Origin of the sequence: Amycolatopsis sp. CFH S0740, assembly GCF_004522315.1 — a bacterium.
GTDB lineage: Bacteria > Actinomycetota > Actinomycetes > Mycobacteriales > Pseudonocardiaceae > Amycolatopsis > Amycolatopsis nivea.
Genome location: NZ_SDLS01000037.1, coordinates 1 through 56,493, shown reverse-complemented (window position 1 = coordinate 56,493; position 56,493 = coordinate 1). Strand labels below are relative to the sequence as shown.

51 protein-coding genes and 1 tRNA gene (1 of these 52 only partly in view) are annotated in these 56,493 nt (G+C 69.6%); 35 read left to right on the top strand and 17 right to left on the bottom strand.

Going from position 1 to position 56,493, the window contains the following annotated elements; genetic code table 11:
- From EIZ45_RS39765 to EIZ45_RS39725, 9 genes are all read left to right on the top strand, one after another.
- Window positions 1–214: the end of a hypothetical protein gene (locus tag EIZ45_RS39765; protein WP_134667922.1), read on the top strand. It extends 359 nt beyond the left edge of the window; only the last 214 of its 573 coding nucleotides appear in the window; the start codon falls outside the window, past its left edge; the stop codon is at window positions 212–214.
- Complete coding sequence (locus tag EIZ45_RS39760) at window positions 207–1,214, top strand: SRPBCC family protein (RefSeq protein ID WP_134667921.1); 1,008 nt, start codon at window positions 207–209, stop codon at window positions 1,212–1,214. The genes EIZ45_RS39765 and EIZ45_RS39760 overlap by 8 nt, the downstream gene beginning before the upstream one ends.
- 14 nt (window positions 1,215–1,228) lie before the next feature.
- The gene (locus EIZ45_RS39755; RefSeq protein ID WP_134667920.1) at window positions 1,229–1,567 is read left to right on the top strand and encodes a gas vesicle protein; all 339 of its coding nucleotides are present in this window, start codon (window positions 1,229–1,231) and stop codon (window positions 1,565–1,567) included.
- Window positions 1,564–2,298, top strand: coding sequence for a GvpL/GvpF family gas vesicle protein (locus EIZ45_RS39750; protein ID WP_134667919.1), 735 nt, complete (start codon window positions 1,564–1,566; stop codon window positions 2,296–2,298). Before EIZ45_RS39755 ends, EIZ45_RS39750 begins: the two co-directional genes overlap by 4 nt.
- On the top strand, window positions 2,265–2,477 hold the full coding sequence (locus EIZ45_RS39745) for a gas vesicle protein (protein WP_134667918.1): 213 nt from the start codon (window positions 2,265–2,267) through the stop codon (window positions 2,475–2,477). Before EIZ45_RS39750 ends, EIZ45_RS39745 begins: the two co-directional genes overlap by 34 nt.
- Before the next feature lie 11 nt (window positions 2,478–2,488).
- Window positions 2,489–2,773: a gas vesicle protein K gene (locus EIZ45_RS39740; RefSeq protein ID WP_037818464.1), complete on the top strand. Its 285-nt coding sequence runs from the start codon at window positions 2,489–2,491 to the stop codon at window positions 2,771–2,773.
- 100 nt (window positions 2,774–2,873) lie between these two features.
- Window positions 2,874–3,425, top strand: coding sequence for a (2Fe-2S)-binding protein (locus tag EIZ45_RS39735; RefSeq protein WP_134667917.1), 552 nt, complete (start codon window positions 2,874–2,876; stop codon window positions 3,423–3,425).
- Window positions 3,422–4,426 (top strand): xanthine dehydrogenase family protein subunit M, encoded by a 1,005-nt coding sequence (locus tag EIZ45_RS39730; protein ID WP_134667916.1) that lies wholly within the window; start codon window positions 3,422–3,424, stop codon window positions 4,424–4,426. The genes EIZ45_RS39735 and EIZ45_RS39730 overlap by 4 nt, the downstream gene beginning before the upstream one ends.
- Window positions 4,423–6,495: a xanthine dehydrogenase family protein molybdopterin-binding subunit gene (locus EIZ45_RS39725; protein WP_134667915.1), complete on the top strand. Its 2,073-nt coding sequence runs from the start codon at window positions 4,423–4,425 to the stop codon at window positions 6,493–6,495. Before EIZ45_RS39730 ends, EIZ45_RS39725 begins: the two co-directional genes overlap by 4 nt.
- A 9-nt stretch (window positions 6,496–6,504) precedes the next feature.
- Here the strand turns inward: EIZ45_RS39725 and EIZ45_RS39720 are convergent, their stop codons facing one another.
- Window positions 6,505–7,155, bottom strand: a complete 651-nt coding sequence (locus tag EIZ45_RS39720) for a dienelactone hydrolase family protein (protein ID WP_134667914.1) — start codon at window positions 7,153–7,155, stop codon at window positions 6,505–6,507.
- Window positions 7,156–7,233: 78 nt separating this feature from the next.
- Here EIZ45_RS39720 and EIZ45_RS39715 point away from each other — a divergent pair, with 78 nt between their 5' ends.
- Complete coding sequence (locus tag EIZ45_RS39715) at window positions 7,234–7,830, top strand: gamma carbonic anhydrase family protein (RefSeq protein WP_134667913.1); 597 nt, start codon at window positions 7,234–7,236, stop codon at window positions 7,828–7,830.
- Here the strand turns inward: EIZ45_RS39715 and EIZ45_RS39710 are convergent.
- From EIZ45_RS39710 to EIZ45_RS39700, 3 genes are all read right to left on the bottom strand, one after another.
- Window positions 7,769–9,925, bottom strand: coding sequence for a HEAT repeat domain-containing protein (locus EIZ45_RS39710; RefSeq protein WP_134667912.1), 2,157 nt, complete (start codon window positions 9,923–9,925; stop codon window positions 7,769–7,771). The genes EIZ45_RS39715 and EIZ45_RS39710 overlap by 62 nt on opposite strands.
- 401 nt (window positions 9,926–10,326) lie before the next feature.
- Window positions 10,327–11,181, bottom strand: coding sequence for an NAD(P)-dependent oxidoreductase (locus EIZ45_RS39705; protein WP_134667911.1), 855 nt, complete (start codon window positions 11,179–11,181; stop codon window positions 10,327–10,329).
- A gap of 11 nt (window positions 11,182–11,192) precedes the next feature.
- A complete protein-coding gene (locus EIZ45_RS39700; protein ID WP_134667910.1) occupies window positions 11,193–12,059 on the bottom strand; it encodes an NAD(P)-dependent oxidoreductase in 867 nt (288 codons plus the stop codon).
- Between the two features lie 95 nt (window positions 12,060–12,154).
- On the opposite strand from EIZ45_RS39700, the gene EIZ45_RS39695 reads away from it, so the two are divergent.
- On the top strand, window positions 12,155–15,280 hold the full coding sequence (locus EIZ45_RS39695) for a BTAD domain-containing putative transcriptional regulator (protein WP_134667909.1): 3,126 nt from the start codon (window positions 12,155–12,157) through the stop codon (window positions 15,278–15,280).
- Between the two features lie 38 nt (window positions 15,281–15,318).
- On the opposite strand, the gene EIZ45_RS39690 is transcribed toward EIZ45_RS39695, so the two are convergent.
- Window positions 15,319–16,731: an amidase gene (locus EIZ45_RS39690; protein ID WP_134667908.1), complete on the bottom strand. Its 1,413-nt coding sequence runs from the start codon at window positions 16,729–16,731 to the stop codon at window positions 15,319–15,321.
- A 110-nt stretch (window positions 16,732–16,841) separates the two neighbouring features.
- On the opposite strand from EIZ45_RS39690, the gene EIZ45_RS39685 reads away from it, so the two are divergent.
- The gene (locus EIZ45_RS39685) at window positions 16,842–17,807 is read left to right on the top strand and encodes an Lrp/AsnC family transcriptional regulator (RefSeq protein WP_134667907.1); all 966 of its coding nucleotides are present in this window, start codon (window positions 16,842–16,844) and stop codon (window positions 17,805–17,807) included.
- 4 nt (window positions 17,808–17,811) lie between these two features.
- Here EIZ45_RS39685 and helR read toward each other — a convergent pair whose 3' ends face one another.
- Both helR and EIZ45_RS39675 read right to left on the bottom strand, forming a co-directional pair.
- On the bottom strand, window positions 17,812–19,983 hold the full coding sequence (gene helR / locus EIZ45_RS39680) for an RNA polymerase recycling motor ATPase HelR (RefSeq protein ID WP_205670221.1): 2,172 nt from the start codon (window positions 19,981–19,983) through the stop codon (window positions 17,812–17,814).
- 1,468 nt (window positions 19,984–21,451) lie between these two features.
- On the bottom strand, window positions 21,452–22,564 hold the full coding sequence (locus EIZ45_RS39675; RefSeq protein WP_134667906.1) for an aldo/keto reductase: 1,113 nt from the start codon (window positions 22,562–22,564) through the stop codon (window positions 21,452–21,454).
- A 713-nt stretch (window positions 22,565–23,277) separates the two neighbouring features.
- On the opposite strand from EIZ45_RS39675, the gene EIZ45_RS39670 reads away from it, so the two are divergent.
- Window positions 23,278–25,530 (top strand): ATP-binding cassette domain-containing protein, encoded by a 2,253-nt coding sequence (locus EIZ45_RS39670; protein ID WP_167756688.1) that lies wholly within the window; start codon window positions 23,278–23,280, stop codon window positions 25,528–25,530.
- A gap of 43 nt (window positions 25,531–25,573) precedes the next feature.
- Here the strand turns inward: EIZ45_RS39670 and soxR are convergent, their stop codons facing one another.
- A complete protein-coding gene (gene soxR / locus EIZ45_RS39665; protein WP_134667905.1) occupies window positions 25,574–26,035 on the bottom strand; it encodes a redox-sensitive transcriptional activator SoxR in 462 nt (153 codons plus the stop codon).
- Between the two features lie 36 nt (window positions 26,036–26,071).
- Between soxR and EIZ45_RS47460 the strand changes: the two genes are divergently transcribed.
- The 3 genes from EIZ45_RS47460 (at window position 26,072) to infA (ending at window position 27,399) form a co-directional block, all read left to right on the top strand.
- Complete coding sequence (locus EIZ45_RS47460; RefSeq protein ID WP_255443799.1) at window positions 26,072–26,206, top strand: hypothetical protein; 135 nt, start codon at window positions 26,072–26,074, stop codon at window positions 26,204–26,206.
- A gap of 190 nt (window positions 26,207–26,396) precedes the next feature.
- Window positions 26,397–27,188, top strand: a complete 792-nt coding sequence (locus EIZ45_RS39660) for a GNAT family N-acetyltransferase (RefSeq protein ID WP_134667904.1) — start codon at window positions 26,397–26,399, stop codon at window positions 27,186–27,188.
- A complete protein-coding gene (infA, locus tag EIZ45_RS39655; RefSeq protein WP_037818449.1) occupies window positions 27,178–27,399 on the top strand; it encodes a translation initiation factor IF-1 in 222 nt (73 codons plus the stop codon). Before EIZ45_RS39660 ends, infA begins: the two co-directional genes overlap by 11 nt.
- Window positions 27,400–27,441: 42 nt before the next feature.
- On the opposite strand, the gene EIZ45_RS39650 is transcribed toward infA, so the two are convergent.
- A complete protein-coding gene (locus EIZ45_RS39650) occupies window positions 27,442–27,891 on the bottom strand; it encodes an SRPBCC family protein (protein ID WP_167756687.1) in 450 nt (149 codons plus the stop codon).
- Between the two features lie 45 nt (window positions 27,892–27,936).
- Between EIZ45_RS39650 and EIZ45_RS39645 the strand changes: the two genes are divergently transcribed.
- Window positions 27,937–28,527: a TetR/AcrR family transcriptional regulator gene (locus EIZ45_RS39645; RefSeq protein WP_134667902.1), complete on the top strand. Its 591-nt coding sequence runs from the start codon at window positions 27,937–27,939 to the stop codon at window positions 28,525–28,527.
- A gap of 17 nt (window positions 28,528–28,544) precedes the next feature.
- On the opposite strand, the gene EIZ45_RS39640 is transcribed toward EIZ45_RS39645, so the two are convergent.
- Complete coding sequence (locus tag EIZ45_RS39640; RefSeq protein ID WP_134667901.1) at window positions 28,545–28,805, bottom strand: hypothetical protein; 261 nt, start codon at window positions 28,803–28,805, stop codon at window positions 28,545–28,547.
- A gap of 156 nt (window positions 28,806–28,961) precedes the next feature.
- Between EIZ45_RS39640 and EIZ45_RS39635 the strand changes: the two genes are divergently transcribed.
- Window positions 28,962–29,035 (top strand) — tRNA-Ile (locus EIZ45_RS39635).
- Between the two features lie 192 nt (window positions 29,036–29,227).
- On the top strand, window positions 29,228–29,446 hold the full coding sequence (locus EIZ45_RS39630; RefSeq protein WP_134667821.1) for a hypothetical protein: 219 nt from the start codon (window positions 29,228–29,230) through the stop codon (window positions 29,444–29,446).
- Between the two features lie 134 nt (window positions 29,447–29,580).
- Here the strand turns inward: EIZ45_RS39630 and EIZ45_RS47535 are convergent, their stop codons facing one another.
- Complete coding sequence (locus EIZ45_RS47535) at window positions 29,581–30,834, bottom strand: response regulator transcription factor (RefSeq protein WP_134667820.1); 1,254 nt, start codon at window positions 30,832–30,834, stop codon at window positions 29,581–29,583.
- A 148-nt stretch (window positions 30,835–30,982) separates the two neighbouring features.
- Here EIZ45_RS47535 and EIZ45_RS39620 point away from each other — a divergent pair, with 148 nt between their 5' ends.
- Window positions 30,983–32,068 carry an S-(hydroxymethyl)mycothiol dehydrogenase gene (locus EIZ45_RS39620; RefSeq protein WP_134667819.1) on the top strand — a complete coding sequence of 362 codons (1,086 nt, stop codon included), beginning with the start codon at window positions 30,983–30,985 and terminating at the stop codon, window positions 32,066–32,068.
- Window positions 32,065–32,694, top strand: coding sequence for an MBL fold metallo-hydrolase (locus EIZ45_RS39615; RefSeq protein ID WP_037818440.1), 630 nt, complete (start codon window positions 32,065–32,067; stop codon window positions 32,692–32,694). The genes EIZ45_RS39620 and EIZ45_RS39615 overlap by 4 nt, the downstream gene beginning before the upstream one ends.
- A gap of 46 nt (window positions 32,695–32,740) precedes the next feature.
- Here the strand turns inward: EIZ45_RS39615 and EIZ45_RS39610 are convergent, their stop codons facing one another.
- The 4 genes from EIZ45_RS39610 to hxlA form a co-directional block, all read right to left on the bottom strand.
- The gene (locus tag EIZ45_RS39610) at window positions 32,741–33,943 is read right to left on the bottom strand and encodes an NAD(P)/FAD-dependent oxidoreductase (RefSeq protein WP_134667818.1); all 1,203 of its coding nucleotides are present in this window, start codon (window positions 33,941–33,943) and stop codon (window positions 32,741–32,743) included.
- Between the two features lie 61 nt (window positions 33,944–34,004).
- The gene (locus tag EIZ45_RS39605) at window positions 34,005–34,619 is read right to left on the bottom strand and encodes a GPR1/FUN34/YaaH family transporter (RefSeq protein ID WP_134667817.1); all 615 of its coding nucleotides are present in this window, start codon (window positions 34,617–34,619) and stop codon (window positions 34,005–34,007) included.
- Window positions 34,620–34,659: 40 nt separating this feature from the next.
- Window positions 34,660–34,929, bottom strand: a complete 270-nt coding sequence (locus tag EIZ45_RS39600; RefSeq protein WP_037818437.1) for a hypothetical protein — start codon at window positions 34,927–34,929, stop codon at window positions 34,660–34,662.
- A 35-nt stretch (window positions 34,930–34,964) separates the two neighbouring features.
- Window positions 34,965–35,591 carry a 3-hexulose-6-phosphate synthase gene (hxlA, locus tag EIZ45_RS39595; protein ID WP_051729834.1) on the bottom strand — a complete coding sequence of 209 codons (627 nt, stop codon included), beginning with the start codon at window positions 35,589–35,591 and terminating at the stop codon, window positions 34,965–34,967.
- Window positions 35,592–36,128: 537 nt separating this feature from the next.
- On the opposite strand from hxlA, the gene pqqB reads away from it, so the two are divergent.
- The 9 genes from pqqB to EIZ45_RS39545 all read left to right on the top strand — a co-directional run bounded on the left by pqqB (window position 36,129) and on the right by EIZ45_RS39545 (window position 46,179).
- Window positions 36,129–37,031 carry a pyrroloquinoline quinone biosynthesis protein PqqB gene (pqqB, locus tag EIZ45_RS39590; protein WP_037820718.1) on the top strand — a complete coding sequence of 301 codons (903 nt, stop codon included), beginning with the start codon at window positions 36,129–36,131 and terminating at the stop codon, window positions 37,029–37,031.
- The gene (gene pqqC, locus EIZ45_RS39585) at window positions 37,028–37,723 is read left to right on the top strand and encodes a pyrroloquinoline-quinone synthase PqqC (protein ID WP_134667816.1); all 696 of its coding nucleotides are present in this window, start codon (window positions 37,028–37,030) and stop codon (window positions 37,721–37,723) included. The genes pqqB and pqqC overlap by 4 nt, the downstream gene beginning before the upstream one ends.
- Window positions 37,723–37,998, top strand: a complete 276-nt coding sequence (gene pqqD, locus EIZ45_RS39580; RefSeq protein WP_037820723.1) for a pyrroloquinoline quinone biosynthesis peptide chaperone PqqD — start codon at window positions 37,723–37,725, stop codon at window positions 37,996–37,998. Before pqqC ends, pqqD begins: the two co-directional genes overlap by 1 nt.
- A complete protein-coding gene (pqqE, locus tag EIZ45_RS39575) occupies window positions 37,995–39,095 on the top strand; it encodes a pyrroloquinoline quinone biosynthesis protein PqqE (protein WP_167756686.1) in 1,101 nt (366 codons plus the stop codon). The genes pqqD and pqqE overlap by 4 nt, the downstream gene beginning before the upstream one ends.
- Window positions 39,096–39,098: 3 nt before the next feature.
- The gene (gene pepN, locus EIZ45_RS39570; protein ID WP_134667815.1) at window positions 39,099–41,591 is read left to right on the top strand and encodes an aminopeptidase N; all 2,493 of its coding nucleotides are present in this window, start codon (window positions 39,099–39,101) and stop codon (window positions 41,589–41,591) included.
- Window positions 41,592–42,142: 551 nt separating this feature from the next.
- On the top strand, window positions 42,143–43,120 hold the full coding sequence (locus tag EIZ45_RS39560; protein WP_134667813.1) for a LysR family transcriptional regulator: 978 nt from the start codon (window positions 42,143–42,145) through the stop codon (window positions 43,118–43,120).
- A complete protein-coding gene (locus EIZ45_RS39555; protein WP_134667812.1) occupies window positions 43,107–44,084 on the top strand; it encodes a class I fructose-bisphosphate aldolase in 978 nt (325 codons plus the stop codon). The genes EIZ45_RS39560 and EIZ45_RS39555 overlap by 14 nt, the downstream gene beginning before the upstream one ends.
- A 90-nt stretch (window positions 44,085–44,174) precedes the next feature.
- Window positions 44,175–45,161, top strand: a complete 987-nt coding sequence (locus tag EIZ45_RS39550; RefSeq protein ID WP_134667811.1) for a fructose-bisphosphatase class II — start codon at window positions 44,175–44,177, stop codon at window positions 45,159–45,161.
- Window positions 45,154–46,179 (top strand): HAD-IIA family hydrolase, encoded by a 1,026-nt coding sequence (locus tag EIZ45_RS39545; RefSeq protein WP_043832396.1) that lies wholly within the window; start codon window positions 45,154–45,156, stop codon window positions 46,177–46,179. The genes EIZ45_RS39550 and EIZ45_RS39545 overlap by 8 nt, the downstream gene beginning before the upstream one ends.
- 100 nt (window positions 46,180–46,279) lie before the next feature.
- On the opposite strand, the gene EIZ45_RS39540 is transcribed toward EIZ45_RS39545, so the two are convergent.
- Window positions 46,280–46,750 carry a ribose-5-phosphate isomerase gene (locus EIZ45_RS39540; protein WP_043832394.1) on the bottom strand — a complete coding sequence of 157 codons (471 nt, stop codon included), beginning with the start codon at window positions 46,748–46,750 and terminating at the stop codon, window positions 46,280–46,282.
- Window positions 46,751–47,229: 479 nt separating this feature from the next.
- Here EIZ45_RS39540 and EIZ45_RS39535 point away from each other — a divergent pair, with 479 nt between their 5' ends.
- The 4 genes from EIZ45_RS39535 to EIZ45_RS39520 all read left to right on the top strand — a co-directional run bounded on the left by EIZ45_RS39535 (window position 47,230) and on the right by EIZ45_RS39520 (window position 52,596).
- Entirely contained in the window at window positions 47,230–47,784 is a 555-nt protein-coding gene (locus tag EIZ45_RS39535; protein WP_235146721.1) for a manganese efflux pump, read from the top strand.
- Window positions 47,785–47,803: 19 nt separating this feature from the next.
- Window positions 47,804–50,011: a catalase/peroxidase HPI gene (gene katG / locus EIZ45_RS39530; protein ID WP_205670216.1), complete on the top strand. Its 2,208-nt coding sequence runs from the start codon at window positions 47,804–47,806 to the stop codon at window positions 50,009–50,011.
- Between the two features lie 433 nt (window positions 50,012–50,444).
- Window positions 50,445–50,900, top strand: a complete 456-nt coding sequence (locus EIZ45_RS39525) for an MSMEG_3727 family PQQ-associated protein (protein ID WP_043832392.1) — start codon at window positions 50,445–50,447, stop codon at window positions 50,898–50,900.
- Window positions 50,901–50,916: 16 nt separating this feature from the next.
- A complete protein-coding gene (locus EIZ45_RS39520) occupies window positions 50,917–52,596 on the top strand; it encodes a PQQ-dependent dehydrogenase, methanol/ethanol family (protein ID WP_043832390.1) in 1,680 nt (559 codons plus the stop codon).
- Between the two features lie 356 nt (window positions 52,597–52,952).
- On the opposite strand, the gene EIZ45_RS39510 is transcribed toward EIZ45_RS39520, so the two are convergent.
- Window positions 52,953–54,347, bottom strand: coding sequence for a DNA-binding protein (locus tag EIZ45_RS39510; protein WP_043832389.1), 1,395 nt, complete (start codon window positions 54,345–54,347; stop codon window positions 52,953–52,955).
- 482 nt (window positions 54,348–54,829) lie between these two features.
- Here EIZ45_RS39510 and EIZ45_RS39505 point away from each other — a divergent pair, with 482 nt between their 5' ends.
- Entirely contained in the window at window positions 54,830–56,281 is a 1,452-nt protein-coding gene (locus EIZ45_RS39505) for a DNA-binding protein (RefSeq protein ID WP_134667810.1), read from the top strand.
- Window positions 56,282–56,493: the final 212 nt, after the last annotated feature.

Sequence of the window (56,493 nt, the reverse complement as noted above, 5' to 3'; positions counted from 1 at the left end):
GGAGCCGGAAGACGCCGACGACAACGAGGACGGCGGTACGGAAGAAAGCGAACCCCGGCCCCGTGCGCGCAAACGTCCGGCGAAACCGCGTGCGACGCAAGGGTCGCGCAAGTCGTCCGGCACTTCGTCGAGTTCGACTTCGCGGAAACGGACGTCCTCGGGCGGCCGTACGCAGAAGCGCTCCTCGGGCACTTCGGAGGTGAACCGTGGCTGAATCCCGTTCTGACAACGACGAACTCGGTCCCCTGGCGAAGCTTCGGGAACTGGCCTCGCGCAACCCTGCGACGGAACAACTGCTGCATGCCGGTGAGGAATACGCGCAGGCGAAGGCCGAACAGGTGATGTCCTCGGCGGGCAGCAAACTGGGCGAGGCGTCCCGGCGGCTGGCCGACGCGGGCGGCAGCGGCTCGCTGAAGGGATTGTTCAGCGCGGGCGAGAAGATCGCCGAAGGGAAATCCCCGGTGCGGGCGGCGGTCGAGGCCGGCGGCACCGCTCTCAAGAACTCGGTGTCGGGGCTGTTCGGCAAGCGCGGCAGAGGGTCCGGCGGCAAGAAGATCATCAACATCATCGAGGACATCGACATCGGCGTGCCGGTCCGCGAGGCGTACGACCAGTGGACCGAATTCCAGAAGTTCAGCAGTTTCGCCAAGGGCGTCACGAGCGCCGAGCAGACCGACGACACGACGTCGCAGTGGCGGTTCAAGATCTTCTGGTCGAATCGGTCGATGAAGGCCACGATCACCGAACAGATCCCCGACGAGCGGATCGCGTGGACCACCGACGGGGCCAAGGGCACGATCAAGGGCGTCGTGACCTTCCACGAACTCGCCCCGAGCCTGACGAAGGTCCTGCTGGTCATCGAGTACTACCCGGCCGGGCTTTTCGAGAAGACCGGCAACATCTGGCGCGCGCAGGGCCGCCGGGCGCGGCTGGACCTCAAGCACTTCCGCCGGTTCATCACGATGGCGGGAGAGGCCTCGGGCGACGGCTGGCGCGGCGAGATCCGCGACGGCGAGGTCGTGCGCTCCCCGGAGCAGGTGCGGGAAGACGAGGGCGAGGACGAACCGCGCGAGGAAGAGGACCGCGACGACGAGCCCGAGGACGAAGACCTTCCCGAGGAAGACGAGGACGACCTCGACGAGGAAGACGAAGAGGAAGACGACGAACCCGAGGACGAACGTCCCCGGGGCCGCCGCGCCGTCGCGGCGCGGTGACGAGGAGGCAGCAGATGAGCGAGTCCAGCCTGGCCGCCGGGCGACCGGCCGGAGTGTCCCGCCCGGGCGGTTCCGGCGGCGGCGCGAACCTCGCCGACATCCTGGAACGGGTGCTGGACAAGGGCATCGTGATCGCCGGGGACATCCAGGTCAACCTGCTCGACATCGAGCTGCTGACCATCAAGGTGCGGTTGCTGGTCGCATCGGTCGAGCGGGCCAAGGAAATGGGCATCGACTGGTGGGAGCACGACCCGTCCCTGTCTTCGGGCTCGCAGCGCAAGGATCTGCTCGAGGAGAACGAACGACTGCGCGCGCAACTCGAACTCGCGCGGGGAGAGCGAGCGGAACAATGAGCTGGTATTGCTACGCAGTCACGGAATTCGCCGCGGAAAACCCGGCGGAGGGCATTGCCGGGCTCCGCGAGCAGCCGGTTTCCGCCATTTCCGAGGCCGGGCTGACCGCGCTGGCCGGCCCGGCCCCGGACGAAGGGTTCGACGAAGCGTCCTTGCAGCACCTTCCGTGGCTGGAAGAAATCGCCCGCGCGCACAACGCCGTCGTGGACGAGGCGAGCCGTCGGACGAGCGTGCTGCCGCTGCGGATGGCGACGATCTACCGCGACGAGGGCCGGGTCCGGGAAATGCTCACCGAGCATTCCGCGCAATTCTCGGAAGCGTTGCGCCGGGTCCGGGACCACGCCGAATGGGGCGTGAAAGTCTTCGCCTCGCTCCGCGCTGCCGAAGAGCCCGCTGCCGAAGCGCCCGCCGACGGACGGTCCTACTTGCGGCAACGACTCCGCCAACGCCAGGCACGGGACACCCGGACGAACGAGGCGCTCGCGGTCGCCGAGCGAATCGAGCGGGAACTCGCGGAGCTGTCCGCGGACCTCCACCGGCACCGCACCCAGGACCCCGCCCTCACCGGCCGCGCCGACCGCAACATCCTCAACCTGGCCTGCCTGGTCCCCGACGCCGGCCGCGAACGCTTCCTGGAGCGGCTCGCGGACCTGCGGCAATCGGAGGTCGCCGGAGTCGAAGTCGAGGTCACCGGGCCGTGGGCCCCGTACTCCTTCGCGGGGATCTCGTGACGGGCGCGGTCGGGGAAACCGACCGGCTCGCCCTGGTCGACCTGCTGGACCGGCTGCTCGCCGGGGGCGTGGTGCTGACCGGCGACCTGGTGCTGTCGGTCGCCGAGGTCGATCTGGTGCACATCTCCCTGCGCGCGCTGATCACCTCGGTCCGTGAAGACTGCCCGGCACCCTGGTGAAAGGAGGGCCGATGCCCAAGGCCGACGCGCTGGCCACCCGCCTCGAAACCGACGCGGACACGGTGGAACGCGACCTGATGAAGCTGGTCCTGACGATCATCGAACTGCTCCGGCAGCTGATGGAACGCCAGGCCCTGCGCCGCGTCGAGGAGGGCGGGCTGACCGAGGCGCAGGAGGAACGCCTCGGCCTGACCCTGATGCTGCTCGAAGAACGGCTGACCGAACTCCGGGACCGGTACGACCTTTCCGCCGCGGATTTGAACCTCGACCTCGGCCCGTTGGGGACGCTGTTGTGAGCGAGTGCGTGTGGTCGCGGTCCACGGCGGCAAGGGAGCCGACAACCTGCCCTCGACCAGGCAGAGGTTTGGGCGCGGGGTGAGCGGGTATGGCGGCGGTATGCGACCGGCCGAGACGGAACCCATCCCGGAAACCGCCAGTGCGGTCCGGACGATCGCGCTGCGCGTCGACGGGACCGAGCACCGGCTCGCCGTGGACCCGCGCCGCACCCTCCTGGATCTGCTGCGGGAGCAGATCGGCAACTACAGCGCCAAGAAGGGCTGCGACCACGGCCAGTGCGGTGCCTGCACGGTTCTGCTGGACGGCCGCCGAGTCTTGTCGTGCCTGACGCTCGCGCTCACCTGCGACGGCACCGAAGTGACCACAGCCGCTGGCCTGGCCGAGGACGGCGAGCTGCATTCGCTGCAACAGTCGTTTGTGGACCATGACGGGTTCCAATGCGGCTACTGCACGCCCGGCCAGATCTGTTCCGCGGCCGGATTGCTGGCCGAGTTCGGCGACGGCGCGCCCAGCCACGCCACTAAGTCGGTGGCCGATACTCCGCAATGGACTGACGAGGAAATCTCCGAGCGGATGAGCGGAAACCTCTGCCGTTGCGGCGCCTACGCCGGGATCGTCGCGGCGATCCGCGAGGCGGGAGAGCAGCGATGAAGCCCTTCGCGTACGGCAAACCGGCGACCACGGCCGAGGCGGTGCGGGCAGTGGCGGCCGAACCGTCCGCGATGTTCCTCGCCGGCGGCACCAATCTCGTCGACCACCTGAAACTGGGGGTGGCCCGCCCGGAGCGCATCGTCGACGTGACCGGCTTGATGTCGACCGAGATCCGCGAGAACGACGGCGAACTGGTGATCGGCGCGGGCGTCCGCAACAGCGACCTCGCGGCCGACCGGCGGGTCCGGGAGCGGTATCCAGTGCTGGCCGAAGCGCTGCTGTCCGGGGCGTCGCCGCAACTGCGGAACATGGCCACCGTGGGCGGGAACCCGTTGCAGCGCACCCGATGCGTCTACTTCCAGGACGTCACGACCCCGTGCAACAAGCGTTCGCCGGGCTCCGGTTGCTCGGCCCTCGGCGGTTACACGCGCCATCACGCGATTCTCGGCGCGTCCGATCAGTGCGTCGCGACGCATCCCTCGGACATGGCCGTGGCGATGGCGATGCTCGACGCGCGCGTCCACGTGCTCGGCCCGTCCGGGGAGCGGACGGTGCCGTTCGCGGACCTGCACCGCCTCCCCGGTGAGCACCCGGAACGTGACACTGTCCTCGAACACGGCGAACTGATCACCGACATCACGCTGCCCGCCACTTCCTGGTCGCGCCGTTCGACCTACCGCAAGGTGCGCGACCGAGCCTCCTACGCCTTCGCGCTCGTCTCTGTCGCAGTTGGACTGTCCATTTCAGACGGTGTTATCGAGGACGTCCGGCTGGCTTTCGGCGGCGTAGCGCACAAACCGTGGCGCGCCCAGCGGGCCGAGGAAGTCCTGCGCGGCAACCGGCCTAGCGCGGACGTCTTCCGCGCAGCAGCCGATGCCGAACTCGCGGACGCCAAGGCGCTGGACGGCCTCGACGGAGGGAACGCGTTCAAGATCCCGCTCGCCGCCCGCACCCTGACCGCGGTGCTGCGCGACCTGACCACCGAGGAGCGCGACCGATGACCGGACTGCTCGAACCCCGGGCGATCGGACGCGGGCTCACCCGCCGCGACGGTCCGGCGAAAGTCACCGGAGCCGCGCCGTACGCCTACGAACACCCCGCCGAAGCGCCGCTGTACTGCCATCCGATTCAGGCGGCCATCGCCCGCGGTCGTTGCGTGCGGATCAGCGGCGTCGAAGCGGAAGCCCTCGACGGTGTCCGCGCGTTGATCACTCCCTTCACCGCCGAGCGGCTCGCCGACACCGACGACGCGGAACTCGCGGTGCTGCAGGATTGCGAGATTCCGTTTCGCGGCAGGGTGATCGGGCTGGTCTTGGCCGAGTCGTCCGAAACCGCGCGGCACGCGGCGGAACTCGTCGACGTCGAATACGAGACTGATCCCTTCGTCGCCGAGCTCAAGGCCGACGATCCCGACCTGTACCAGCCGGACAAGGTCAACCCGAGCTTCGCGACCGACACGAGCGAGGGCGACCTCGAGACCGCGTCCGCCGTGACTGTGGACCAGACCTACACCACGGCGATGTACCACAACAACCCGCTCGAACCGCACACGACGACGGCCTTGTGGGACGACGGCGTGCTGACGCTGTGGGATTCCACCCAGAGCGTCCACTCGGTACGGTCCACTGTGGCGAAGACCTTCGGCCTGCCGGCCGAGCGCGTCCGGGTGATCTGCCCTTACCTCGGCGGCGGTTTCGGGTCGAAGGGGATGCCGCACGCCAACGTCGTGCTCGCCGCGCTGGCCGCCCGGACTGTGCCGGGCCGTCCGGTGAAGCTCGCGCTGACCCGGCAGCAGATGTTCAGCCTGGCCGGATACCGGACGCCGACGATCCAGCGGGTCCGCCTCGGCGCCGACCGCGACGGACGGCTGGAGTCGCTCGACATGGCCGTCGTCGAGCAGACCTCGCGGATCAAGGAATTCGCCGAGCAGACCGCGGCGCCCGCGCGGATGATGTACGCCGCGCGGAACCGGGCCACCAGCCACCGGCTCGCGCGGCTCGACGTGCCGGTGCCGTCATGGATGCGCGCGCCGGGGGAGTGCCCGGGAATGTTCGGGCCGGAAGTGGCGATGGACGAACTCGCCGAAGCGCTCGGCGTCGACCCGATCGAACTGCGGGTGCGCAACGAACCGGAGAAGGATCCCGAAACCGGCCTCCCCTTCTCGAGCCGGCACCTGGTCGAATGCCTGCGCACCGGAGCCGAACGCTTCGGCTGGGACTCCCGGACGCGTGGTCGCCGAGACGGGCGATGGCTGATCGGCAGCGGCGTCGCGGCCTCGGTGTACCCCGCGAAGCGGATGCCCGGATCGAGCGCGACGATCCGGTACGAGAAGAACCGCTACGCCGTCGAAATCGGCGCGGCCGACCTCGGGACGGGCGCGTGGACGATCCTGCCGCAGATCGCGGCGGACGCACTGGACGTGCCAGTCGATTCCGTCGACGTCCGGATCGGCGACACCGATCTCCCCAAAGCCACGGTGGCCGGTGGTTCGACCGGAACCGCGTCGTGGGGTTCCGCAGTGGTCGCGGCCGCGGAGGCGTTCCGCGACAAATACGGCTCGGACCCCGGTGACGGTGACGAGGCACAGGCCGACACCCCGAAAAACCCGGACGACAAGAAATACTCGACGTACGGGTTCGGAGCACAGTTCGCCGAGGCGCGCGTCGACGCCGACACGGGCGAAGTCCGGGTGTCGCGGCTGCACGGCACCTTCGCGGTCGGCCGGATCGTCAACCCGGTCACCGCGCGCTCGCAGCTGCTTGGCGGCATGGTCATGGGCCTGTCGATGGCGCTGCACGAAAACAGCGTCCTCGACCCGCGGTTCGGGCATGTCGTCAACCACGACCTCGCCGAGTACCACATCGCGACCAACGCGGACGTCGAAGACCTGCGCGCGGACTGGCTCGACGAAACCGATCCGCACCTCAACCCCATGGGTAGCAAGGGAATCGGCGAAATCGGCATCGTCGGGACCGCGGCGGCGATCGCCAATGCGGTCCATCACGCGACGGGGGTTCGGGTGCGGGACCTGCCGATCACGCTCGACAAGCTCCTGCCGGGACTGCCCTGAGCAACGGCGTCACAGGGCGAAGGCGTGGTCGCCGCCGTCCGGAAGATGCCGGTCGAACCACGCGGCGGCTGCGTCGGCGACCTGCTCCAACGCGCCGGGCTCCTCGAACAGGTGCCCCGCCCCCGGCACCACCACGAGCTCCCGGTCGCCCGGCAACTGAGCCGCAGCCGCCTTGTTCAGCCTGCGCACGGTGTCGTCGTTGCCCCCGACGATCAGCAGCACCGGGCAACGCACCTCCGCCAAGACGTCCTCGGCCAGATCCGGCCTGCCGCCGCGGGAAACCACCGCCCGCACGACGTCCGGCCGGCTCGCCGCCGCGCTCAACGCCGCGGCGGCCCCCGTGCTGGCTCCGAACAGCCCCACCGGCAACCCGCCCGCAGCGGGATGCCGGCCGAGCTCGTCCAGCGCGCGCAGCAACCGGTCCCGCAGCAGCCCGATGTCGAACCGCTGCCGGTCGTGCTCCTCCTGGCTGAGCAGGTCGAACAGCAGCGTCGCGTAGCGGTGGTCCTGCAAGGTCCGGGCGACCGCCTGGTTGCGCGGGCTGTGCCGCGAACTGCCCGAGCCGTGCGCGAAAACCACCACCCCGGCAGCATCGGCGGGCACCGTCAACTCACCCTCGGCCGACGACGTCCCGGCGCCGACCGCGAACGGTTCCGTCATGGCTTCCTCCTGCCAGCGTCCGGAACCGGATATCCCGGCAGGGCGACGGCCAAACGGACGGCGGGTTAGCGTGGACCGATGCTGATCGAACATCGAGGACAACGCCCGGTGGTCCCGGAGTCGGCGTACGTCGCCCCGACCGCGGTGCTGTGCGGCGCAGTCGTCCTCGGCGAACGAGCCCGAATCCTGCACGGCGCGGTGCTGACCGCGGAAGACGGCGAGGTCCGCACCGGTTCGGACGTAGTGGTCATGGAAAACGCCCTGGTCCGCGGCCGGTCCGCACAGCCCGCGAAGCTAGGGGACGCGGTGCTGGTCGGGCCGCACGCCCACGTCAACGGAGCCGTGATCGAGGACGAGGTGTTCGTCGCGACCGGTGCCTCGCTGTTCCCTGGTGCAGTCGCCGGCGCCGGGTCCGAGCTCCGGATCAACAGCGTGCTGCACGTCAACTCCCGCCTCGAACCCGGCACGGTGCTTCCCATCGGCTGGATCGCCGCTGGCAACCCGGCCGAACTGTTCTCCCCGGACCGGCACGACGAACTCTGGGAACTGCAGCGCACCTTGGATTTCCCGGGCACTGTCTACGGAACGCCGAGAGGAACTCCGATGCGCGAACTCATGCGCCGCCAAGCCGAGTTTTACGGTTCCCATCAGGGTGATCGTCTTCTCGACGAATGACGTCGACCGAGGCGAGCACCGTGCGGGCATCGCGCTGAAAGGCTTCGTCACCAACGATGTCGATGTCGTTGGCCAAGCCGTCATCGGATTTGGCGACCCGTTCGACGAGGTAGCGGCGCGGCGACGCGAGCGCCTCTCGCAGCAACGGCGCGGCGGGGGCAGCCGCGGACCCGAATTCGACGAGGTCTCGGGCGACAGCGGGCCAGCAGCGACGGCTTCGCGTCCAGACCGACTGCAGGACGGAGACCGCGGGCTCGGGATCGCCGGTGATCCGCCACAACGCGGTCGCGGCGTTTTGGTGCAGCCACCCGTATTCGTCGGCACGATCGAGCAGGGCGCGCAGCGCAGAAATCGCGGCTGCGGCGGCCGGGCCCAGATTCCGCACGACTGCCGAGACCGAGGTGGCGGTGGAGTTGTCGCCCTCGCGCAGCGCCCGAACGATGACCGGCAGTGCGGTCTCCGTGTCCTTGTCCAGTTGCCACAGCGCCGTCGCGGCTCTGGCCGCGGTTCCGTGATCCAGGTCCTTGAGCAGCGGTCGCAGCAGCGGAACGGCCTCGGCACCGGCGCCGATCCTGGTCAGGATGTAGGCTGCCTGTGCCGGATTGGATTCCAATGCGGCCAGGACCTCCGGTGCTGCGTCGGCCGCGGCGGGGCCGATCTCGGCCAAAGAGCGGCACAAGTTCTCCCTGCCTCGATTGTCGTCGGCACCGAGATCTCGCAGGCGCTGCCGGATCAGCGGAACCAGTTCCGCGGCCAGCGGCCCCAGACCGTCGATATGCGCATTGAGGTAATTCGGCAGCGCATCCTGTTCGAGCAGCCACCGCAGCACCGGCAAAGCTCGGCTGTCGCCGCTGTGGCACAGCGCACGGATTGCCGGGCTGACGTCGCCGCCGCCGTCGTACGGATTCGGCACTGTCCATGCCAGGGAACCGGCTGGGGTGTATTCGCCGGTGCGGGGAGCCGATTCGATGCAGGCCACGAGCGCGTCCGCGGCCGGAGCGGCGAGTTCGCCGATGATCGACAACGTGGTGACGGCTCGCATGCGCAGCCTCGGCGGCGAGTCGCCCAGCTGGTCGCCGATCAGGGAGACCAGTTCGCTGTGGTCGCCTCGCCAGCCGAACAGCAGCGTCTGGGCGGCAAAGACAGCGTGGTAGCGCTGCGCCCAGTCCGCGGCGCGCAACTGCGCCGCGATGAATGCGGAGCGCGCGGCAACCCGGTCGCCGAACGCCCAGCTGACGTCCGTGACGAGGCGGTCGAGATGCGGCGCCGGCTCGCTGATTCCGTCGCTCAGCCCATGCTGATGAAGCATGCCGCGCAAGGTTTCGGTGCTGGCCGGATCCGGTCGCGGCGGCGGCGGTTCCTCGGCATAGGCAGCCTCCACCGCCGTGGTGAGTGCGGTGACGACCCCCGCTGGCACTTGCGCGGGCCCGATGCGGACGCGTTCGGTCAGCGCAGCGACCCGAACCCGGGCTGACTGCGCGCCGACGGCCATCGAATCCAACGCGGCACTGATCTCCCCGCCCGTGCCCAGCATGCCCGCCGCCTCGACGAGCGCCACCTGAACCTCGGCGTCGGACTCGACCGGCAGCCGGGCCAGTACCGCGGAGGTCACCCGGGCCAGATCGTCGCGGCAGCCGGGCAGCGCCCCGGCGACCGCCCGGCGCACCTCGCGATCGGGGTCCTCGAGCAAGCTCAGCAGACCCGGACCCGCTGCCGCGAGCGTCCGGGCCGCCTCCGCCGCGGGGCCGGTGCCCGGCACTTCCCACCCCACGCCGCCGATGCTGGCGACCAGCCCGAGGATCCCGGCGCGGCCGGGCAACCCCGGCGTCGCCGCCGCTTCCAGCAGGAAGGGCAGCGCCGCCACCGTGCAGTCGTACACGTCGAGCTGGTGGTGGACCGCGCCCTCCATGCCGTCCAGCGCCCGCTCCCGCACCACCGGGTCGGGCGAAACCAGACCCCGGAGCAGGTCCGGGACATCGGTCGCCGGTCCGTACGCGTGCTTCATTCCCGCCCAGTCGATCTCGTCGAGACCAGAGAACACCGTCCACCCCGTTCCGGGCCGGGACCCCAGCCCGGCCGAGGGTGTGATCGACATCGGCGCATTCCCTGTTACGACCAGGAGAATCCCTTGGGCCCGCCGGGGTTGCCGCGGCTCGAGAAACGCCCTCCCCAACGGCGTGAGCGAATGATGCACTCCCACCCCCGCCCGGGTAGTCGTGATCAACCCCGCCGTCCGCAACGTCTTCGTATGTTGCACCGCAGCCGGGGAAACTCCCAGCCGCGCGGCCAACGCCGCAGTAGAGGACTCCGCCGCCAATGCGCACAGCAGCCGCGCCCGCGTCCGCCCCACCAGGCCGGTCAGCTGGTCCTCCCGGGTTCGACCCGGGCGCGCCTCCCCAGCGCGGCTCTGCGTCCAGGATGCGTCCCCGGGCCGCGGTCCGGGAAGCGCTGTCCGCCGACCGGCGCGGATCCGCCCGCTTCCCAGACCGCGGGCGCTCAGCCGCGGATCACCTCGAACAGACTGGTCCAGCTGTCCCGGCCGTGCCCGGCGGCGACCGCGCGGTCGTAGTGCTCCTTGACCGCGGCGGGCAGGGCCACGTCGATGCCCGCGTCCCGGCTCGCGGCGAGGATGTGGTCGGCCGTCGCGCCCATCATCTTGGCGTTCGCCTCGTCGCTGGGGTGGCTGCCGCTGTCGACGTTCTTCGCCGCCTCGTCCAGCGACGTCTGCACCAGCGTCAGCAGCTCGTTCGCGTACGGCACCAGCGTCGCGGCGGACACCCCGGCGGTGCCGACGAGCGCGGCGGAGTGCAGGAACGCCGACAGCGTCGTGAGGAAAAGATCCAGCAACGACTGGTAATACAGTTGCGCCAGACCCGGATCGGCGCCCCGGTAGTCCGGCCGTCCGATGACGCGCAGGGCCGGTTCGATCCGCTCGAACGTCGGCTGCGCGCCGCTGTAGAACACGAACGCACTCTCGGTGCCGACGACCTGCGCGGGCACCATGATCCCGCCCGCGATCATCTCCGCGCCGCGTGCGGCCAGCCATTCCGCGGCCACCCGGGTGCGTTCCGGCGTGTCCGAGCTGAGGTTCACCACGATTTTCCTGCGCAGCGCGTCCTCGGTCGGCGCGAGAATGTCGTACATCGCCTGATAATCAGTGAGACTGAGGATTACCAATTCGTTCGCGGCGAGCGCCTCGGCAACGGTTCCCGCGCGCTTCGCGCCAGCGGCCACCACGTCGTCGGCGCGGCTCGCGGTGCGGTTCCACACCGTCACCTCGTGGCCCGCCGCCAGATAGGACCGCACCATGGCCTGCCCCATCGGGCCGAGGCCGATCACTGTCACACTCACCCGAGTTCTCCTTACTTCTTCAGCAGTTCGATGACGCTGGTCAGGTTTTCCGCACCGTGGCCGTCAGCGGCCCGGCGCAGGAGCAGCTGGTGCAGCGGCGCGAGCAGTTCGGAGCTGACACCCTGGTCAGCGGCCGCGATGGGCAGGTTTTCGAACGCGGCGGCCTGCATCCCCAGGTTCGAGACGACGTTCTGGGTGTAGTCGCCGCTGTCTACCTCCACCGCGGCCTGCTGGACGAAGCTGCCCATCGCGGTCAGCCATCCGCTCAGCAACGGCGCGAATTCGACCGCCGAAAGCCCTTCGCTGCGGATCAGCGCGTAGGCCTGCAAGACGCCGGTGAACTGGCCATACATCCCCGACAGCAGCGCGAGGTCGTGCAACGCCGCCAGCCCCGGGTCCTCGCCGACGTAGTTGCTGCCGCCGAACGCGTCGAACGCCGCGCGGTGCGTGTCGAACACGTCCTGGGGCCCGCTGTAGAACACGAACGCGCCCGGCCGCCCGATCATCGGCGGAACCGCCATGATGCCGCCGTCGAGGAACGCCCCGCCCTGCTCCGTTACCCATTTGGCCAGCTCACGAGCCTGGCGAGGGGTGCCGTTGGTCAGGTTCACCACCGTCCGGCCCGTCAGCGAGGCCGTCTTGAGCACCTCGCGCACCGACGCGTCGTCCAGCAGGCAGACGATCACCAGCTCGCTCGCCGCGACCGCCTCGGCGGCCGACCCCGCCGCAACCGCACCCCGCTCCACCAGCGGCTTCGTCTTGTCCGCAGAGCGGTTCCACACCGTCACCGGCCGTCCCGCTTCAAGCAGCGCACCGGCCAGCGCGCTGCCCATCGCACCGAGCCCCAGCACGGTCATTGAGGTCGCATTCCCGGACATGTCGTCCCTCCAGTTCGTTGATCTGCCGACCACGGTGCCGAGGCCCGCGCACGGTTCGCTGGGGGTCCGCGCACGGATGCGGTTACGGTGGATCCGTGCGATTCGGCATCCTGGGGCCCTTGGCCGTGAGCAGCGACGACGGCCAGCCGGTGCGGGTGCCCGAGGCCAAGGTCCGGACCCTGCTCGCGGTCCTGCTCGTGCACGAGGGCGCTCCGGTGTCGGCGGACCGGCTGGCCGACGACCTGTGGGGCGACCAGCTGCCCGGCAACCCGGTCAACACCCTGCAGACGAAGGTCTCGCAGCTGCGCCGTGCGCTCGAACGCGCCGAACCTGGGTCCGGCAGCGCGCTGGTGTTCCAGGCCCCCGGTTACGTCCTGCGGACCGAACTGGAAGCGGTGGACGTCGGACGCTTCCGTGCGTTGACCGCCGCGGCGAGCACGGCGGAAGACCCGCGGGCGAAGGCCGATTTGCTCACCGAAGCGCTGGCATTGTGGCGAGGCCCGACGCTCACCGAGTTCGCCGACGAAGCCTTCGCGCAGCCAGTGATTCAGCGGCTGGAAGAGGATCGCCTTGTCGCGCAAGAAAACCTCGCCGACGCGCGGCTCGCACTTGGCGAACATGCCACGCTGACCGCGGAGCTCGCCGACCTCGTCCGGCAGCATCCGTTGCGGGAAAGGCTGCGCGCTCTCCAGATGCGCGCGCTGTATGCGGCGGGTCGGCAGAGCGAGTCGCTGGCTTCCTACGACGAACTCCGCCGCCGTCTCGCGGACGAGCTGGGCCTCGATCCCGGCCCCGAACTGACCGCGCTGCACCGGTCGATCCTGGCGCAGGACCCGTCTCTGACTGCCGTCGTCTCGCAGCTTCCGGTGCCGCTTACCGAACTGGTCGGCCGGACCGCCGCGACCAAGGCGGTCAGCACGCTCGTTCGCGAATCCCGGTTGGTGACGCTCACTGGACCCGGCGGCGTCGGCAAGACCCGGCTCGCGCTGGAGACCGCGCACCGGCTCGGCGGCGACTTCGCCGCGGGCGCGTGGCTTGTGGAGCTGACCGGCATGGACCGGCACGAATGCGCGCTGAGCCAGTGCCCGCCGATCGAGTGGGTGGTGGAGGCGATCGCGGCGACGCTGGGCATCCGGGACGCGGCGACGCCAGCGCAGGCGGATCCGGTGCAGCGACTGGCCGAGTCCTTGCGCGGCAAGGAAACCCTGATCGTCCTGGACAACTGCGAACAGCTGATCGAGCCGGTCGCCGCGACCGCCGCACGGCTGCTGGCGGCCGCGCCCGGACTGCGGATCCTCGCCACCAGCCGGGAACCGCTCGGGCTCGCCGGGGAAACGCAGTTCCCGGTGCCGCCGCTGGATCACGACAGCGCCGCGCGGCTGTTCACGGCACGGGTCGCTGACACTGGGTACACTGTGGACAGTGCCGACGCGGAGGCGGTCGCCGAGATTTGCCAGAAACTGGACGGATTGCCGCTGGCGCTCGAACTCGCCGCGACCCGTGTGCGCGCGTTGGGCGTGCCGGAGTTGTTGCGCCGCCTGGACGATCGGTTCCGTCTGCTGGACACCACTCGCCGGGGTGTGCCTGCCCGGCAGCAGACTCTGCGCGCGATGATCGACTGGAGCTGGGAACTCCTGAGCGAGCCGGAACGCCTTGTGCTGCAACGGTTGTCGGTGCACACCGAGGATTGCTCGCTGGACGCGGCCGAGGCGGTCTGCGCGGGCGACGGCGTCGAAGAAGGCGAGGTGCTGGGTCTGCTGGCGAAGCTTGTCGACCGCTCGCTGGTCGTGCCCGCGAACGCGCGGTACCGGCTGCTTGAGTCGGTGGCAGTGTACGGCCTGGAACGGCTGCGGGACGCTGGCGAGGTCGAGAAGACGCGGCGTCGGCACGCGGAGTATTACGTCGAGCTCGCCGGTGCCGCGGACGCCGGTCTCCGCGCCCGCGACCAACGGCGCTGGCTGCAGCGCCTCGACGTGGACCTGCCGAATCTCCGTGCCGCAGCGGAGAATCTGGCCGGTTGGGGGAGCGCCGACGACGCGTTGCGCTTGGCGAACCGGCTGGCGTGGTACCGATTCCTGCGCGGCCGGATGGCCGAGGCGATGCGCTCCCTGCGCGCCGCCCTCGGTTTGCCCGGCGGCGACGAGGACCTGCGCGTGGAAGCACAGGCGACGCTCACCGCACTCGGCATCCTCGCTGGCGACCGGCCGGACTGGCGTCCCGTGGCCGATCTGCCGACGAGCCCTCGGGCCAAGTGGTTCATCGGCTACGCACTGTCCACAGTGGCCGATCTGCCCGGCGCGGAACCGCTGACCCTGGAGGCACTCGCCGCCTTCGAAGCGACCGGCGACCGGTGGGGGATCGCGGCGGCCAGCGGCGACCACGCGAGCCAGGCCCTGTCGAGAGGCGATATCGCGGGAGCGTGGCGTTACGCCGATCGCTGCGCGGAGTTGTTCGCCGAAATCGGCGACAAATGGGGTCAGCTGCAGGCGAACTTCGCACACGGTGCACTCAGTTCCCTTGCCGGGAATTACGCGCGCGCTGAAGCGGTCCACATCGAAGGATTGCAGATCGCCGAGGAACTGGGCTTGTGGCCGGAAGCGTCGTACCAGCTGTCGTGGCTAGGCCGGATTGCGCTGCTGCGCAAGGACTACGTCGCCGCTCGCGAACTGCATGACCGGGCTCGCGCGGTCGCCGCGGAGCACGGCTTCACGCCGGGGGAGATGTATGCGCTGACCGGACTGGCCCTCGGCGCCCGGCGCGAGGGCGACCTCGATCTCGCTGAACAGCATTTGCGGACGCTGCTCGAGTGGAACAAGCAGGTCGATTTCGAGCCGGGGAACACGTTGATTCTCGCGGAACTCGGTTTCGTCGCCGAATTGCGCGGAGACGCGGAGACGGCATTGTTGCGGCAGCAGGAAGGGTACGAAATCGCGCACCAGACCGGCGATCCGCGAGCGATCGCGTTGGCGCTGGAGGGGTTGGCGGGCGCGCACGCACTGGCCGGAGCAGCCCGCGAAGCCGCACGTTTGCTGGGCGCGGCCGCAGCTTCCCGCGCTGGGATCGGCGCACCGCTGCCTGCCGCGGAGCGCACTGACGTCGACCGGATCACCGCCCGCGCGAGCGAGGTCCTCGGCGCGGCAGTATTCGCGACCGAGTTCCGCGCAGGCGGCGAACGGGAAGCGCTGCCTGCGGTCCGTGAAGGACTCCTTGAGGGAATCTGATTCCCGGAAGGAGTCCTTCACGGACCGTGGCTCGCGGCTCAGAAGACGGGCCGCCGCTTCCCGTGCCCGGTCGCCTGCTCGAAAGCGTGCGCGGCCCGCAACAGCCCTAGCTCGCCCCGCAGCGGCGCGATGATCTGCAGCCCCACCGGACGTCCGTCCTCGGTGAACCCCGCGGGCACCGACAGCGCCGGGCACCCGGTCGCCGAGATCGAGTACGCCGAGCGCATCCACTCCAGATAGTCGTGCATCGGTTGCCCGGCAACGACTTCCGGGTACTCCCACTCCACCGGGAACGGCGGCACCTGGCTCACCGGCGCGAGCAGCAGATCGTACTGCGTGAAGAACTCGCGCATCCCGGTGATGAGCTGCAGCTGCCGCGTCTGCGCGCGGGCGATGTCGGCACCGGAAAGCGTTGCGCCGAAAGCGATGTTGTCGGCGAGTGTCTGCTTCATCTTGTCCGGATGCTCTTCGAGCAGACCGGCGAACCCGGTGTGGAAGAGCCAGCCGCGCAGGGTGCGGAACACGTCGTCGGCCGCGGCGAGGTCCGGGCAGGCCGGTTCGACGCGGCAGCCGAGTTCGGCGAACACCTGCACCGCCGGTTCCAGCACGGCGGTGACCGCCGGGTCGACCGGCAGCCCGCCGAGGTCCGGCGACCACGCCACGCGCAGTCCGGCGAGGTCGGCGTCGAGCGACCCGGCGAACGGTGCGGCGGGCTGGTCGAGCGCGATCGGGTTGCGCTCGTCGTACCCGGCGATGACCGACAACAGCAGCGCGACGTCGGCGACCGTCCGGCCCATCGGCCCCTGCACGCCCAGCGCCTCCCAGGGCAGCGTCGCGGGCCAGGTCGGCACCCGGCCGGGCGACGGGCGCAGGCCGACGACGTTGCAGAACGACGCCGGATTGCGCAGCGAACCGCCCATGTCGCTGCCCTCGGCGAGCGGGTGCAGACCGGCGGCCAGTGCGGCCGCCGCCCCGCCGCTGCTGCCGCCCGCGGACAGGTCGCGCCGGTACGGGTTGCGCGTGGCCCCGAAAACCGGGTTCATCGTGTGCGAACCGGCCCCGAACTCCGGCGCGTTCGTCTTGCCGAGCGTGATCGCGCCCGCGTTCCGGATCCGCTCGACGACGAGCGTGTCGCTGTCGGGGACGTGGTCGGCGAAAATGGGGGATCCGTAGGTGGTGCGGACCCCGGCGACGTCGTGCGTGTCCTTGTGCGCCACCGGAATCCCGTGCAGCGGACCGACCTCCTCGCCGCGTGCGAGACGTTCGTCGGCGGCCGCGGCCTCGCTCAGCGCGCGCTCGGCGGTGAGCGTGACGATCGCGTTGATCTGCGGGTTGACCTGCTCGATCCGGTCGAGATGGGCCTGCAGCACCTCGCGGGCGGACAGCTCGCGGACGCGCAGCCGCCGGGCCAGTTCGCGGGCGGGCAAGTAGCAGATCTCCTCAGCGCTCACTGGTTTCCTTCCTGACCCCGGTGTCCGTTCGCGACGTCAGCTTCGCGCGTGGTGCTGGGGTCGGACAAGACCTGCTCGACAAATGACGGAATCAGCCACAGTATTGGCTGATGACCGCACGGCTGGACCCGCTCGACCGCCGGATCGCCGGCGCGCTGCAAGTCGACGGCCGCGCGTCCTGGCGGCGGATCGCCGAGGTGCTGGACGCGCCGGAGCGCACGGTGGCCCGGCGCGGGACGCACCTGCTGCGCACCGGCGTCGTGACGGTTGTCGCCGTTTCGCCGCACGGCGTGCCGCTGCTGGTGCGCGGTCGCTGCCGGGCCGGGCTCGGCCGTCCCGCGGGCACCGCGCTCGCGGGACGGCCGGAGACGAGCTTCTGCTACCTGATCACCGGACAGGGCGAACTCGTCGCCGAGGTCTTCTGCGACCGCAACCGGCTGCCGACCTTCATGTTCGACGAGATGGCGGCAATCCCCGGCCTGCTCGATCTGACGGCCGATACCGTCACGCGGTACTACCGCACCATCCACGAATGGCAGCCCGGCCTGCTGAGCCCGGCCGAGACGGAGGCGATCTCGTCGCTGCCGCAGCCGACTCCGCAGCCCCGGCAGCCGGACGGCGTCGACTTCAGCAGCGACGAACGCGCCATCGTGCGCGCGTTGCGCGAGGACGGCCGGCGCACGCACGAGGAACTCGCCCGTGCCGCCGGGATCTCGGAATCGACCGTCCGCCGCCGGCTGGAAGCGTTGCGGCGGGAGGAAAAGGTGTTCATCCGGGCGGTGGTGGAACCGGCCGTGCTCGGGCTGCCGGTCGAGGCGCTGCTGTGGATCCGCTGCCGCCCGCACGACGTCGACGGCATCGGCCGCGCCCTGCTGGGCTCGCCGTACGTGCGCTACGCGGCGGCGATGACGGGCGAGTATCAGCTGCTCGCTGACGTCACCTTGCCCGACATCGCCGCGTTGCACGAGTTCGTCGGCAGTTCCGGCTGGTCCCGGCAGGCGGATTCGGTGCACACCGGGGTGGTGCTGAAGGCGTTGAAGCGCAGCAGCGTCCTCGCGCCCGAACTGCGCCCCTGACCGGTTAGCCCCGTTCCTCCAGTCCGTTCAGCACCGACGGCAGCGCGCCGCGGTGCAGCACGCCGAGCCGCTGGGTCGCCCGGGTCAGCGCGACGTACAGCTCAGCCGCGCCGCGCGGTCCGTCCTCGAGAATCCGGTCCGGGTCCACGAGCAGCACAGCGTCGTACTCCAGCCCCTTCGTCTCCGACGCCGCCACCGCGCCCGGCACGTCCGGCGGCCCGATCACGACGCTCGTCCCTTCCCGGCCCGCCTCGGCACGGACGAATTCCTCGACCGCGGCGGGCAACTCGTCGTCGGAGACCTTCCGCGACCACGGCCGGACCCCGCACGCGCGCACCGATTCCGGCGGCTCGGCCCCCGGCGCGAACTCGGCCAGCACCGCCGCCGCGACGGCCATGATTTCCGCCGGGGTGCGGTAATTGACGGTGAGCGAACGGTAGGCCCAGCGGCCCGGGACGTACGGATCCAGCATCGTGCCCCAGTCGAGCGCACCCGCCGCCGACCGCCTCTGCGCCGGGTCGCCGACCACGGTGAACGACCGGCTCGGGCACCGCCGCATCAGCGCCCGCCAGTCCATTTCGGACAGTTCCTGCGCCTCGTCGACCACGACGTGCCGGTAGGTCCAGTCCCGGTCCGCCGCGGCGCGTTCGGCGAGGTCGCGGGTGTCGTGCTCGACGAACCGCTCGGCCAGATCGGTGTCGTAGAGCAGGTGCTCCGCGGACAGGCCGATGTCCTCGTCCATCTCCTCGCGGTCGAGCCGCATGATGTCCAGCACGCCGGCCGCGTACTCGGCCTCCGCCTCGCGCTCGGCGGCGTCCTCCTGCCGTTTCGCGCGGTCCGGAGCCTTGCCGAGGAGGTCGATCAGCTCGTCCAGGAGCGGGACGTCCGACACCGTCCAGGGCTCGCCCGGCTCGCGCAGCAGCGCCGGGTCGGCACCGGCCGCCTTGAGCCGGGCGAGGGAGGAGTAGAGCGTGGTCAGCAGGCTTTCCGGGGTCAGAATCGGCCAGAGGCGGTCGATCGCCTTGACGAACGCGGGGTCGGCGAGGAGTTCGTTGACGAGCGTGGAACGGAGGTCCTCCCATTCCTCCTTGTCGTCGCGGGTGAGCCAACCGCGCCCGATGCGCGACATGGCGCGTTCGGTGAGCACGTACGTGACGATCTCGACGAACACCGCCCGCGCCTCGTTGTGCGGCCGCCCGCTCTGCCGCGCCTCGTCGCGAGCCCACTCGGCGGTCGCCGCGTCGATCCGGACGGTGGTGTCGCGGAGCTCGATCAGCACGGGTTCGGCGGGCAGCTCCTGCCGGTCCGCGACCGCCGCGCGCAGGACGTCGAGCATCCGCAGAGACCCCTTGAACCGCGCGACCTCCGGCTTGTCCTCGGCGTGCGCGTGCAGCCCCGGGAGGAGACTGCCTGGGGTGGTGAACACCACGTCGGACTCGCCGAGCGACGGCAGCACGCGCCCGATGTGGTTCAGGAACGAGGGATTCGGCCCGAGGACGAGGACACCGTGGCGCTCCATCCGCTCGCGCTGCGTGTACAGCAGATACGCGACGCGGTGGAGCGCCACGACGGTTTTCCCGGTTCCCGGCCCTCCCTCGATGACCAGGACGCCGGGATGGTCGAGCCGGATGATGCGGTCCTGCTCGGCCTGGATCGTCGCGACGATGTCCCGCATGCCCTCCCCTCGGGGCGCGTTGACCGCCGCGAGCAGGGCGTCGTTCTCCTCGCCGCTGCCGGGCGCGCCGAAGACCTCGTCGGTGAACGAGGCGATCTGCCGCCCGCGCGTGTGGAATTGCCGCCGTCGCCGCATGCCCTCGGGCGTCGCGGCGGTAGCGGTGTAAAACGCGCTCGACGCCGGCGCGCGCCAGTCGAGAAGAACGGGTTTGTACTCGTCGTCCTCGTCGAAAAGCCCGATCCGGCCGATGTAAGAATGGTCGCCTTCGACGGTGTCAAGCCGCCCGAAACACAACCCGGAGTCGGCAACCGAAAGCCGCCGCGTTTCGCGAGTGAGCGCGCGCACCTCGACGTCCCGCTCGCCCGGCGCCTCGTCGTTTCGTTTGAGGGCAGCGGTGTAACGCTCCTTGGCCCTCCTGCGCTCCCCGTCGAGCCGCCGGTACAGCCCGGCGACGTAGTCCTGTTCGGACCGCAGTTCTTCTTCGTACCCCTGAGTTGACAAGTGCCCCTCGCTGCTGTTATTCTGAATCTACATTCGGCGTGAACTTCTGATTGCTTGGTGAAGACGCGTCGATTTTTTATTGTCCACCTTCTGTCAAGTGGGCAGGCGGACTGGCGTTGTGCCGCGGTTTTCTCGCGTGGTGAGTTGAGCGGTCCGGGCTGGGTGGAGCGGGTCGGATCGGTGGGTCTGTGCTGGCGGGCTTGTGCTGGCGGGCTTGTGCTGGCGGGCTTGTGCTGGCGGGCTTGTGCTGGCGGGCTTGTGCTGGCGGGCTTGTGCTGGCGGGTGAGCGGCCTCGTGGCGGTAGGCCTGTGCTGGCGGAGCCGCGCTGCCCGATCCGAGTTCGGCGGCCAGGTTCGCCGGATGGGCCGGGCGCACCAGCCAGAGCCGGGGCCTCGGTCCGCAGCCCGGGGATTAGACCCGGCTCGAAGCCCGATCCGCGCGAACGACCCGCGCCTTTGCCTGACGCGGCCATTCGGTTCCGGCGTGGCGACCTTGCCCAGGGGCCGGTTTCCACCTGCGGTGACGGCTTTGCTCGGCGCGACGACGCGCGTTCGCTTGACGCGGCACGTCGACCCGGCGTGGCGACCTTGCCCAGGGGCCGGTTTCCACCTGCGGTGACGGCTTTGCTCGGCGCGACGACGCGCGTTCGCTTGACGCGGCACGTCGACCCGGCGTGGCGACCTTGCCCAGGGGCCGGTTTCCACCTGCGGTGACGGCTTTGCTCGGCGCGACGACGCGCGTTCGCTTGACGCGGCACGTCGACCCGGCGTGGCGACCTTGCCCAGGGGCCGGTTTCCACCTGCGGTGACGGCTTCGCTCAGCGCGAAGACGTGCGTTCTCCTGCCGCGGCCATTCGGCCCGGCGCGACGACCTCGCCCAGGCGGCGATTCCACCTGTGGGTGACGGTCTCGCTCGGCGCGACGACGCTGCCCGAGGCGTGCGCTCCAGCCGCACGTGTGGCCAGTTGGCATCCCTGAGCGCCCTCGCACGCGGCGGTCACAGGGCGGCAGGTTGAGCGTCGAAGGCTGAGCCGAATCCCCGAGCTGTGCCGTAGAGGGCACCCAGGCGCGAGCGCGCACCCAATTCCGCGCGCCTTCGTGCCCCAGGCGTTGCAGCGGCGGCAAAGCAAGGGCCCCGTTCCCGGCACCGGCCCGATTCGGCGACGGCGAACGGTTCGGCCGAGCACAATCAGCCAGCCGAAACCGACCGGACGGCGGCGGTCGCGCCGAGTCGCGCGCATGCGCTCTCGGCAGCCGCGCCGGACGGATTCCCGGCGGCAGGACATCCCCGCACGTCTCAAAGCCCGATCCTGCCCACACCGATCCCACACTCGCTCCCGACAGCCGGATTCTCATGGTCGAGCAGCGATTCTGCGGCATCCCCCGGGGCTTGCGGCAAGCCCCGGGGTGCGCTATATCTTGAAAAGGGCGGAGGAAACCATTTCTTGCAGCGCGGAATCCCGCGCGGTTCACGCCTGCTTCGGCGAAGCCCAGTTCCGTACCACCGGCCGATACCCCTCCGGTTTGTCGCCCACCTTCACGCCGGGGTTGATCAGCCACGACTGGTAGTCCGGCGTGAACATCCGGTACGGCCCGGCAGGCGGCACCTCGCTCGCGCGGTCCAGGGCGTCGCGCAGGTCGGCGGGCAGGGTGAAGTCGAGCGCGTGCATCGTCGCGTCCAGTTGCTCCGCACTGCTCGCCCCGACGATCGCCGACGCGATGCCGGGCTGCGTCGCCACCCAGTTGATCGCGACCTGAGCCATCGCCACGTTCAGCTCGTCCGCGACCGTCTCGAGCGTCTTCAGCAGTTCCCACTGCTGCGCGGTCCAGGTCCCGGCCGCCACGGCGCCCTCGCCGGTCAAGCGGCCCTCGCCGCTCAGGCCGTTCGACGAGCTGCGGTACTTGCCGCTCAGGAACCCGCTGCCGAGCGGGCTCCACGCGGTGATCCCCAGGCCCAGCTCCAGACCCGCCGGGACGTGCTCCGTTTCGATCGTCCGCTCGACCAGCGAATACGGCAGCTGCAGACTGATCATCGGCGGCAGCGAATGCGCGTCGGCGAGAGTCTGCGCGCGGCTCGCGTACCAGGCAGGCACGTCCGACAGCCCGGCGTACCGGATCTTCCCCGCCCGCACCAGGTCGTCGAACGTGCGCAGCACCTCCTCGACCGGCGTGATCCGATCCCACGTGTGCAGCAGGAACAGGTCGAGATAGTCGGTGCCGAGCCGGCGCAGCGACGCCTCCACCGACCGGATCATGTGCTTGCGCCCGTTCCCGCCCGCGTTGGGATCGCCCGGGTCGACGCTGTTGGTGAACTTCGACGTCAGCACGAGCCGATCCCGGTTCCCCGTCTCGGCGATGAACTTGCCGAGCAGCCGCTCGCTCTCGCCCGCGGTGTAGAAGTCCGCGGTGTCGACGAAGTTGCCGCCCTCCTCGACGTACTTGCGGAAGATCGGCCGCGCCTCCTCCTCGGACTTCCCGTAAGCGGCGTGAAACCCGTCGACGCCGAAGTTCATCGTGCCGAGCGCGAGCCTGCTGACCCGCAATCCGGACCGGCCGAGCAGGTAATACTGGTCAAGAGACATCGGGGTCCTCGCTCCGTTCCCGAAACACGCGCGGGCCGTGCCCGCCTGGCTCGGCCAGGGTGCCTTCGGAAAAATGGACCAGCAAGTCCAAACTTCAGGACGGCCGACGCAGGGGAAGCGCGGTGCGACCCGCAGGCGTCAGCCGATGCCGGTTGGGGGAGTGATCGCGGTCGAGGAGTTGCGCGGACCACTCGACCTGGAGCCACGACCGGCGACGGCGCTCTGTCCCGAGCTGATCGCGAGGAACATCAAAGCCACCGCACCGGCGAAGGAACCACCGGCGACCGCGAACTCCAGACCGAATGTTCCGGCCCGAATAATCCAGCCCCGAGGCCTCGCTTCTCTTGCCCGCCAGGTATTTCCTCGTACGAGCACTGCGCATCCATGCGGATGGCGAATGCCCGACACGTCTCGATAAGCACTTCCCCAACGAGCATCGCCTGCCCCGCGCGCGGAACAATGTTTGGCGATGTCCAGGCTCGCACCGCATGGCCGAGTGCTTCCCTGAACGAACCCCGCCCACGAAAGCCCGCCCTGCGGAAGCCCAGCTCGCTTCGCCCGGTCGAGCGCGCTCCGAACGAACATCACCTAACCTGCCTCGCGCGAACCTGTCTGTCGACGTCCGGCTCCACATGGCCGAGCGCTTCCCCGAACAAAGCACCCCGCCTCCACCCGCCCCGCCGCACCCCTTCCCAGGACGTAGGCTGCGAGACATGCCGTCGAACATGATCAGCCTCCGCGGTGTGCGCACTCACAACCTGGCCGACGTGGACGTGGACATCCCGAAGCACCAGCTGGTCGCGGTCACCGGCGTTTCCGGGTCCGGCAAGTCGTCGCTCGCGTTCGCGACGCTGGCCGCCGAGTCGCGGCGGCAGTTGTACTCGACGATGCCCGCTTTCGTCCGCACGAAACTGCCGCACGATCCGGCTCCCGAGGCCAGTTCGCTGAGCGGCCTGACGACCGTCGTCGTGGTGGATCAGCGGCCGCTCGGGACGAATTCGCGATCCACGGTCGGCACCGCCACCGAGGTGTGGACGATGCTGCGGATGTTGTTCTCCCGCTTGGGCGAACCGTCCGCCGGGTATTCGCCCGCCTACTCGTTCAACGACCCGTCCGGCATGTGCCCGGCTTGCGCGGGGCTCGGCACCGTCACCGACATCGACGGCGAGCGGATGATCGACCGTAGCCGTTCGCTCAACGACGGCGCGATGGTCTTCCCCAGTTTCGCGGTCGGCAGCTGGATCTGGAAGCGCTATGTCTACTCGGGATTCTTCGACAACGATCTGCCGTTGCGGGAATGGCCTGAGGAACTGGTGCAGTTCCTGCTGCACGGTCCGACGCAGAAGCCGCCGAATCCGTTGCCGCGCTTCCCGGCCAGCGCGAAGTACCAGTCGATGGTACCGCGGATCCGGCGGCTGCTCGTGGAACGCGAGGCCAAGATGGGTCCGGCGGTGCGGGCGGCCCTCGCCGACGTGACCCGGCAGCGGCCGTGTCCGGAGTGCGACGGCAGCAGGCTCGCTCCGGCCGCGCGGGAGAGCCGGATCAACGGGGTGTCCATTGTGGACCTCGGATACCGCGACGCGGCGGGGCTGCTGGAATTCTGCGCCGGACTGGACCACGAGTGGGCGCGTCCGCTGGTGGCGGCGTTGCGGCTGCGGCTGGAATCGATGATCACGCTCGGCCTCGGGCATCTGCACTGCTACCGCGCGACGCCGACGCTCTCCGGCGGCGAATCGCAGCGGCTGAAACTGGTGCGGCACTTGGGATCGAGCCTCACCGACCTCACCTACGTCCTGGACGAACCGACCGACGGGCTGCATCCGGCCGACGTCGCGTCCCTCGTCGACGTACTGCGGCGGCTGCGTGATCACGGCAACACGGTGCTGGTGGTGGACCACCACGAAGCGGTGATGGTCGCCGCGGACCATGTGATCGACCTCGGCCCGGGAGCCGGGGAAGCGGGCGGACGCGTGGTGTTCCACGGGTCGCCGGCGAAGCTGCGGAAGGCGGACACGACAACCGCGCGCGCGTTGCGCACCGGCGTCCGGATCAAGGACACGCTGCGGGAACCCGCCGGCTGGCTGCCGTTGCGCGGGCTGAACCGGCACACCCTGCGCGACATCGACGTCGACGTACCGACAGGCGTGCTCACGGTGATCACCGGGGTGGCGGGGTCCGGGAAGTCGACGCTGGCGGGCGAACTCGCCGAGCGGCATCCGCGGTTCACAGTCGTCGACCAGAGCCAGATCGTCGCGACGAGCCGGTCGACGGTCGGCACCTGGCTCGGGCTCGCCGATCCGGTGCAGCGCGCGTTCGCCGAGGTGAGCGGCGAGTCGCCGAAGCTGTTCAACCCGCGGTCGCAGGGCGGGTGCCCGGCCTGCCGCGGCACCGGCGTGCGGCGGACCGATCTGGCGTTCCTGGAGGACGTCGACACGCCGTGCGAGGAGTGCAATGCGACCGGATTCCGGGGGGAGGCACTGGAAACGCGGCTCGACGGACGGACGGTGCTCGAAGTGCTGGGCACGCCGGTGTCGGCGCTGGCGCGATACGTGCCGCATCCGGACGTGGTCCGGCTGGCCGCGCTGCTCGGCGAACTGGGCCTCGGGCACCTCGCGAGCGGCCGCACGCTCGACACGCTCTCCGGCGGCGAGCGGCAACGGCTGAAGCTCGCCCGCCAGCTCGACTCGACCAGCGACGATCTGCTCGTCGACGAGCCCACCGCGGGCCTGCATCCCAGCGACACCACGCGGATGGTGGCGCTGCTGGACCGGCTCGTCGACGAGGGCCGGACGCTCGTCGTGGTCGAGCATTCGCTGCACGTCGTCGCCGCGGCGGACTGGGTGCTCGACCTCGGGCCCGGCGCGGGCGAGAACGGCGGCCAGGTGCTCTACACCGGCACGCCGAAGGGACTCGCCGAGCACGACGGCGCGACCGGACGCTACTTCCGGGCCGCGCTCAGCGGTTAAGCCGACCCGCGCTGCCCTCCGGTTCCGTCCGTGCGGGTGGCCCTCACGACCCGAAGCCAGGGAACCGGCGCGCCCCGGTCCCGCCCCGCCCGAGAACGTCGTCCGGATTCGAGTACGGGCAGGATTTCAGCGACAGGCACCCGCAGCCGATGCAGTCGGAGAACCGGTCGCGCAGCGCGGTGAGCTCCTCGATCCGCTCGGTGAGGCGGTCGTGCCAGCGGCGGGAGATGCGCGCCCAGTCGCGTTTGGTGGGGATACGCCGGTCCGGCAGTTCGGCCAGAGCGTCCTTGATCTCCTCCAGCGACACGCCGACGCGCTGCGCGGTCCGGATGAAGGCGATCATGCGCAGCGTGTCGCGCCGGTACTCGCGCCGGTTGCCGCTCGTGCGCCTGCTCGCGATGAGCCCGCGGCTCTCGTAGTAGTGCAGCGTCGGGACGCTCACACCGGCGCGTTCGGCGATCTGTCCCGGCTTCAGCCAGACGACCTCGCGCGTGATCTGGGGCATGGCAGCTCTTTCCGTGCTTGACCTCAAGTCCGCTTGATGAAGTCCACTGTAAGCACCGCCGGGCGGAAGGCGGCGATTGCGCGGGAAGGGAATTTTGTGCCGATTGCGACCCTGAGCATGGGCCGCGTCGCCGGACACGGTCGCGGCAAGGTGGTGCTGCGGATCGGCTGAGGAGAATTTAATTCGGTGGACGAGGCCCGTGGCGCGCGGTTATGGTTCGCTCGACCGTGACTCGACGCCAGGAGGTGAGCCCCATGAACGCTGTTTCGATGTGGGTGCTCCCCGTGTCGTCACGGTCGGGCGACTGACGTAGGGGTTGCCAGGAGCGCCTTGAGCAAAGGCACTCCGAAAGGTGACCATCATGGACACTGTGCGTTTCACCGCGGGCGAACCCGCGGTAAGCATCACCCGGGTCGAACCGGGACTCTGGCAGGCGTTGGACGACGGCAGGCTGGCCGGTCGCGCCGAAGCCACCGCCCGGCCCGACGGACGGGCCTTCCTCAGCGTCGACGCCTGGCATCGTTCAGTCTTCGACCAGCTGGCCCGCGAGATCCTGGCCGCGCTGCCGGACCCGCTCCACACCGTGGTCGACGAGACCGACCGCGAACTGCTGGACGGCTGGCAACGGGCCGGGCTGACGGTCCGGCGGCGCGAGTGGGAGTACGTCGTGCCCACGGATCCGCACGTCACCGGGCCGGTCGTGCTGCCGCAGGGCGTCACGGTCGTGCCCGCCGGATCCGCCGACGAGGGACCGCTGCGCGAGCTCGACCGCGTCGTCCGCGCCGAGGTCGAGGCGAGCGTGGGCTGGTCGGAGATGCCGGCCGAGGTACTGCCTCGACCGGCTGACGACACGATTGTGGATCCGTCGAAGTACGCCGTGGCTGTCGAGGACGGCGAGTACGTGGGTCTGCTCCGGGTGGTTCAGGTGACGCGCCTGCCCCGGATCGGGCTCATCGCCGTCCGCGCGGATCGGCAACGCCGCGGCATCGCACGCGGGTTGCTGCTGAACACGCTCGGCATCCTGCACCGAGCGGGAATCCCGACGGCCTCCGCCGAAGTGAATGAGGCCAACGAAGCGGCGACGGCGCTGTTCGAGGGCATCGGCGCGCGGCGGGCGAACAGCACGGTGGAGTTGATGCGCAATGGCCGGTAAGGGCGGGATCGAAGTCGAGGGAACCGTGGTCGAGTGCTTGCGCGACGCCCGGTTCACCGTCGAGCTGGCGAACGGGCACCACGTGCTGGCCCACATCAGCGGCAAGATCAGGAAGAACTTCATCAAGATCGTCCCGTTCGACCGGGTTTTGGTGGAGCTGAGCCCGTACGACCTCGACCGGGGCCGGATCCTGTTCCGGTACCGGAACTAGTCCGGTCCGCCCTTGCGGTTCCCGCCGGGACCGCAAGGGCGGTCAGCCCGTTTTCGCGGCGGCGAGCCGGGTCAGCGCGTCGCATTTCCGGCCGAAGTTCGCCACGATGTCGGCGCCGATGATCCGCACCATGACCGCGCGCAGCGGCGTGTCGAGGACGATGCGCTGGGTCAGCTCGGCCCCGCCGGGGACGGCCGCGACGCTCAGCCGGAGGTCCATCGTCCCGAGCGGAACCGGCTGGCGGAGCGTGTACTCGTGGCCGGGCCGCCAGCTCGTGAAGGTGAAGTCCTTCGCGATTTTCGCGTGCACGCCGCCGCGGAATCCGCCGCTGGGGTAAAGGAATCCGGTCGATCCCGTCGCGATCGGCCCGTGCAGGACGACGCGCGCGACGTCCGGGTCCCAGCGCGGCCAGTTCTCGACGTCGGCGAGGACGTCCCACAGCGCGGCCGGGTCGACGGCGAGGGTGCGGGTGGAGGTTTTGTCCCAGGTCATGCCCCCGAACATATACGGAACTGTCAGTCTCGTAAACTGTGCTCCATGACGCACAACCGGCGCGGACGGCCGCGGGAGCAGGGGATCGACGCGGCGGTGCAAGCCGCGGTCAACGAACTGCTGGAGGAAGTCGGCTACCAACGATGCACGGTCGACGCGATCGCCGCGCGCGCCGGCGTCGGCAAGGCGGCGCTCTACCGGCGCTGGAAGTCCAAGGCGGAACTCGTCTTCGCCGCGGTCGTGCACGACGACGCCCTCGCGGCACCACCCGACACCGGCACCTTGCGCGGCGATGTAGCAGGCGTTCTCGCTGACATTCAGTCCGCTTTGGACGGACCGCAAGTACGCAACGCCTTGCCTGGCCTGCTCGCCGACCTCCGCGCCGAAGACGCACCCACCGCCCGGCTGGGCGAGTTGTTTTTGGCGCGAGAACGGGCTTACCTGACCGAAGTGCTCGACCGCGCGATCGCCCGCGGCGAACTGGCCCGGCGCCCTGAGATGTCAGTCGTGCACGCGATGCTGCTCGGTTCGATTTTCGCCTGGCTGCACCTTCTGCGCGAAACAGTCCCGCCCGGCGGTCTAGCCGACGCTCTCGCGCCCGGCCTGTACGCCGCCATTGTCGAACTGGGCAGGTAATTTCCCCTCGCGGCCTATCATCGCCGCGGCCGAGGCGACGGCTTACGCCGGGACAACTCGTCCGCGATTATCGCTTCCAGGCGCGTGTTCGCACTGCGAAGCACGCGGTATCCCCGATATGCCACCACGATTACCGCAATCCCGACGACCGCGGCGATCGACACCACCGGCCCGTGCGAGACCAGCGCGTCGCGATAGTCCCGGGCGAGATAACCCAGCCCGAGCCCGGCGGCGAGCGCGTCGAGCAGCGCGAGCGGAACCCGTCCCAGGTTGCGCATGGCGGTTCTCCTCTCGGGACCCGACCCCCAGCAATCTAGGCGACCCCGAGGCCCCCGCGAGCGGTCTCGACCCGATCGGCCTACGCCCCCGGCCCGCGCGGGGCCTGTGCTAAGTTGACGTGAACTGGGGGGATCGACCTGCGGAAGCGAACCCAGGGGCCGGTAGCTCAGTTGGTTAGAGCAGGGGACTCATAATCCCTTGGCCGTCGGTTCGAGCCCGACCCGGCCCACTCTGCCACCCTTTATACAGGGTTTGACCTGCGGAAACAGGAACGAGCTCCAATGCACGACTGATTCCCTGACCGCTGTTGAGGCGCCCGTCGGGGTGCTCGGATGACATCCGGGAGCTCGTCCCGGACTCGAGAACGCATCTGAGGGCGAAGAACGGCGCCGACTCCGCGATTGACGCCTACCTCGACAGCGTGCCCATGCGGGTCAACTGCCTCGACGACGAAGACTTCGCAATGGTGGCTCCCGAGATTGGGCACCGGGAGCTGGACTGGTATTTCGGACATCTCCGCCAACCGCCGAATTGCCGCACCGGCGACGCGGGAGAGATCGTCTGGTTATCGCCGTTCCGCGAAATGGAGGTGTCGCACGTTCCGGACAATCCGCTGGCGGGTCGTGGGTTTCTGAACTGAATTCGCCGCCGGGTACCGAAAAGAGAATAGTTTTGCGGAGCCGCCTGCGCGCAGGGCTGTGGCGGTTAGTCGCAGTGGCCGGGGCGCAGAACTTTCACGAATGGCTGACGGTCTTGCGGCAACGAGGAACGCGTTCACGCGATCCCGGCGTTCAGCGCCAGAACCGCGGCCTCCCCTCGCGAGCCGATCTCCAGTTTCTTCAAGACATTCGCCACGTGGAACTTCACAGTGCTCTCCGTGATGTCGAGCCGTTCGGCGATTGCCTTGTTCCGCAGTCCTTGTGCAAGGTGCCGCAGGACTTCCAGCTCGCGGCGGTTGAGTCGCGAGAGGCCGGTGGTTTCCGTGCTGTCCCGCGTGAGGGAGCGGGGGAGGACGATCGATACCCGGCTTCCCCAGCCCGACACCGCGTCGACCTCGACGGCGCCGCCGAGTGCCTTCGCGCGTCCGTCGAGCTGGAGGTGCAGCGCATCGACGTCGAGGCGTCCGGACTCGTGGTCGCGGATGTCCAGCCGCAGCGAAGAGTCGTCGCAGGACCACGCGACGCGCAGCCGGGTCAACGTCGGCTGGGCGGTGAACGCCAGGACCGCTGTGCAGGTCATGGCTCGCGCGGCGGGTGCGAGTTCTCCGTACAGCGGACGCGTGTCGGGCCGCGGCTCCACGAACTCCAGTTCGGCGTCGTGGTGGCGCAGAACCTGCCGTACTTCCCGGCGCAGCCGGGCGAAGGCGGTGTGCACTGGCTCTTCGGACAGCGCGAGATCGGTTTTGTGGGCCGACCGCAGGGCCACCAGTGCGGCAGAGGCGGCGTCGGTGGCGGCGGCTCGGGCGCCCTCGGCGTCCAGCTTGGCCGACCGCAGCGCGTTCAGGACCGTGACGAGGGTTCTTTCCTGCGTCGCAGCCATTTCGACGATCGTGCGCGCGCGTTCGCTCGACGCCGCACGGGACTCGGTGAGGTAATCCGGGCTCGCTTGCGTGACTTGCTGCCGGATGGACGTCGCGACGATCCCGAAAAGTTCGGCGAGCAGCACCGGGTGCGGCACCGGCTTCCGCGCCGTCCGGGGGATCAGCACCAGCAGGGTGCCGACGGGGTCGTGCACGGACCACACCGGCCGCGCCGCGCCGCCGAGCTGCGCGGTCGTCCTCGTCGCGGAGCCGGGCAGCACGGCTGCCTTCAGCGCCTCGAGCTCGGGGATCGTGATCTTGCCCGTCGTCTCCGGGTCGCCGGCGACTTTGCGGGGCCTGCCGGTGCACTCCCGGGTGAAGATCACGAGCGCGCGGTGCGGCCAGGTCTCGGCGAGGTAGCGGGAGAACCGCCCGGCGATGTCGTGCAGCGGGCCGTCGACGACGTCGCGCAGCCCCGGCAGGTCGGCGGCGGTGGAGTCGGCGGGCATCCGGCTCAGGGTAACCCCCCGGGCGCCTGGCCGGAAGACCAGGAATTCCTCGCCGGACGACGGGGTCGCGGCGGCTCGGGGCGGCACTACCGTCGGAGCGGTATGCGCTCTGGCGCATGGCTTGTCGCTCGGCACGAAGGAAGAAAGAATGCCACAGCAGGTACGCGGGGTGGTCGCCCGTTCTCAGGGAAGTCCGGTGGAGCTGGCGGACATCGTGATCCCGGATCCGGGACCGGGCGAGGTCGTCGTCGCGGTGGCGGCCTGCGGGGTCTGCCATACCGACCTGACCTATCGCGAAGGCGGGATCAACGACGAGTTCCCGTTCCTCCTCGGGCACGAGGCGGCGGGCACGGTGGAAAGCGTCGGCGCCGGGGTCGACTCCGTGCGGCCGGGCGATTTCGTCGTCCTGAACTGGCGCGCGGTCTGCGGTCAGTGCCGGGCCTGCAAGCGCGGCCGCCCGCAGTATTGCTTCGACACGTTCAACGCGGCCCAGCGGATGACGCTCGCCGACGGCACCGAGCTGACCCCCGCGCTGGGCATCGGCGCGTTCGCCGACAAGACGCTCGTGCACGCCGGACAGTGCACCAAGGTCGACTCGTCGGCGGACCCGGCGGTGGCGGGTCTGCTGGGCTGCGGCGTGATGGCGGGCCTCGGCGCCGCGGTGAACACCGGCGCGGTCGGCCGCGGCGACTCGGTCGCGGTGATCGGCTGCGGGGGAGTCGGGGACGCGGCGATCGCGGGGGCCCGGCTCGCGGGAGCGACCACGATCATCGCGGTGGACCGGGACGAGCGGAAGCTCGAATGGGCCCGCGACCTCGGCGCCACGCACGTCGTCAACGCGTCGGAAACCGACACGGTCGCGGCGGTGCGGGAACTCACCGGCGGATTCGGCGCGGACGTCGTCATCGACGCGGTCGGCCGCCCGGAGACGTGGCGGCAAGCGTTCTACGCCCGCGACCTCGCCGGCACGGTCGTGCTGGTCGGCGTGCCCACGCCGGACCTGCGGCTGGAGATGCCGCTGATCGACTTCTTCTCCCGCGGCGGGGCGCTGAAGTCGTCCTGGTACGGCGACTGCCTGCCGGAGCGGGACTTCCCGATGCTGATCGATCTGCACCGGCAGGGCCGGCTCCCGCTCGAGAAGTTCGTCTCCGAACGCATCGGGCTCGCCGACGTCGAGAAGGCGTTCCACGCGATGCACGCCGGCGACGTGCTGCGCTCGGTGGTGGTTTGGTGAGCGGGCCGCGCATCGAGCGTGTCGTCACCTCGGGGGTTTTCGAGCTCGACGGCGGAAGCTGGGAGGTGGACAACAACATCTGGCTGATCGGCGACGACGAAGAGGTCGTGATCGTGGACGCCGCTCACGACGAGAAGGCGATCACCGACGCGGTCGACGGCCGGAACGTCGTCGCCGTGGTGTGCACGCACGGGCACAACGACCATGTCACCGTCGCACCGGCGCTCGCCGCGAACCTCCACGCGCCGGTGCTGCTGCACCCCGGCGACCAGGAGCTGTGGGAGATGACGCACCCGGACGAGAAGTTCTGGCCGGTGCGGGACGGAGAACGGATCGCGGTCGCGGGCACGGAGCTGCGGGTCGTCCACACTCCGGGGCATTCGCCCGGCTCGGTGTGCCTGTACTTGCCCGAGGCAGGCGCGTTGTTCTCGGGCGACACCTTGTTCTCCGGCGGTCCGGGGGCCACCGGACGGTCCTTTTCGGACTTCCCGACGATCGTCTCGTCGATCCGGGACAGGCTGCTCGAACTTCCCGCCGCCACGAAGGTGCACACCGGACACGGCGACGCCACCACGATCGGCGACGAGGCGCCGCACTTGTCGGAATGGATCGCCCGCGGGCACTGAGGACAGCGGAAGGCCGGGCCGGTGAAGGCGCGGCCTTCCGCTGTCCTCAGGGGGCCGCGAGGCGGTCGAGCGGTGTCCCGGGGTCGGCGAGGCGGTCCGGGTCGATCGGGCGGCGGGAGCGGATGAGCGCTTTGACCGGCTCAGTGACTTCCCAGATGTTGACGTTCATCCCGGCGACGACCCGGTTGTCCTTGAGCCAGAAGGCGATGAACTCGAGGCCGGGCACGTCGCCGCGGAAGACGACGCGGTCGTAGCCGTCGATCGTGCCGAGGAACTCCATGCCCAGGTCGTATTGGTCGGTGTAGAAGTACGGCAGTTCGTCGTAGACGTCGTTCTTGCCGAGCATGCCCGCGGCGGCGACCGCGGGCTGGTTGAGCGCGTTCGCCCAGTGCTCGACGCGCACGTGGCGGCCCAGGTGCGGATGGTAGGCGTTGGCGACGTCCCCGGCGGCGAAAATGTCCGGGTCGCTGGTGCGCAGGCTCGCGTCCACCAGCACGCCGTTGCCGGCTCGCAGCCCGCAGGCGCGCGCGATGCCGGTGTTGGGCTGAGCGCCGATCCCGGCGACGACCGCGTCGGCCTCGAGGACGGTGCCGTCGGCGAGCTTGACGCGCTTGCCTCGCTCGACCCGGTCGACCTGGACGCCGAGGTGCAGATCGACACCGTGCCGCAGGTGCGATTCGGCGAAGACCGCGGCGACTTCGGGGCCGAGCGCGAGCAGCAGCGGCTGGGGGAGAGCTTCCACAACGGTCACGTCGAGCCCTGCGCGGCGGGCGGCGGCCGCGGTCTCCAGCCCGATCCAGCCGGCGCCGAGCACGACCAGGCTGCTCGCGGTCGTGAACAAACCCTTGAGCCAATCGGAATCTTCGAGGCGGCGCAGGTAGCGGACCCCGTTGGCGCCGGGGAGCGTGCGTGCGCTGGCACCGGTGGCCAGAAGCAGTTTCGCGTAGTCGAGGCCGGTGCCGTCGGAAAGCCGCACCTGGTGCGCCGCCCGGTCGATGCCGGTCGCGCGGACTCCGGGGCGCAGCTCGATGCGCTGTTCGGCGTACCAGGTCGCGTCGTGGACGTACAGGCTGTCGCGGGAGACGTTGCCCGCCAGATAGTCTTTCGACAGCGCCGGCCGTTCGTAGGGCAGGTGCTCCTCGTCTCCGACCAGGACTATCCGGCCGTCGAACCCCTTGTCCCGTAACGCTTCCGCCCCTTTTGCCCCAGCCAGTCCGGCTCCGATGACGACGAAGGTCGGCGAGGTCACAGATCAACTCCTTTGCGGTACACGCGAAAACGGGGCGGCCGGGCGGCCGCCCCGTCCCGGGTCAGCTCAGTACTGGCCGGCCCAGCGGCAGCGAGCGGCCGCCCGTCGCCGCGGACATCGCGCCGAGGAAGAGGTACACCCCGACCGCGGTGAACGCGAAGACGACATATCCGCCCACCGTGGTGAGACTCGCGGAGCCGTTCACGGTGCCGAACAGCACGAGTGCGAGCGCGAGGTCGATCAGCGCGAAGAGAAGGGTGAACGCGGCGGGCAGGCGCAGGCTGGCCAGTGTCAGCAGGACGATCATGACCAGCCAGGCGGTCAGGAACAGCCCCTGGGTGGACACCGCGGCGTCGGCGGGGATGCCGAACCAGTTGTGGGTCAGGCCGAGCACCAGCACCGCGTAGCTGAGCCAGAATCCGGCGAAGATGCCGAACACGGAGGCTACGGCGCTCTGGCCCTGTGCGGCGGCCCATACCGCGGCGACAAGCTGGCCGAGGCCGGTGGCGGGCAGGATGATCGCGATCGAGGCCCCGACGGCGCCGGCCGGGACGTAGCCGGTCAGCACCAGGCCGAGCGCGGTGGCGCCGACGATGAAGGTCGGCACGCCGATCAGGGCGGGATCGCCCTCGGGAATGGTGCGTGCGGGCGCTTCGGTGGCTTCGGCAGTCGTCATCGTGTACTCCTCGTTGAGTTGCGAATGATCCGCGGGCGGGTTACCGGGTCGTGGGCCACAGGCGGGAAAGCTCCGGATGGTCGTCGTCGATCAGCCGGTTCGCCAGTGCGATCGCTTCTTTCGGATCGATCTGGTCGAACGCGGGCTCGCCTTGGGCGAGCGCCTCGAAGACGGTCGCGAGTTCGACCGCCGCCTCCGGGGACAAGCTGGTGTCCCGACGGCATTCCACGTAGCGCAGCCGCAGCACTCCGGCGGCCTGCAGCAGCAACGAGCCGTAAGTGCTGCCCGCGGCGGGGTTCTGGACTTCCACGCCGACTCCCTTCTGTTCCGATCGGGCGGGTGTGGTCAGGCGGTGAGGCGGCGGAGTTCGCGGGCCGCGGCGGCGGGATCGGGCGCGTTGTAGATCCCGCCCCCGACCACCGCCACCGCCGCGCCCGCCTCCTTCACCAACCCGATCGTCGCGGCCTTCACCCCGCCCGCGATCGAGAACGCCACCCCCGCCTCCCGCCCGTCGGCCAGCAACGCCTCGATCGAATACCCCGGACGCGCCTGCTCGTCCAAACCCGCGTGGATCTCCACGAACGACACCCCCAGCTTCGCCACCTCCCGGATCCGCGCCACCCGGCCCTCGGTCACCGAAATCATGTCCGCCACCACCTCCTTCCCGTACTTGCGACCCGCCGCCACCGCACCCCGCACCGTGTCGTCGTCCGCCGCCCCCATCACCGTCACCAGATCCGCCCCCGCCTCGAACGCCAGCGTCGCCTCCAGCTCCCCCGCGTCCGCCGTCTTCAAATCCGCGAACACCAGCTTGTCCGGATGCGCCGCCTTCACCGCCGTCACCGCCGAAATCCCCGCCGACTTCACCAACGGCGTCCCCAGCTCCAAAATATCCACCTCCCCCGCCACCTGACGCGCCAACGCCAACGCCGAACCCACATCCAGCACATCCAACGCAACCTGCAACCGCACAACAAACTCCTCACGGTAGAAAGGGAAAACGCGACAGGCCACCAACCATCACCCCGCCGCCGGCGCCCGGCAATGCTTCGCCGCATGAGGAAAAACAATCCCCCGATAGGCACAATCAATAACCGTGGGCCGCCGAGGCGCGGCGGTCCGGGCCTTCGCGACCCGGCAGACCTCGGCCGGCTGGTACGGGGGAGCGTCGGCGATCCGCTGGTCACGCCCGCTTCCCGGCTTCCGTCGGTGCTGGTGCGCACGGCTTCCCGCTCGTCTCGGCGCGGCCGCCGTTCGTCCGTGATTCGGCTCCGGTCGTGCTCGAGCGGTTGCCAGGCCCCGATGCGAGCGAAGAAGCTCTCCGGAGAATAGCCGAGTTCAGGGCGACGATACCGGATAATCGCGCCGGCGGAGCCCTCGGCGGGCAACGGCGCCTGTTTGTCCTGCCGTTGTCGCCGGTCGACCGTGCGGGAGGACCTTATGAGGCGCGAATTGCCGGATTCCATTGTGGCCGAAGTGCCTTCCGTGCCTCGTGGCCGGCGTTGACGAATGTTGATTCATTGCCTCGGGGCCGCCGCGGGCGGCGGCTATCCGCAGTGGAATTGCGCCTGCGCCGGGTGCGGCAAGGCCCGCGCGAAGCCGGAGCACGCGACGGCGCACGCCGGGATCGCGGTTTCCGGCGACGGCGAGCGGTGGTTCCTGTTCAACGCGACTCCCGACGTCCTCCACCAGATCGCGGCGGATCCCGTGCTGCATCCCGGTCCGGGCATCCGGGAGACGCCGGTCGCCGGGGTCGTGCTGACCGACGCGGAATTCGACCACACCATCGGCCTGCTGATGCTGCGCGAGGAATCGTCGCTGACGGTGCACGGGACCTTTCCCGTGCTGGAGGCGTTGAACCTCTGGTTCCCGGTGCGGCAGCTGCTGAGCGACTACGCCGACATCTCCTGGTCCGAGGTCCGGGCGGGCGAGCCGGTCGATCTGGACGACCGGGTGCGCGCGACCCCCTTCCTGACCGGTTCCAAAGCTCCCCGCTACGTGGGGAATTCCCAGCTCCGCGAACAGCCGGCGGAATGGGAGGTCGGCTATCGCCTGGAAGACAAGCTGACCGGCGGGATCGCGGTCTACGCGCCGACGGTGCCGCGATGGGACGAGAAGTTCGAGCAGCAGGTGGCGCCGGCCGACTGCGTGTTCGTGGACGGGACGTTCTGGACGGACGACGAAATGTCCAAGACCGGCGCGGGAAACCGGACCGGCCGGTCGATGGGGCACCTGCCGGTCAGCGGGGACGGCGGATCGGCTCGCGCGCTCGCCGCGCTGCCCGCGAAGCGGAAGATCTACACGCACATCAACAACACGAATCCGATTCTCGACGAAGAGTCCCCGGAACGGCGCTGGGTGACGGACTTGGGCATCGAAATCGGCCGAGCCGGCTTGGAGGTGGAAGTATGAGCGTCAGGTCTGCCGAGGAGTTCGAAGCGTACCTGCGGTCCATCGGAGAGAAGCGGTACCACCATCTGCACCCGTTCAACGAGCGGATGCACGCGGGCGAGCTGTCCGAGGCGGAATTTCGCGGATGGGTGCGGAACCGCTTCTACTATCAGATGAATCTCCCGAAGAAGGACGCGTTCATCCTGACCAAGCTCCCTGGCCGGGACGACCGGCGCAGGTGGATCACGCGGATCACCGACCACGACGGCCGCACCGGCGACGAAGGCGGCCTCGAAAAGTGGGTCCGCTTGGGGAAAGCAGTCGGCTTGAGCCGGGAAGAACTGTACGACGTGGACACCGTTCTGCCCGGCGTGCGGTTCGCGGTCGACGCGTACGTCGACTTCTGCCGCCAGAAGCCGTGGCTGGAGGCGGTCGCGTCGGCGCTGACGGAACTGTTCGCGCCGGACCTGCTCAGCAGGCGGATCACCGATGTCCGGCGCCATTACCCGTGGATCGCGACGGAGGGCCTGGACTACTTCCGGGCCCGGCTCACTCAGCAGCCCAAGGACATCGCGCACCTGCTCGAATTGGTGGTCGAAAACGCGAAGACCGAGCAGCAGCAGGAAGCGTGCGGCCGAGCGCTGGAGTTCAAGTGCGACGTGCTCTGGAGCCTGCTGGACGCCGTGGAACTCGCCTACCGCAAGAGTTCGTGATGAACGAGCCGGAACTGACCGCCGTGCCGAAGCTGGCGACGAAGGCGATGCTCAAGCACGACAACGTCCGGGACGTCGAATTGCTCCTGTTGCCCGAACGCGTGGTGCTGCTGAACAAATCCGGGGCGGCGATACTGGGACTGTGCGACGGCAGCCGGACCGTGCGGCAAGTGGTCGACCAGCTCGAACGCGACTTCCAGGCCGCCGATCTCGCGAACGACGTGATGAAATTCCTGCACGACGCGCGAGGCCGGGGCTGGGTGGTGGTCGCATGACCGGCCTGCCGCAGCCCTACGGCCTGCTCGCCGAGGTCACGCATCAGTGTCCGCTGCATTGCGTCTACTGCTCGAACCCGCTGAAGCTGCTCGACCGGCAGGACGAGCTGGCCACCGAGGACTGGGTGCGGGTGATCCGCGAGGCCGCCGGGCTCGGTGTCGTGCAGGTGCACTTTTCCGGCGGCGAACCGCTGGTGCGCGGCGATCTGGAGACGCTGGTCGCCGAATGCCGCGGCCTCGGGCTGTACACGAACCTGATCACCAGCGGTCTAGGGCTGACAGAGAGCCGGGCGGAATCTCTGGTCGCGGCCGGCCTCAACAGCGCCCAGCTGAGCATTCAGGGCGACGCCGCCGAGTCGACGAACCTGGTCGCGGCCAGCAAGCGGTTCGACAAGAAGGAGGCCGCCGCGCGCATCATCCGCGACGCCGGCCTGCCGTTGAACATGAACGTGGTGCTGCACCGGCTGAACCTCGAACGGCTCGACGCGATCATCGACGTCTGCGCGGAATGGGGAGCCGAGCGGCTGGAACTCGCCAACAGCCAGTACTACGGCTGGGCGCTCCGCAACCGCGAGCGGCTGATGCCGAGCAAGGCCCAGCTGGACGACGCGGTCGCCGTGTACGAGCGCCGGAAGGCCGAACTGGGGGAGCGGATGGAACTTCTCTGGATTCTCCCGGACTACTACGAGCCCTACCCGAAGCCGTGCATGGGCGGATGGGCGCAGAACGCGCTGACCGTCGCACCGGACGGCACCGTGTACCCGTGTCCGGTGGCCGCCGAGATCACCACGATGGCCTTCTCCTCGGTCCGCGACCACGACCTGGAGTGGATCTGGACGAAATCCGAGGCGTTCCAGGCCTTCCGGGGAACGGCGTGGATGCCGGATCCGTGTCAGAGCTGTCCGCGGAAGGAGATCGACTTCGGCGGCTGCCGTTGCCAGGCGTTCGCGTTGACCGGCGACGCGGCGCGCACCGATCCGGTGTGCCAGCACTCGCCGGACCATCACCTGGTCCAGGATGCTCTGGTCCGCGCCAACCACAGCGACGGCGAAGCGGCGGACCTGGTTTACCGGCGTCCCGCCGTGCGGAGGCACTGACGGATGTCGCCGGCAGGCACCAAACTCACGGAGGAAGAGGCGTCGGCGCGGTCCGCGAGGGTCTCGCACGTCCGGTACGAGGTGGAACTCGACCTGACGACGGGCGAGCACGAGTTCGCGACGAGCACCGTCGTCCGCTTCCGCGCAGAGCCTGGCGAGGTCTTCCTCGACTTCGCGGGAACAGCCGCGTCGGTGGAGTGCAATGACCGCGAACTGGGGCCGGCGGCACAGGCCGGGACCCGCATCCGGCTGATCGCGAGGCCGGGGGAGAACACGGTGCGCGTGGCCGGGACCGCTCCGTATTCGCGCACCGGCGAGGGCTTGCACCGTTTCCGCGACCCGCTCGACGGGCAGGTCTACCTGCACACCAAGTTCGAGCCTTTCGCGGCGCACACCGTCTTCGCCTGTTTCGACCAGCCGGACCTGAAAGCGACGACCGGCCTGACCGTGACCGCGCCGGATCACTGGACGGTGGTCGCCAACACCGACCCGAAAAAGCTGGTGCCGCTGGAGGGTGACCGCACCAGCTGGCGTTTCGCGCCCACACCGCCGCTGCCGACCTACTTGACGGCCTTCGCCGCCGGCCCGTTCCGTCGCGTCCAAGCCTTGCACGACGGACTGCCGCTGGGCCTCTACGCGCGGAACTCCCTCTACCGCGCATTGACCCGCCAGGCGCCCGAGCTCTTCGACGTGGTCCGCCGCGGGCTCGACTTTTACCGCCGGCTGTTCGACCTGCCGTACCCGTTCGCCAAGTACGACCACGTTTTCGCCCCCGAGTACGCGTTCGGCGGCATGGAGCACCCGGGCTGCGTCACGCTCAACGAGCGGTTTCTGTTCCGGCACCGGGTCACCGAGGACACGCGGCGAAGGCGAGCCGAACTGCTGACGCACGAGATGGCGCACATGTGGTTCGGCGACTGCGTGACGATGCGCTGGTGGGACGATCTGTGGCTGAACGAGGCATTCGCGACCATGATGTCGGTCGTCGCGCAGCCTGAAGCGACGCGGTACGGCGAAGGCTGGACCGGCTTCGCGCATCACAACCTTCCCCTCGCCCGGCACGCTGACCAGTTGCCGACGAGCCACGCGATCCGGGTGGCGACGCCCGACACCGACGCGGCGCGCTCGAACTTCGGCCCGATCGTGTACCGGAAAGGCGCGGCGGTCCTGCACGAGCTGGCGGAGCGGCTGGGCTGGGACTCGTTCGTCGCGGGGGTGCGGAGTTACCTCCGGACGCACGCGTGGGGCAACGCCGGTCTCGGCGACTTCGTGGCCGCGCTGCAGCGGGCTTCAGGCGAAGAGGTCGGCCGGTGGGTCGAGGAATGGCTGCTGAGCAGCGGCGTCAATACCGTCGAAATGGTCCGGGACCGGCTTGTCCAGCACGCGGATGTTCCGCCGCGGCGGCTGAACCTCCGGGTCGCCGCGTTCGACGACCGCGAGGGCGAGATGGTGCTGCGGCGCCGCGCGCACGTTTCGCTCGATTCGGCCGAGCGCGAGCTGACCGGCTTCGGCGATGCCGATCTGGTGGTGCCCAACGACGACGCGGTGAGCCACGTCAAGGTCCGGCTGGACGCCCGGTCCCGGCAGAAGGCGCTGGCGAGCTTGTCCGCGGTGGATGATCAGCGGGTGCGGGCGGTCGTCTGGGGAGCGTTGTGGGACGAGGTGCTCGACGCGCGCTTGCCGGCGCGGAGCTACGCCTCGGCCGTTCTCGCGCACGGCCCGGGGGAGAGCGACGCCGGGATACTGGAAGCGCTGCTGGATCGCGCGGTGCGGGCGGTCCGCGTTTACGGGGATCCTTTCCGCCGCACGGAGATGCTGGCGACGCTGGCGCACCGGGTGCGAACACTGCTGGCCGCCGAAGCTCCGGGCAGCGATCGCCAACTGGTCTTCGCCCGTGCCCTGGTCGGCGTCGTCCCGGCCGGGGAACACCGTCTGCTGAGCGAAATCGCGTACGGACGATCCCCGTGGGCGGACCTGGAAGTGGATCGGGATCTGCGCTGGCGCGCGGTGTTCCGCCTCGCGTCGACGGGACAAGACCTCGACGGATGCCTGGACGTCGCGGTGGATGCGGATCCCGGTGACAGCGGCCGCCGGAACGCCTTGACCGCGGAGGCCGCCCGGCCCGCGGCGGCAGCCAAGGAAGCGGGCTGGGAGCGGCTGTTCAACGGCGAATTTTCGCTCGCCGAGCGGAAAGCCGTCATGGCGGGCCTGGCGCAGCCCGAGCAAGAGGAACTGCTCACCCCGTATGCGGACCGCTACTTGAGGACGCTGGAAAGCATGCCGGGCGCCGTCGAACCGGAGTTCGCGGTGGCCTTCGCTCGCGCGCTCTATCCCCATTTCACCACCGCTGAGCAGCGCGTGCTGGCGGGTACTGACAGCCTGCTGGAAAGCACGGTGCTGCCGCGGAACGTGGTGAAGGTCCTCCGTGAGGAGCGCACCGAACTGCTGATCATGCGTGCGGCGCGCGCGTGCGACGCCGCGCTTCGAACGCACTGAATGGAAGGCGCAAGGCTTCAGTCGCGTGGGCAGACTGAAGCCTTGCGCCGGCTGGAGTGGCTGTCAGCCTCGGTAAAAGTAACCAGTGGCTTCAGCGCAAACCTCGACGACCGTGTACTCCGGCGTTTCCCACTTCACGTTATTTCCTCCTGTAGAAGGATTCCGGGCGAGTGCTTCGCCGGGAAGCATCCGCGACGCGGCGCGAGTGCGGCCACCGATCTGAGCCGGACGGACGGGAAATAGCCACGGACGGCGGTTTTTCGGTGCCGAGCGGGATAAAATCCTTATCCGCCAAGGCGTTTCGCCGCTCGACGGCCAGCGGGGAAGGCCGGAAACCCCCGCAGGTGACGTACTGTGCACCGTTCGTCTTCGCAGCGGCTACGTTCGTGTCCCTCGGATTGACCAGGCTCACCGGCCAGTGCAGGCTCAGTGCACACCGCGGGTCCCGTGACCGCGGGTCGCGCAATCCGCGCACCGTCAGCGCTGCTTTCTCAGGCACAGTACGACGTATTCCGGAGCGAGAGGGGGAAATCGTGGTTCTTCCCTCAAAAATGCCTCAGCTCGCCGACCTCGACCTGCTGCTGTCCGTCGAACGCTACGGCAGCGTGGGGAAGGCGGCGCAGGCGCACAGCCTTTCCCAGCCCGCGGCCAGCATCCGGATCAGCGCCATGGAACGCAGGCTCGGCCTGCGGCTGCTCGAACGGTCCCCGACCGGGTCGAAGCTGACCGAGGAAGGGGAAATGCTCGCGAAGTACGCCCGCAACGTGATGCACGCGGCGCGGGAGCTGCTGGAGTTCGGCTCCGGTTCGTCCAGCGCGAGCAGGTTGCGGGTCGCGGGCAGCCCGGGCGTGTCCGAGCACCTGATCCCGGAATGGCTGAACCGGTCCGGCCTCTCGTTCGGCGAGGTGCGGGTGGAGGTGCGGACCGGCCGCGTCGACGAGCTGCGGCAGCTGATCCGGGCCGACCAGGCCGACGTCGCGTTCATCGACGGCTGGTGCCAGGCCGGAAGCCAGCTGCCGAAACAGTTCCGGGAAGGCCTGGTCACCAAGTACATCTGCGACGACAAGCTGGCCGTGGTCGTCGGGGCGGTGCATCCCTGGGCGAAGCGGCCCGGCCCGGTGACGGTGGAGGAGCTCGCTTCGGCCCAGCTGGTGGTGCGCGAGCGGGGATCCGGTCTCCGCGAGTTCACCGACGAACTGCTGGGTTCCGCGCGTGCTTCGCGAAGCTACGTCGAACTGCCCTCCAGCGCGGCGGTCAAGCAGGTGGTCGCCGCGGGCAGACGGGTGACCGTGCTGAACATCTCCACCGTCCGGTCCGAGATCGCGGACGGCAGTCTGCGGCTGGTCCCGGTCGAGCAGGAGATGCCGGCGAAGCCGATTTACGCGGCGTGGAGCGAACGCCGGGGATTGCCCGGGCACGCGAAGGAGCTGGTCGAGATCGCGGCGGCGAAGGGCAGTCCCCTGCCAGGCCCGCGGCCTGGCCCGAAAGTCACTAGCACAGGAGGAGTAACAATCGATGTCCACTCTTAACAAGATCGCTCGCATCATGGTCTCCGACCGGCGCGGAATCCTCGCCGCGGACGAGAGCATCGGGACGATGTCCTCCCGGCTCGAAGGGGTGGGCGTCGAAGCGACCGAGGAGAACCGGCGCGTGTACCGGGAGCTGATCGTCACCACCCCCAAGCTCCCGGAATCGGTCAGCGGCATCATCCTCGCCGACGAGACGTTCCACCAGAAGCTGTCGAACGGCCAGACGTTCCCGCAGTTTCTCGCCGACCGCGGCATCCTCGCCGGGATCAAGGTCGACACCGGGGCGAAGCCGCTGGCGGGCGCACCGGGCGAGAACGTGACCGAAGGGCTCGACGGACTGCGCGATCGCGTGAAGAACTACGCGGCGCTCGGGGCGACCTTCGCCAAGTGGCGCGCGACGATCACGATCGGCGACGGCCTGCCGTCGGACCGCGCGGTGCGGGCCAACGTGCACGCGCTGGCGCGGTATGCCGGTCTGTGCCAGGAAGGCGGCATCGTGCCGATCGTCGAGCCCGAGGTGCTGATGGACGGTTCCCACTCGCTGGCGAAGTGCAAGCAGGTGACGACGTCCGTCCTGCGCGCGCTGTTCGACGAGCTGAGCCTGATGCAGGTGCAGCTCGACGGCATCGTCCTCAAGCCCAACATGGTGGTCGCGGGCAAGGACTGCCCGGAGCAGCCGTCGGTCGAAGAGGTCGCGAAGGCCACTGTGGACGCGCTGCGGGAGACGGTGCCGTCGTTCGTGCCGGGCATCGCGTTCCTGTCCGGCGGGCAAAGCCCGGAAAAGGCGACCGAGCACCTCGCGGCGATGCAGAAGCTCGACCCGCTTCCGTGGGAGCTGACCTACTCGTTCGGACGGGCGCTGGTCGGGCCGGCGCTGGAGACCTGGCGAGGCGACGAGAGCAAGCGGGAAGCCGCTCAGCAGGCGCTCTCGGAGCGTGCGGTGGCGAACGCCGCGGCTCGCTGATCGCCCGACGAGAAGACCCGGCCGGTGCGAGCGGCGGTTCGCACCGGCCGGGCCGGGTCGAGGAAATCTGCCCGTTCGCGCACAGGATGGATGTCTATGCAGAGCCAGGAATGGGGCCTTGCCGCCGCGGCGGCTGCCCGGCGCCCGGACGACGCCCTCGCCCTCGAACTCGTGCGCGGCACCGAGGCCGCCGCGCTCGCGGCCGGACGGTGGGCCGGGCACCGCGACGACAGCGCCGAACTGGCCGCCATAGACGCGATGCACACGTCGCTGCGCTCGGTGGCGATGGACGGCACAGTGGTGCTCGGGGTGGGCTCTCCGGACGATTTCCCCGCCCTCTTCCACGGCGCGGAGGTGGGCACCGGCGAAGGCCCGGTGTGCGATATCGCGATCAGCATCGGCGACGGCGCGCTGTCGGAGGCCAGGGATGTGCCCCGCGCGCTGACCGCGGTGGCGGTCAGCGCGCGCGGCGCGATGGCCGGCCTGGCTCCGCGGCACAGCATGGAGAAGCTGGCGGTCGGCCCCGGTCTCGCGGACGTCGTCGACATCACCCGCCCGGTGGCGGAGAACGTGCGGAGGATCGCCGGGGCGAAAGGGATGCGGGTGTCGGAGGTCGTCGTCGCGACGCTCAATCGACGTCGGCACGTGGAGTTCGCCCGCGAAGTCCAGGACGCCGGTGCGCGGGTCCATCTGGTGGAGGGCGGCGAGATCGCGGGCGCCGTCGCCGCGGCGCGGCCGGAGAGTCCGGTCGACATGTTCCTGTGCATCGGGAACGCCGTGGAAGGGGTCGTCGCTGCCGCCGCGTTGTCCTGCCTAGGCGGATCGATGCAGGCGCGGCTGGCACCCGAAGGTCCCGCGGAGCAACCGGCCGCGGTTCTTCGCACCGAGGACCTGGTGGGCAAGGAGAGCGTGGTGTTCTGTGCCTCCGGGGTGACCACCAGCGAGCTGTTGCGCGGTGTCCGGAACGACGGCGAGGGCTGCACGACCACGCGGTCTCTCGTGCTGTGCTCGGATCCGGACACGGTGCGGACGATCCAGTCCGAACACCGGTATGTCAGGGAGCGCGGCCGTGGGTGAGGCCGAACCTCTGCTCGCGCGCTATCGCGGGCTGATCTGCGACCTCGACGGAGTGGTGTACCGCGGGGCTTCCGCTGTCCCGCACGCGGTCGAGACCCTGAACGACGCGGCCGCATGCGGACTGCCTGTCGTCTTCGCGACGAACAACGCGTCCCGTCCGCCCGCGGACGTCGCTGACCACCTGCTTGAGCTGGGCCTCGCCGGGGACGGCTGGTCGGTGGTCACCAGTTCTCAGGCGGCCGCGGCGTATCTGGCCGAGCGGCTGGCTCCTCGCGCGCGAGTGTGCGCGGTCGGCGGCCCGGGCGTTGCCCATGCGCTGGCCGAAGCCGGGTTGACGCCGGTCCGGGTCGCGGACTTGGCGGGCGCGCCAGTCGAGGCGGTCGTGCAGGGACTCGGCCACGACATCACGTGGCGCGAGCTCGCGGCTGTCGGGTATCTGGCGGAAGCCGGAGCTGCCTGGGTGGCGACGAACATCGACCGCACGCTCCCCACGCCGTACGGGAAGGCGCCGGGCAACGGCGCGCTGGTCGCCTTGGTGCAGACGGCGACCAGCGCTTCCCCGCACGTGGTCGGAAAGCCGAAGGCGGCCTTGTTCGACTTGGCTCGCGCTCGGCTGGGCACTGCTCCGCCGGACACTTTGGTGTGCGGAGACTTGCTGGGCACCGACATCGAGGGGGCGAACGCCGCGGGCCTTGACTCGCTTTTCGTGCTGAGCGGATCCTCCCGGCTCCGCGATCTGGCTTTCGCGCAGCGGCGTTCCCGCCCGACGTATGTCGCTGCCGACGTGAGCGGGCTGCTCGCGCCCGCGCTGCCGCTGGGGATCGCCTCGGCCGAGTGCATCGCCGGTTTCGGGCAGGATGGCGTCCCGTCCTTGCCGAGCGTCGCCGACAACGGCCGTTTGCTCCAGGCGGTCGTCGCCGGTGCGTGGGCGGCTCGCGACGGCGGCAGGGAGATTTCCGACGACGCGCGGCTGTGGGAGCGGATCGAACAGCAGCTTGGTGTCGCCGGTCCGGGGTGATCCGGGCGCGGCCGCCGAGAAGGGAGCGCGCCGCGTTCTGCCCGCAGGCTGAGCGAGCCGATCACTCCGCCGCTGTCCGGTTCCGGACAGCGGCGGACGGTCATTTTCCGGGCAGGGCGGGCGGTTCGCCGGTGCGTTCGTACTCCGTCAGCAGGTCGATCCGCCGCTGGTGCCGTCCGCCCTCGAATTCGGCGGTGAGAAACGCGTCGACGATGCGCTCGGCCTCTTCGACGGTGTGCATCCGCGCGCCGATGCCGGCCAGCAGGGCGTTGTTGTGCTGGCGGGCCAGCCGGGCGGTGTCCTCGTTCCAGGCCAGTGCCGCGCGTGCGCCAGGCACCTTGTTGGCCGCGATCTGTTCCCCGTTGCCCGAACCGCCGATGACGATGCCGAGGCTGCCTTCGTCGGCGACGACGCGCCGCGCCGCCTCGACGCAGAACGGCGGGTAGTCGTCGCCCGCGTCGTAAACGGCGGGGCCGACGTCGGTCACTTCGTAGCCGAGGCCGGAAAGCCGTTCGGCGAAATGGTTCTTGAGTTCGAGTCCGGCGTGATCGGAGCCAAGATAGATTCGCACGGCGGCGAGTCTAGTGCCGGTCCCGGCGGATGGGCGGGAAACCTTTGCCGGACAGTCATTGGAATGCGTTATAGGCCGGTGCCGGGGCGTGCGCCGCCGTCGCCGGGGCGTGCGCGGCCGCTCCCGCTCGTCGACGGCGGCGCACCGTTCGGCACCGGTTGCCGACCGCTGGTGCACCGCCGGTTGCTGCCGCCGTGTTAAGGCGAAGAAGCTGGATCGTGACCGGGAGATTTCGTGACGGTGTCGTCGAGATCGAGCGGTTTTCGGGAGCAGCCAGCAGAAGGAGAACGACATCATGTGGGAAACCCCGGAGTACACGGTCATCGAGGTGTGTGCTGAGGCCACCGGCTACTTCTACCGGCGCTGACAGCCCGGCCGCACCGGCCGTGTTCCGCGAATAGGCATGGGCGCGAGGTTCCGGACGCGGGACCTCGCGCCCATCTCCGAGCGCGCTCGATCCCCCTGGAGAGGCGGTCCCCGTGAATCTCGAATTTCTTCCGCTGGTGGCGCTCGCGTTCGGCCTCAGCCTGGACAATTTCCGCTCGTCGATCGCGATCGGAACCATCCCGTTCGGCTGGCGCCGAGCGGTGCAAGTCGCCCTGGTCTTCGGCCTCTGGGACGCGCTGGGCCCGCTGCTGGGCGGGGTCGCCGGCCGCTACCTCGGCGAATTCGTCGGCGACTGGGGCGAGTACGTCGGCGTGGCCGCGCTGGGGTTGTACGGCCTGTATTTCCTCGTCTCGGCGATCCGCAACCCGGAGACGGAAGCGGACGACCTGGACCACCCGTGGGTGACGCTCTTCGGGCTGCCGTTCTCGCTCACCGTCGACAACTTCCTCGCCGGGGCCGGCCTGGGGATCGCCGGATTCTCTTTGGTGATCCCGATGTTCACCTTCGGCGCGATGACGGTGGTGCTGTCGCTCGCCGGGCTGTTCGTCGGCCGGATGGCCGCCAAGGTCATCCGGATCCGGGCGGATCTGCTCAGCGGCATCTCGCTCGTCGGCGCGGCGGTCCTGTTGCCGCTCGCCTTCGACTGAACCGCGGGGGAGGACCGCGATGCCCGAGAATCCCGACACCCACGTCTATCGCACCTACGACCAGGTGCTGGCCGGCTCCGGCCGGTCCGGCAGGCGGAATCCTCCTGCGGCGGGCGGGAAACCCGACGACTGGTGGCCGCACCGGCTCGACCTGAAGGCGCTGCGCCGGAACGTTCCCGCGAGCGACCCGATGGGCGCGGATTTCGACTACGCGCACCACTTCGCGACGCTCGATCTCGACGAACTCGCGCGGGACGTCGACGAGGTGCTGACGAACTCGCAGGAGTGGTGGCCCGCCGACTTCGGCCACTACGGGCCGCTGGTGCTGCGGATGGCCTGGCACGCCGCGGGCACCTACCGCGTCAGCGACGGCCGGGGCGGGGCCGGCACCGGGATGCAGCGCTTCGCTCCGTTGAACAGCTGGCCGGACAACCGGAACCTGGACAAGGCCCGCCGGCTCCTGTGGCCGGTGAAACGCAAGCACGGCCGCAAGATCTCCTGGGCGGACCTGATGGTCTTCGCGGGCAACCGGGCGCTGGAGTCCATGGGCTTCAGGACATTCGGGTTCGGCGGCGGCCGCGCGGACGTGTGGGAGCCCGACGAGACGTACTGGGGCCCGGAACGCAAGTGGCTGGCCGACGAACGCCACCACGGCCTGCACGAGCTCGACGAGCCGTTGGCAGCCGAGGAAATGGGGCTCGTCTACGTCGATCCGCAAGGCCCGGCCACCAATCCCGACCCGGTGCTGGCCGGTCGCGACATCCGCGAGACCTTCAAGCGGATGGGGCTGAACGACGAGGAAACCGTGGCGCTCATCGGCGGCGGGCACACTTTCGGAAAAACGCACGGCCCGGCGGACCCGAACGCGACCGGCGGCCCCGAACCCGAGGGCGCGCCGCTGACCGCACAGGGCCTCGGCTGGCTGGGCGGCAAGGGCCCCGACGCGGTGACCAGCGGGCTGGAGGGCATGTGGACCCGCACCCCGGTCACCTGGGACCACACCTTTTTCGAAACGCTTTTCCAGTACCGATGGGACGTCGAGCTCAGCCCGGCGGGCCTGTGGCAGTGGATCCCGAGCGGCGGCGAGGGCGAGGGCACCGTTCCGGATCCGTTCGACCCGGACGCGAAACACCATCCGGTCATGCTCACCACCGACCTCGCGCTGCAGGAGGACCGGGTCTACGCGCCGATCGCGCGGCGGTTCCTCGAGAACCCGGAGGAGTTCGAGGACGCGTTCGCGCGCGCCTGGTTCAAGCTGACGCACATCGACCTGGGACCGATCGAGCGCTACCTGGGCCCGCTCGTCCCGGCGGAACGGATGATCTGGCAGGACCCGGTGCCGGAGGCGGACCACGAACTCGTGGACTCCGGCGACATCGGTGCGCTCAAACGGGAAATCCTCCGCTCCGGGCTGACTGTGGCGCAGCTCGTTTCGACGGCATGGGCGTCCGCGTCGACCTATCGGGACAGCGACAAACGCGGCGGGGCGAACGGCGCGCGGATCCGGCTGGAACCGCAGCGCGGCTGGGCGGTGAACGAACCTGAGCGGCTGGACGTCGTTCTGGCGGTTCTGGAAGGGATCCAGCGGCGATTCGCCGCGTCCGCGCGAGGCGGCAAACGCATCTCCCTGGCCGATCTGATCGTGCTCGGCGGATGCGCCGCGGTGGAACAGGCCGCCGCGGCGGGAGGATGTCCGGTCGAGGTCCCGTTTCGGCCAGGGCGCACCGACGCGACCCAGGAATGGACCGACGTCGCGTCCTTCGGCGCGTTGGAGCCGGCAGCGGACGGCTTCCGCAATTACCTGGGCAGCGGATGCCGCATGGCCCCGGAACACCTGCTGATCGACCGGGCGAGCCTGCTGACGCTGACCGCGCCGGAGACGACCGTGCTGGTCGGCGGATTGCGAGTCCTCGGCGCCAACCACGGGGGATCCCCAGCCGGGGTTTTGACCGCGGCCCCGGGTGTTCTGACGAACGACTTCTTCGTCAACCTCCTGGACACGGGAACCGAGTGGGAGCCGCGCGGCGACGGCTACGAAGGCCGCGACCGGGCCACCGGAAAGGCGAAGTGGACGGCGAGCCGGGTCGACCTCGTCTTCGGCGCGAACGCCGAACTGAGGGCGATCGCCGAGGTCTACGCCGGCGACGACGCGCGCGAGAAGTTCGTCCGGGACTTCGCCGCCGCCTGGGCGAAAGTCATGGAACTCGGCCGGTTCGACCCGCGCTGAGGATCCTCTCGTGCTGAGGGTCGTGAAGGGCTCCTTGAGGGAATCTGGTTCCCGCAAGGAGCCCTTCACGACCCTCGCCGCCGATCTGACTCAGGGTTCCCCTCACAGACGTCAGCTGGAGCGGAGAAGCAACGCGGCCCCGTCGATGCTGCGCGTCGCCGTAACGACGCCGCGCGCCGCGCTGCTGAGAAAACCCAATGTGTCCATTGTGGACTGTACCGGTGTGGTCCCGCGCACACGAGCGGTACCAGCCGGCGGGGGAACGGCGCCGATCCGCCCTTCGGTGGCAACGGATATCGGAATTGCTTTCCCCGGCGTAGGGTCGGATTTCGTTACCGGCTCGGGAATTTCCCCGGTCGACCCGGTAATCGATGCGGGTGCTTCGGGAAAACTGTCAGAAGGTTCACGTGTGCTGACGAGGAGGTGACGTCCGATGACCATTGCCGAAGAGCGAGAAGACCTCTTGGCGGAACTCAGCGGACAGAACAAGGCGACCATCGGAGCCGTGCTCGGCACGGGCTCGGTCGGCAAGGCGACCGAGCGTGCCGACGGCACGATGGAAGCGACCATCCGGATTCCGGAGGACGCGATGCAGTGGGAGCCGGGGATCCTGATCCTGCCGCACGGCGGCATCCTCGAGCTGACCATCATCAACGACGACAAGAACACGCACGCCTGCCTGCTCCCGAGCAACGGCGACCGGCAGTTCATCGGCCTGCTGAACCACTCCAAGGGCAGCGCGCGGCTCGAACTGGACGGCCCCGGCTGCTACTGGTACGGCTCGCCGGCCGGCAACGACGAGGGCAGGGGCCTGACCGGAGCCATCGTCGTCACCGGCGAGGTGCCGCCGGAAGCCAAACTCGACCGACCCGCCCAGCCGCGGCCGTGAACCGGGAGGAACAGTCATGACCCTCGAATACGTCGACGCCGGCCGGGCGTTCAACCACAACAAGCTTTCCAACATGCCGCACAGCGCTCCGGACGTGACGAGCGGCATCAATTACGAGCGCATTCTTCAGGCGCGCAGCGAATCCCAGAACTGGATCACCTATTACGGCGCCTACGACGGCCAGCGGCACAGTCTGCTGGACCAGATCAACGCCGACAACGTCAAGAACCTGAAGGTCGCCTGGATCCACCAGGCGAGCGCGACCGGCGTGATCGCCTCCACCTCGACCTACGCGTTCGAGGCGTGCCCGATCGTCGTCGACGGCGTCATGTTCGTGACCGGCTGGGACGGCTGGCTCTGGGCGCTCGACGCGCGGACCGGCGAGCAGCTGTGGCGCTACAAGCACGCGATTCCGGTCGACGTGACGCTGTGCTGCGCGAACGTCAACCGCGGCTGCGCGGTCGCCAACGGCAAGGTCTACATGGTGACCCAGAACGCCCAGCTGGTGGCTCTGGACGCGACCAACGGCGAGAAGGTCTGGCAGAAGACCATCGGCGACGTGCGCGCGGGCGAGAGCGCTTCGATCGCCCCGCTGGTCATCAAGGACACCCTCATCACCGGTTCCGCCGGCGGCGAGTACGGCGTCCGCGGCCACATCGACTGCTGGGACCTCGAGACCGGCGAACAGCGCTGGCGCACCTACACCGTCCCGAAGCCGGGCGAGCCCGGCTCGGAGACCTGGCCCGCCGACGGCGAGGCATGGCAGCGCGGCGGCGCGAACCACTGGGTGACCGGCACGTTCGACCCGGAGCTGAACCTCTACTACGCGGGCACCGGCAACCCGGCTCCCGACTTCGACGGCGAGGTCCGCGAGGGCGACAACCTCTACACCGACAGCGTCGTCGCGCTGGACGTCGACACCGGCGAGATCAAGTGGCACTACCAGTTCACCCCGCACGACCTGTGGGACTACGACTCCACGATGGAGATGACCCTCTTCGAGCGGGACGGCAAGAAGCTGCTGGCCCACTTCGACAAGAACGGGTACATGTTCGTCCTCGACCGCACCAACGGCGAACTGCAGCACGTCACCCCGTTCGTCGACCGGATCGACTGGGGCGTCATCACCCGCGACGGCAAGGTGACGCCGCGGAAGTACCCGGACAAGGAAGGCGAGCCCTGCCACTTCTTCCCCGGCCCGGCCGGCGCGAAGGAATGGACGCACGCGTCGTACAACCCGAACCACGACCTGTTCTACGTGCCGGTCGCCGACGTGGGCGCCACTGCCACGCGGCGCCGTCGCGAGTTCAAGGAAGGCATGCCCTACTGGGGCGCCGCCGTCGAGGTCGACATCGACAACATGGCCGGTTCGGTCAGCGCGTTCGACTCGCACGGCGAGGAGAAGTGGCGCTACCGGATGGATCTGCCGATGGCCGCGTCGACGCTCAGCACCGAAGGCAACGTGGTGTTCGCCGGCACGCCCGCCGGCGAGTTCATGGCGCTGCACGCCGAGACGGGCGAAAAGCTCTGGAGCTTCCAGTGCGGCAGCGGGCACCACAGCAGCCCGAGCACCTATTTCCTCGACGGAAAGCAGTACATCACGGTGCCGGTCGGCTGGGGCGGCTGGCTCGAGGGAATTGTGCCCGGCATGTCCGGCCAGGGGCACGGCGCCGCGGTGATCACCTTCTCGCTGTGACCGGAGAATCGGTGTCGGCGGGAGACTCCAGGAAAATTGCCGGGAGTTTCCGTTAGTGCCCGCCCGGTGCTCGAATCGCCCCGACGATTCGAGCACCGGGCGGGCTTTTTTCCGATATGCAACGACCGGAAAGGCGAGCTGGAATGAGCCAGTCGTCGACAGCGAAGCCGGAACCCGGAGCCGAACTGCTTTCCTGCTGGAATTGCGGGGAGGATTACCGGCCGGAGGAGCGTGCGCGCCACACCGAACCAGTGCAGTGCGGGCCGTGCATCGTGTGCGCCGGAAAGCCGGCGTGCTGCAGTTGCCGTCTCATGTATTGCGTGTGCGAAGTGCACCGGTACCGCGGCTGAAGCGCGTCAGATCGCCAGCGCTCGCCGCACCGCCGGGGTGTTCCGCCGGGAGACCGGAACCATGGTTTGTTCCTGGTCGTCCATGACCAGGTACAGCTCGCCCTTGAACCGGCGTTCGACCTCGCGGATGCGGCTCAGGTTCACCACGTACTGGCGGTGCACTCGCAGGAAGCCCGCGTCGCCCAGTTCGGTTTCGAGCTTGTCGAGGCCGGGAGAGGCGGAGCGCAGCCGTCCCTGGTCGGTCGACAGCCACACGTCGTTGCCGTCCGACTGGGCGAACGAGACTTCCGGAAGCCGCAGCAGCACCATGCGGTTTTCGCGGGTCGCGACCATCCGGTGCGGCTGCGCCCGCTGCGGGCCGTCCTCGCCGGACCGGGGCAGGGGAACCCCTTCCGACGTCCCGAAGGTGACCAGGTTGCCCAGCAGGTGCCCGGACAGGAACACCGGCCGGAAGCTGATCGGCATGGGTTCGGCGGCGAGCCTGGTGAAGATCTGAGTCGAGCCGAGCCAGTCGTGATTGCGCGTCGCCTGTTTCGCGGCATAGACGGAAGCCTGGATGAATTCCGGCAGTTCCGGTTTCCATCGCACGGCGGGGTCGGGGGCGGGCGTCGAGCCGGGAATGCCGAGAAGCACGCTCGCCGTGTCGTCGGCGAGCACGACCCGCCCCGAGGGGTCGACTGCCGCGAGCGCCGCGCTCGAGCGCGCCCTGGCTTCGTTGAAGGCGGCCATCAATTGAGCACCGTCGTCTTGGGCGCGCCGGCGAAGAATGCGCTGGGTCATCGTGGCGGCGTTGCTGAGCCAAGCCCCGGCCGCGCCGGGAAGATCGCCGCGCCAGCAGGAAATGTTGAGCACCGCGACCGATTCCCTGGTCACCACGTCCCGGATCGCGACGCCGGCGCAGTTCCAGTCGTGGAACGCCTGGCACCAGTGTTCCGCGCCGCGGATCACCACCGGCGCGTAGGACATCAGCGCGGTGCCCATGCCGTTCGTTCCGGTGGCCCCTTCGGACCAGCAGAACCACGGCGCCAGATTGGCCTCTGCGGCGACGGTGCGGGTGGCCGGGTCGCCCCATTGGGCCAGGACCCGTCCGCTCGCGTCGGTGATGGTGACGATGCCGCCGCCGGCGTTGACCTCGTGCGCGAGCGCGGCGGCGCGGAAGCCGAGTTCCGCGATGACGACGTCGCGCTCCAGCGCCTGGTCGACCTCGGCGACGGCCACCGGGGCTTCGGTGAGCAGCGGATCGACCCGGAACTGGTCCCGGCACCGGTGCCAGGAGATCGCGACCTCGGGCCGCACGCCGCGGAGGTCGTCCTCGCCCCGGGCGAAACGTTCCCAGGCCTGGTACACCGTTGCTTCGCCACGGTTGCGTGCTGCCGCGTCGAGCCGGCGTACGTCCGCCATGTGAGACCGCCTTTGGTCCGGTGCAGATCCGAACGGGTGCGGCCCGGGTCGTCCGGGCGCTCACGGAAGCTAAGCTCCGGCTCGGCGCGGCGGCAAGCCGAGCGGGATGACTGCGGGCGAATGCCGGATGAACGGCGGCGGAACGAGGACGACCGGCGGTCGTCCTCGCACCAGCGGCGGACCGGCCCGGACCGGGCCCGCCTGCCCTACCCTTCGGAGCGCGCGGCGTGCGCTTGACCTGGGCGGCGCCGCACGGAACGATTTTCCGCCGAACGGCCACGAGCCGGGAACATCGTCCCGTATGACGGGAAATCCGGATCGCCCGCCCGCGGCGGGACAACGATCTTGTTTGTCTACAACTTCGTGACTGGGCGACGCGGACATGTCTTGTAATGCCGCGCTACGCCGAGTTACGTTGGTTACCGCTGTCACAGCCCGGCGGTCCCAGGGACCCCGGTGCTCGAGGCGACGAGGAGGTCGCGATGACCGTGAGCGTGCCGCCGTTGGCGATTGCACCGAGTGGGTCCGGCAGACGCGGCGACCAGGCGGGCGGCTCGCTGGAAACCTCGTCGTCAGCGAGAGAAGTGGCTCAGGCCTGGGAGAGCTTCGCCGCGGGGGAGGACATCGAAACCGGCGTCCGCCCGGAGATCCTGGCGTCGTGGTACCGGTGCCGGGACCGCTACGAGGTGGACCGGACGCTGGACGTCGCGCCGGGCGCACGGGGCGACGACGTCCAGCGGCTCGACAACGGCGTCATCTTCACGACGCTCGGCGGCCTCGGCGCGCTGGCCGGTCGTGAAGTGGAGCAGGACGGCGCCGTGGTCACGGTCGCGGACGGCGACGGGCGCGTCCTCGGCGCGTGGGGCGATCCCAGCGCGCGGCGGCGGGCCGAACTGCACAATCTCGCCCCGTGGTCGTCCTGGTCGGAGCAGTGCACCGGCACGAACGGGATGGGCACGTCGCTGGAGGTGTCCGGTCCGGTGACCGTGACCGGGCCGGAACACTGGTGCGAAGCGTTCCACCGGTGGTCCTGCGCGGGCATCTCGGTCCGCGACGTGGTGACCGGTTCGCCGGTCGCGTCGATCAACATCTCGCGGTGGAACGCGGCGTTGTCCGAACTGGTGCCCGCGTGGCTGACGAAGGCCGCCGCCTGCGTCGAGCAGGAGATCTACCGGCGCGCCATTTACGAGGCCGACAAAGTGATCTCCGAGTTCAACCGCAAATGCGATCAGGTCGCCGATCCGTTCCTGGCGATGGACCGCGGCGGCAACGTGATCGCGGCGAACGACGAGGCGGTGTCGCTGCTCGGGCTGACTCCCGAAAGCGGTATTTCACCGGGCGCGACCGAACCGGCGAAACGCTGGACCCCGGACATTTCCGGGCTTCCCGAAGTAGTGCGGTGGGCCAAGGAACGCGCGCAGGGGCCGGCTCGCTGGAGCGGCTACGCGTGCCTGCCCGTGAGCCCGGGAGAGGACGCCACCCCGGTGACCCTGCGGCCGGTCCTCGACTCGGACCACGTGGTGGGGATGCTGTGCGTGTTCGGGGTGCGAGAAGGGGAACCGTACGAGGAACGCGCGGAAGCCGCGGTCGGCCCGCTGCCCCGGCGGATCGTCGGGATCCGCAACGAGCGGCTGGTGCTGCTCGCCCCGTCGGAGATCCGCTACGCCGAGGCCGACCGGAACATCGTGTGGCTGAACACGGAACGGGGAAGGATCCAGGCCGCGACCCGGGGACTGGACAACATCGAGCGTTCGCTGCTGTCCTGCGGGTTCAGCCGGGTGCACCGGCGGTTCCTGGTGAACCTGCGCCGGGTGGCCGAGCTGGAACGGGGCATCAAGGGCGAGCTGTTCCTGATCATGGACCCGCGGTCGCACGAGTCGGTTCCCGTGTCGCGGCGGCAGGCTCCCGAGCTGCGGAGGATGCTCGGCATCTGAGGTTCGCGGCCGCTCAGCGGGGCTCGCCAGACGGTACGTGAGGGCCACCCTGAGGGAATCAGATTCAATGCCAGGAACTTAAGCGGTGCCGATTCCGCCCGCTGACCGTCCACACGAGACGCCAACGGCACCGAAATGCCCGGTTAACGGTCATCTGACTGATGCTTGAGGTTCGTGAGGGCCACCCTGAGGGAATCTGATTCCCTGTTCAG

Coding starts and splice junctions, on each gene's coding strand:
- EIZ45_RS39550 (WP_134667811.1), top strand. CDS start 44,175: ATGTCTATGCAGAGCCAGGAATGGGGCCTTGCCGCCGCGGCGGCTGCC.
- EIZ45_RS39640 (WP_134667901.1), bottom strand. CDS start 28,805: ATGCGCAACCTGGGACGGGTTCCGCTCGCGCTGCTCGACGCGCTCGCC.
- EIZ45_RS39725 (WP_134667915.1), top strand. CDS start 4,423: ATGACCGGACTGCTCGAACCCCGGGCGATCGGACGCGGGCTCACCCGC.
- katG (WP_205670216.1), top strand. CDS start 47,804: ATGCCCGAGAATCCCGACACCCACGTCTATCGCACCTACGACCAGGTG.
- EIZ45_RS39715 (WP_134667913.1), top strand. CDS start 7,234: ATGCTGATCGAACATCGAGGACAACGCCCGGTGGTCCCGGAGTCGGCG.
- EIZ45_RS39505 (WP_134667810.1), top strand. CDS start 54,830: ATGACCGTGAGCGTGCCGCCGTTGGCGATTGCACCGAGTGGGTCCGGC.
- EIZ45_RS47535 (WP_134667820.1), bottom strand. CDS start 30,834: ATGCCCGCCGACTCCACCGCCGCCGACCTGCCGGGGCTGCGCGACGTC.
- pqqE (WP_167756686.1), top strand. CDS start 37,995: ATGACCGGCCTGCCGCAGCCCTACGGCCTGCTCGCCGAGGTCACGCAT.
- EIZ45_RS39510 (WP_043832389.1), bottom strand. CDS start 54,347: ATGGCGGACGTACGCCGGCTCGACGCGGCAGCACGCAACCGTGGCGAA.
- pqqB (WP_037820718.1), top strand. CDS start 36,129: ATGTTGATTCATTGCCTCGGGGCCGCCGCGGGCGGCGGCTATCCGCAG.
- EIZ45_RS39525 (WP_043832392.1), top strand. CDS start 50,445: ATGACCATTGCCGAAGAGCGAGAAGACCTCTTGGCGGAACTCAGCGGA.
- EIZ45_RS39555 (WP_134667812.1), top strand. CDS start 43,107: ATGTCCACTCTTAACAAGATCGCTCGCATCATGGTCTCCGACCGGCGC.
- EIZ45_RS39560 (WP_134667813.1), top strand. CDS start 42,143: ATGCCTCAGCTCGCCGACCTCGACCTGCTGCTGTCCGTCGAACGCTAC.
- EIZ45_RS39720 (WP_134667914.1), bottom strand. CDS start 7,155: ATGACGGAACCGTTCGCGGTCGGCGCCGGGACGTCGTCGGCCGAGGGT.
- EIZ45_RS39605 (WP_134667817.1), bottom strand. CDS start 34,619: ATGACGACTGCCGAAGCCACCGAAGCGCCCGCACGCACCATTCCCGAG.
- EIZ45_RS39730 (WP_134667916.1), top strand. CDS start 3,422: ATGAAGCCCTTCGCGTACGGCAAACCGGCGACCACGGCCGAGGCGGTG.
- EIZ45_RS39650 (WP_167756687.1), bottom strand. CDS start 27,891: ATGACCTGGGACAAAACCTCCACCCGCACCCTCGCCGTCGACCCGGCC.
- pepN (WP_134667815.1), top strand. CDS start 39,099: ATGTCGCCGGCAGGCACCAAACTCACGGAGGAAGAGGCGTCGGCGCGG.
- pqqC (WP_134667816.1), top strand. CDS start 37,028: ATGAGCGTCAGGTCTGCCGAGGAGTTCGAAGCGTACCTGCGGTCCATC.
- EIZ45_RS39670 (WP_167756688.1), top strand. CDS start 23,278: ATGCCGTCGAACATGATCAGCCTCCGCGGTGTGCGCACTCACAACCTG.
- EIZ45_RS39755 (WP_134667920.1), top strand. CDS start 1,229: ATGAGCGAGTCCAGCCTGGCCGCCGGGCGACCGGCCGGAGTGTCCCGC.
- EIZ45_RS39750 (WP_134667919.1), top strand. CDS start 1,564: ATGAGCTGGTATTGCTACGCAGTCACGGAATTCGCCGCGGAAAACCCG.
- EIZ45_RS39740 (WP_037818464.1), top strand. CDS start 2,489: ATGCCCAAGGCCGACGCGCTGGCCACCCGCCTCGAAACCGACGCGGAC.
- EIZ45_RS39675 (WP_134667906.1), bottom strand. CDS start 22,564: ATGTCTCTTGACCAGTATTACCTGCTCGGCCGGTCCGGATTGCGGGTC.
- EIZ45_RS39685 (WP_134667907.1), top strand. CDS start 16,842: ATGACCGCACGGCTGGACCCGCTCGACCGCCGGATCGCCGGCGCGCTG.
- EIZ45_RS39520 (WP_043832390.1), top strand. CDS start 50,917: ATGACCCTCGAATACGTCGACGCCGGCCGGGCGTTCAACCACAACAAG.
- EIZ45_RS47460 (WP_255443799.1), top strand. CDS start 26,072: ATGAAGTCCACTGTAAGCACCGCCGGGCGGAAGGCGGCGATTGCGCGG.
- EIZ45_RS39645 (WP_134667902.1), top strand. CDS start 27,937: ATGACGCACAACCGGCGCGGACGGCCGCGGGAGCAGGGGATCGACGCG.
- EIZ45_RS39700 (WP_134667910.1), bottom strand. CDS start 12,059: ATGTCCGGGAATGCGACCTCAATGACCGTGCTGGGGCTCGGTGCGATG.
- EIZ45_RS39735 (WP_134667917.1), top strand. CDS start 2,874: ATGCGACCGGCCGAGACGGAACCCATCCCGGAAACCGCCAGTGCGGTC.
- EIZ45_RS39660 (WP_134667904.1), top strand. CDS start 26,397: ATGGACACTGTGCGTTTCACCGCGGGCGAACCCGCGGTAAGCATCACC.
- soxR (WP_134667905.1), bottom strand. CDS start 26,035: ATGCCCCAGATCACGCGCGAGGTCGTCTGGCTGAAGCCGGGACAGATC.
- EIZ45_RS39620 (WP_134667819.1), top strand. CDS start 30,983: ATGCCACAGCAGGTACGCGGGGTGGTCGCCCGTTCTCAGGGAAGTCCG.
- pqqD (WP_037820723.1), top strand. CDS start 37,723: ATGAACGAGCCGGAACTGACCGCCGTGCCGAAGCTGGCGACGAAGGCG.
- infA (WP_037818449.1), top strand. CDS start 27,178: ATGGCCGGTAAGGGCGGGATCGAAGTCGAGGGAACCGTGGTCGAGTGC.
- EIZ45_RS39710 (WP_134667912.1), bottom strand. CDS start 9,925: ATGTCGATCACACCCTCGGCCGGGCTGGGGTCCCGGCCCGGAACGGGG.